General features: G+C 48.1%; 52 protein-coding genes and 1 riboswitch (1 of these 53 running past the window's edge). Of the genes, 38 read left to right on the plus strand and 14 right to left on the minus strand.

Going from position 1 to position 57,671, the window contains the following annotated elements; translation table 11 throughout:
• The first annotated feature begins 2 nt into the window (after positions 1-2).
• Both PMI05_RS14545 and cimA read left to right on the plus strand, forming a co-directional pair.
• Positions 3-785, plus strand: a complete 783-nt coding sequence (locus PMI05_RS14545; RefSeq protein ID WP_007722815.1) for an alpha/beta hydrolase — start codon at positions 3-5, stop codon at positions 783-785.
• Between the two features lie 118 nt (positions 786-903).
• A complete protein-coding gene (gene cimA / locus PMI05_RS14550) occupies positions 904-2,526 on the plus strand; it encodes a citramalate synthase (protein WP_007722817.1) in 1,623 nt (540 codons plus the stop codon).
• A 370-nt stretch (positions 2,527-2,896) separates the two neighbouring features.
• Here cimA and PMI05_RS14555 read toward each other — a convergent pair whose 3' ends face one another.
• Together PMI05_RS14555 and PMI05_RS14560 are read right to left on the minus strand one after the other, a co-directional pair.
• Complete coding sequence (locus tag PMI05_RS14555) at positions 2,897-3,442, minus strand: GNAT family N-acetyltransferase (protein WP_007722819.1); 546 nt, start codon at positions 3,440-3,442, stop codon at positions 2,897-2,899.
• Between the two features lie 289 nt (positions 3,443-3,731).
• Positions 3,732-4,595 carry a helix-turn-helix transcriptional regulator gene (locus PMI05_RS14560; RefSeq protein ID WP_007722820.1) on the minus strand — a complete coding sequence of 288 codons (864 nt, stop codon included), beginning with the start codon at positions 4,593-4,595 and terminating at the stop codon, positions 3,732-3,734.
• Between the two features lie 135 nt (positions 4,596-4,730).
• Between PMI05_RS14560 and fabF the strand changes: the two genes are divergently transcribed.
• Complete coding sequence (fabF, locus tag PMI05_RS14565; protein ID WP_007722822.1) at positions 4,731-5,963, plus strand: beta-ketoacyl-ACP synthase II; 1,233 nt, start codon at positions 4,731-4,733, stop codon at positions 5,961-5,963.
• 106 nt (positions 5,964-6,069) lie between these two features.
• Here the strand turns inward: fabF and PMI05_RS14570 are convergent, their stop codons facing one another.
• Both PMI05_RS14570 and PMI05_RS14575 read right to left on the minus strand, forming a co-directional pair.
• Positions 6,070-6,300 (minus strand): DUF1128 domain-containing protein, encoded by a 231-nt coding sequence (locus PMI05_RS14570; RefSeq protein ID WP_007722824.1) that lies wholly within the window; start codon positions 6,298-6,300, stop codon positions 6,070-6,072.
• Between the two features lie 30 nt (positions 6,301-6,330).
• The gene (locus tag PMI05_RS14575) at positions 6,331-8,823 is read right to left on the minus strand and encodes a DUF3656 domain-containing protein (protein WP_007722829.1); all 2,493 of its coding nucleotides are present in this window, start codon (positions 8,821-8,823) and stop codon (positions 6,331-6,333) included.
• Positions 8,824-9,005: 182 nt separating this feature from the next.
• Here PMI05_RS14575 and PMI05_RS14580 point away from each other — a divergent pair, with 182 nt between their 5' ends.
• The 3 genes from PMI05_RS14580 to PMI05_RS14585 are packed head-to-tail and all read left to right on the plus strand — an operon-like array spanning position 9,006 to position 12,147.
• Positions 9,006-10,334 (plus strand): ATP-binding protein, encoded by a 1,329-nt coding sequence (locus tag PMI05_RS14580; protein ID WP_007722833.1) that lies wholly within the window; start codon positions 9,006-9,008, stop codon positions 10,332-10,334.
• Positions 10,294-10,467 (plus strand): hypothetical protein, encoded by a 174-nt coding sequence (locus PMI05_RS31090; protein ID WP_007722836.1) that lies wholly within the window; start codon positions 10,294-10,296, stop codon positions 10,465-10,467. Before PMI05_RS14580 ends, PMI05_RS31090 begins: the two co-directional genes overlap by 41 nt.
• A 3-nt stretch (positions 10,468-10,470) precedes the next feature.
• A complete protein-coding gene (locus PMI05_RS14585) occupies positions 10,471-12,147 on the plus strand; it encodes a peptide ABC transporter substrate-binding protein (RefSeq protein WP_007722840.1) in 1,677 nt (558 codons plus the stop codon).
• Positions 12,148-12,185: 38 nt separating this feature from the next.
• Here the strand turns inward: PMI05_RS14585 and PMI05_RS14590 are convergent, their stop codons facing one another.
• Positions 12,186-12,779 (minus strand): TetR/AcrR family transcriptional regulator, encoded by a 594-nt coding sequence (locus PMI05_RS14590; RefSeq protein WP_007722843.1) that lies wholly within the window; start codon positions 12,777-12,779, stop codon positions 12,186-12,188.
• Between the two features lie 200 nt (positions 12,780-12,979).
• Between PMI05_RS14590 and PMI05_RS14595 the strand changes: the two genes are divergently transcribed.
• From PMI05_RS14595 to PMI05_RS14625, 7 genes are all read left to right on the plus strand, one after another.
• Complete coding sequence (locus tag PMI05_RS14595) at positions 12,980-13,453, plus strand: N-acetyltransferase (RefSeq protein ID WP_007722846.1); 474 nt, start codon at positions 12,980-12,982, stop codon at positions 13,451-13,453.
• A 122-nt stretch (positions 13,454-13,575) separates the two neighbouring features.
• Complete coding sequence (locus tag PMI05_RS14600) at positions 13,576-15,657, plus strand: methyl-accepting chemotaxis protein (RefSeq protein ID WP_007722849.1); 2,082 nt, start codon at positions 13,576-13,578, stop codon at positions 15,655-15,657.
• A 133-nt stretch (positions 15,658-15,790) separates the two neighbouring features.
• Entirely contained in the window at positions 15,791-16,522 is a 732-nt protein-coding gene (locus PMI05_RS14605; RefSeq protein WP_007722852.1) for a GTP pyrophosphokinase family protein, read from the plus strand.
• Positions 16,509-17,945 (plus strand): dipeptidase PepV, encoded by a 1,437-nt coding sequence (gene pepV, locus PMI05_RS14610; protein ID WP_007722858.1) that lies wholly within the window; start codon positions 16,509-16,511, stop codon positions 17,943-17,945. The genes PMI05_RS14605 and pepV overlap by 14 nt, the downstream gene beginning before the upstream one ends.
• 149 nt (positions 17,946-18,094) lie before the next feature.
• Positions 18,095-18,697 (plus strand): TetR/AcrR family transcriptional regulator, encoded by a 603-nt coding sequence (locus tag PMI05_RS14615; RefSeq protein WP_007722861.1) that lies wholly within the window; start codon positions 18,095-18,097, stop codon positions 18,695-18,697.
• 75 nt (positions 18,698-18,772) lie between these two features.
• Positions 18,773-20,068, plus strand: a complete 1,296-nt coding sequence (locus PMI05_RS14620) for an MFS transporter (RefSeq protein ID WP_007722864.1) — start codon at positions 18,773-18,775, stop codon at positions 20,066-20,068.
• A gap of 115 nt (positions 20,069-20,183) precedes the next feature.
• Positions 20,184-21,260: a M42 family metallopeptidase gene (locus PMI05_RS14625; RefSeq protein ID WP_007722868.1), complete on the plus strand. Its 1,077-nt coding sequence runs from the start codon at positions 20,184-20,186 to the stop codon at positions 21,258-21,260.
• A gap of 58 nt (positions 21,261-21,318) precedes the next feature.
• Here the strand turns inward: PMI05_RS14625 and PMI05_RS14630 are convergent, their stop codons facing one another.
• Entirely contained in the window at positions 21,319-22,428 is a 1,110-nt protein-coding gene (locus PMI05_RS14630; protein WP_007722871.1) for a DUF4179 domain-containing protein, read from the minus strand.
• On the minus strand, positions 22,415-22,948 hold the full coding sequence (locus PMI05_RS14635) for an RNA polymerase sigma factor (protein ID WP_007722874.1): 534 nt from the start codon (positions 22,946-22,948) through the stop codon (positions 22,415-22,417). Before PMI05_RS14635 ends, PMI05_RS14630 begins: the two co-directional genes overlap by 14 nt.
• A gap of 322 nt (positions 22,949-23,270) precedes the next feature.
• On the opposite strand from PMI05_RS14635, the gene PMI05_RS14640 reads away from it, so the two are divergent.
• The 4 genes from PMI05_RS14640 to PMI05_RS14655 all read left to right on the plus strand — a co-directional run bounded on the left by PMI05_RS14640 (position 23,271) and on the right by PMI05_RS14655 (position 26,474).
• Positions 23,271-24,761 carry a DEAD/DEAH box helicase gene (locus tag PMI05_RS14640; RefSeq protein WP_007722878.1) on the plus strand — a complete coding sequence of 497 codons (1,491 nt, stop codon included), beginning with the start codon at positions 23,271-23,273 and terminating at the stop codon, positions 24,759-24,761.
• A gap of 236 nt (positions 24,762-24,997) precedes the next feature.
• Positions 24,998-25,432, plus strand: a complete 435-nt coding sequence (locus tag PMI05_RS14645) for an Lrp/AsnC family transcriptional regulator (RefSeq protein WP_007722881.1) — start codon at positions 24,998-25,000, stop codon at positions 25,430-25,432.
• Between the two features lie 5 nt (positions 25,433-25,437).
• On the plus strand, positions 25,438-26,076 hold the full coding sequence (locus tag PMI05_RS14650; protein ID WP_007722884.1) for a LysE family translocator: 639 nt from the start codon (positions 25,438-25,440) through the stop codon (positions 26,074-26,076).
• Positions 26,077-26,228: 152 nt separating this feature from the next.
• Positions 26,229-26,474, plus strand: a complete 246-nt coding sequence (locus tag PMI05_RS14655; RefSeq protein WP_007722886.1) for a hypothetical protein — start codon at positions 26,229-26,231, stop codon at positions 26,472-26,474.
• Positions 26,475-26,552: 78 nt separating this feature from the next.
• Here the strand turns inward: PMI05_RS14655 and PMI05_RS14660 are convergent, their stop codons facing one another.
• Complete coding sequence (locus PMI05_RS14660) at positions 26,553-27,965, minus strand: RsmB/NOP family class I SAM-dependent RNA methyltransferase (RefSeq protein ID WP_007722897.1); 1,413 nt, start codon at positions 27,963-27,965, stop codon at positions 26,553-26,555.
• An 85-nt stretch (positions 27,966-28,050) separates the two neighbouring features.
• Between PMI05_RS14660 and PMI05_RS14665 the strand changes: the two genes are divergently transcribed.
• The 4 genes from PMI05_RS14665 to PMI05_RS14680 all read left to right on the plus strand — a co-directional run bounded on the left by PMI05_RS14665 (position 28,051) and on the right by PMI05_RS14680 (position 32,492).
• A complete protein-coding gene (locus PMI05_RS14665; RefSeq protein WP_007722900.1) occupies positions 28,051-28,806 on the plus strand; it encodes a hypothetical protein in 756 nt (251 codons plus the stop codon).
• 24 nt (positions 28,807-28,830) lie between these two features.
• Entirely contained in the window at positions 28,831-29,775 is a 945-nt protein-coding gene (locus PMI05_RS14670) for a methyl-accepting chemotaxis protein (RefSeq protein ID WP_007722903.1), read from the plus strand.
• 176 nt (positions 29,776-29,951) lie between these two features.
• Positions 29,952-30,037: riboswitch (cyclic di-GMP riboswitch) on the plus strand.
• An 85-nt stretch (positions 30,038-30,122) separates the two neighbouring features.
• Positions 30,123-31,580: an aldehyde dehydrogenase family protein gene (locus PMI05_RS14675; RefSeq protein ID WP_007722906.1), complete on the plus strand. Its 1,458-nt coding sequence runs from the start codon at positions 30,123-30,125 to the stop codon at positions 31,578-31,580.
• 30 nt (positions 31,581-31,610) lie between these two features.
• Positions 31,611-32,492 (plus strand): methyl-accepting chemotaxis protein, encoded by an 882-nt coding sequence (locus PMI05_RS14680; RefSeq protein WP_007722909.1) that lies wholly within the window; start codon positions 31,611-31,613, stop codon positions 32,490-32,492.
• Positions 32,493-32,554: 62 nt separating this feature from the next.
• On the opposite strand, the gene PMI05_RS14685 is transcribed toward PMI05_RS14680, so the two are convergent.
• The gene (locus PMI05_RS14685; protein ID WP_007722912.1) at positions 32,555-34,228 is read right to left on the minus strand and encodes a M14 family metallocarboxypeptidase; all 1,674 of its coding nucleotides are present in this window, start codon (positions 34,226-34,228) and stop codon (positions 32,555-32,557) included.
• A gap of 134 nt (positions 34,229-34,362) precedes the next feature.
• Here PMI05_RS14685 and PMI05_RS14690 point away from each other — a divergent pair, with 134 nt between their 5' ends.
• Together PMI05_RS14690 and PMI05_RS14695 are read left to right on the plus strand one after the other, a co-directional pair.
• Positions 34,363-35,781, plus strand: a complete 1,419-nt coding sequence (locus tag PMI05_RS14690) for a hypothetical protein (RefSeq protein ID WP_007722915.1) — start codon at positions 34,363-34,365, stop codon at positions 35,779-35,781.
• A 152-nt stretch (positions 35,782-35,933) separates the two neighbouring features.
• Positions 35,934-37,958, plus strand: a complete 2,025-nt coding sequence (locus PMI05_RS14695) for a sigma-70 family RNA polymerase sigma factor (RefSeq protein WP_007722917.1) — start codon at positions 35,934-35,936, stop codon at positions 37,956-37,958.
• 607 nt (positions 37,959-38,565) lie between these two features.
• On the opposite strand, the gene PMI05_RS14700 is transcribed toward PMI05_RS14695, so the two are convergent.
• Positions 38,566-39,246, minus strand: a complete 681-nt coding sequence (locus PMI05_RS14700; protein WP_007722920.1) for a class I SAM-dependent methyltransferase — start codon at positions 39,244-39,246, stop codon at positions 38,566-38,568.
• 88 nt (positions 39,247-39,334) lie between these two features.
• Positions 39,335-39,739 carry an Rrf2 family transcriptional regulator gene (locus PMI05_RS14705; RefSeq protein WP_007722922.1) on the minus strand — a complete coding sequence of 135 codons (405 nt, stop codon included), beginning with the start codon at positions 39,737-39,739 and terminating at the stop codon, positions 39,335-39,337.
• A 290-nt stretch (positions 39,740-40,029) separates the two neighbouring features.
• On the opposite strand from PMI05_RS14705, the gene trxA reads away from it, so the two are divergent.
• The 6 genes from trxA (at position 40,030) to PMI05_RS14735 (ending at position 45,955) form a co-directional block, all read left to right on the plus strand.
• Positions 40,030-40,347, plus strand: a complete 318-nt coding sequence (gene trxA, locus PMI05_RS14710; protein WP_007722924.1) for a thioredoxin — start codon at positions 40,030-40,032, stop codon at positions 40,345-40,347.
• 225 nt (positions 40,348-40,572) lie between these two features.
• Positions 40,573-41,664 carry a 4-hydroxyphenylpyruvate dioxygenase gene (gene hppD / locus PMI05_RS14715; RefSeq protein WP_007722926.1) on the plus strand — a complete coding sequence of 364 codons (1,092 nt, stop codon included), beginning with the start codon at positions 40,573-40,575 and terminating at the stop codon, positions 41,662-41,664.
• A gap of 170 nt (positions 41,665-41,834) precedes the next feature.
• A complete protein-coding gene (locus PMI05_RS14720) occupies positions 41,835-42,440 on the plus strand; it encodes a sigma-70 family RNA polymerase sigma factor (RefSeq protein WP_007722927.1) in 606 nt (201 codons plus the stop codon).
• Between the two features lie 42 nt (positions 42,441-42,482).
• Positions 42,483-43,310, plus strand: a complete 828-nt coding sequence (locus tag PMI05_RS14725; RefSeq protein WP_007722928.1) for a GNAT family N-acetyltransferase — start codon at positions 42,483-42,485, stop codon at positions 43,308-43,310.
• Between the two features lie 160 nt (positions 43,311-43,470).
• Entirely contained in the window at positions 43,471-45,198 is a 1,728-nt protein-coding gene (locus tag PMI05_RS14730; RefSeq protein WP_007722929.1) for a sensor histidine kinase, read from the plus strand.
• On the plus strand, positions 45,167-45,955 hold the full coding sequence (locus tag PMI05_RS14735; RefSeq protein WP_007722936.1) for a LytTR family DNA-binding domain-containing protein: 789 nt from the start codon (positions 45,167-45,169) through the stop codon (positions 45,953-45,955). Before PMI05_RS14730 ends, PMI05_RS14735 begins: the two co-directional genes overlap by 32 nt.
• Before the next feature lie 59 nt (positions 45,956-46,014).
• Here PMI05_RS14735 and PMI05_RS14740 read toward each other — a convergent pair whose 3' ends face one another.
• Positions 46,015-46,500, minus strand: coding sequence for a hypothetical protein (locus tag PMI05_RS14740; RefSeq protein WP_007722938.1), 486 nt, complete (start codon positions 46,498-46,500; stop codon positions 46,015-46,017).
• 256 nt (positions 46,501-46,756) lie between these two features.
• Between PMI05_RS14740 and PMI05_RS14745 the strand changes: the two genes are divergently transcribed.
• The 4 genes from PMI05_RS14745 (at position 46,757) to PMI05_RS14760 (ending at position 51,414) form a co-directional block, all read left to right on the plus strand.
• Positions 46,757-48,847, plus strand: coding sequence for a carbon starvation CstA family protein (locus tag PMI05_RS14745; protein WP_007722940.1), 2,091 nt, complete (start codon positions 46,757-46,759; stop codon positions 48,845-48,847).
• Positions 48,844-49,056, plus strand: coding sequence for a YbdD/YjiX family protein (locus tag PMI05_RS14750; RefSeq protein ID WP_007722942.1), 213 nt, complete (start codon positions 48,844-48,846; stop codon positions 49,054-49,056). Before PMI05_RS14745 ends, PMI05_RS14750 begins: the two co-directional genes overlap by 4 nt.
• Before the next feature lie 283 nt (positions 49,057-49,339).
• A complete protein-coding gene (locus PMI05_RS14755; RefSeq protein WP_007722944.1) occupies positions 49,340-50,164 on the plus strand; it encodes an inositol monophosphatase family protein in 825 nt (274 codons plus the stop codon).
• A 167-nt stretch (positions 50,165-50,331) separates the two neighbouring features.
• Positions 50,332-51,414 carry a glycoside hydrolase family 15 protein gene (locus PMI05_RS14760; RefSeq protein WP_007722946.1) on the plus strand — a complete coding sequence of 361 codons (1,083 nt, stop codon included), beginning with the start codon at positions 50,332-50,334 and terminating at the stop codon, positions 51,412-51,414.
• Between the two features lie 126 nt (positions 51,415-51,540).
• Here PMI05_RS14760 and PMI05_RS14765 read toward each other — a convergent pair whose 3' ends face one another.
• Positions 51,541-52,821, minus strand: coding sequence for an MFS transporter (locus PMI05_RS14765; protein ID WP_007722948.1), 1,281 nt, complete (start codon positions 52,819-52,821; stop codon positions 51,541-51,543).
• 295 nt (positions 52,822-53,116) lie between these two features.
• Here PMI05_RS14765 and PMI05_RS14770 point away from each other — a divergent pair, with 295 nt between their 5' ends.
• The 4 genes from PMI05_RS14770 (at position 53,117) to PMI05_RS14790 (ending at position 56,320) form a co-directional block, all read left to right on the plus strand.
• Positions 53,117-53,689, plus strand: a complete 573-nt coding sequence (locus tag PMI05_RS14770) for a PadR family transcriptional regulator (RefSeq protein WP_007722951.1) — start codon at positions 53,117-53,119, stop codon at positions 53,687-53,689.
• A complete protein-coding gene (locus PMI05_RS14775) occupies positions 53,673-54,653 on the plus strand; it encodes a BtrH N-terminal domain-containing protein (RefSeq protein ID WP_007722953.1) in 981 nt (326 codons plus the stop codon). The genes PMI05_RS14770 and PMI05_RS14775 overlap by 17 nt, the downstream gene beginning before the upstream one ends.
• 321 nt (positions 54,654-54,974) lie before the next feature.
• Complete coding sequence (locus PMI05_RS14785; RefSeq protein ID WP_007722957.1) at positions 54,975-55,358, plus strand: hypothetical protein; 384 nt, start codon at positions 54,975-54,977, stop codon at positions 55,356-55,358.
• A gap of 182 nt (positions 55,359-55,540) precedes the next feature.
• Entirely contained in the window at positions 55,541-56,320 is a 780-nt protein-coding gene (locus PMI05_RS14790; RefSeq protein ID WP_007722959.1) for an N-acetyltransferase, read from the plus strand.
• 21 nt (positions 56,321-56,341) lie between these two features.
• Here the strand turns inward: PMI05_RS14790 and PMI05_RS14795 are convergent, their stop codons facing one another.
• Entirely contained in the window at positions 56,342-57,223 is an 882-nt protein-coding gene (locus PMI05_RS14795) for a LysR family transcriptional regulator (protein WP_007722961.1), read from the minus strand.
• A 125-nt stretch (positions 57,224-57,348) separates the two neighbouring features.
• On the opposite strand from PMI05_RS14795, the gene PMI05_RS14800 reads away from it, so the two are divergent.
• On the plus strand, positions 57,349-57,671 hold the beginning of the coding sequence (locus PMI05_RS14800; RefSeq protein WP_007722963.1) for a SagB/ThcOx family dehydrogenase. It continues 460 nt past the right edge of the window; the window shows 323 of its 783 coding nt (coding positions 1-323); the start codon lies at positions 57,349-57,351; its stop codon lies off the right edge, out of view.

The raw sequence follows: 57,671 nt of genomic DNA on the forward strand, positions 1-57,671 counted from the left end.
ACATTCATACGGAGGAAGCGGCAGGTTCAGCACAGCCACTACTGCTATTTTGCCATGGCTTTAAAGGATTCAAGGATTGGGGAAGTTTTCCCTATGTAGCCGATGAGCTGGCCAAGCAAGGCATTACCACGATTCGCTTTAATTTTAGCTGCAATGGCGTAGGTGAGAGCTTGACGGAGTTCGACGAGCTGGAGAAATTCGGGCGCAATACGTATGCGCGTGAACTGGCTGATTTGCAAGCGTTGACGGAACGGATTGTGTCAGGCGAGCTTCCTTTACCTGATTATGTGGACAAAACGAAGCTGTACGTATTGGGACATAGCAAGGGCGGCGGTGACGCGATTCTATTCGGAGCAAACAACCCACATGTGGCAGGGATTGTCACCTGGAACGGAATCGCTCATGTCGATTTGTTCGATGAGAAGCTGCGCCAGCAAATAGAAGAGACAGGCGTGGGATACATAGCGAATGCGCGGACTGGTCAAGATATGCCAATCACGAGAGCTGTGATCGAGGACGTGGACAACAATCGCCAGCAATACGATATTTTGGAACGAGTTTCTACGATGGAGCAACCACTGTGCATCATCACAGGAGAAAAAGATTATGTCCGTCTGGTAGAGGGTGCAAAAAGAATTCATCAGGCTGCCAAAAATAGCGAGCTGCACTGGATAGAAGGCGGAGATCATACATTTAACACGCGTCATCCGTTTGGTGGTACATCGGCTCCACTGGAAGATGCGATCAAGCAAACCGTCTCATTTGTCCGCACCCCACGGACATAGAAAAAACCTCTATTTTCCTGCGTTTTCTTTCCATTTGGGCTGTGGTATACTGGGAATCGTCTAACGGTTAGAATGATGTGATTATTCAGAAAAATAACGGAACAGGTGGAGAAGAAACATGAATAGCAAGGTGTATCTGTATGATACGACCCTGCGAGATGGTACGCAGGGAGAGGGGATCAGCCTGTCGGTAGAAGACAAGATAAAGATCGCACTGCGGCTGGACCAGTTTGGTATCGATTTTATTGAAGGCGGTTGGCCGGGCAGCAATCCAAAGGACATGGCTTTTTTTGAGCGTATCCGGGAGATTTCGCTGCAGCACGCAAAGGTAACGGCTTTTGGCAGTACCTGTAGACCCAATGTAGCAGCGGTGGATGATGACAATCTGCAAGCGTTGATCTTAAGCGGAGCCTCGGCGGCGGCGATCTTCGGGAAATCATGGGACTTGCACGTGACGGATGCTCTCAAGACGACATTGGAAGAAAACGTGCGCATGGTCGCTGATTCGGTCGCATTTTTAAAAGAAAACGGATTGACGACTCTCTTTTTGGCAGAGCATTTCTTCGATGGGTACAAGGCGAATCCGCGCTACGCATTGCGAGTGCTGGAAGCGGCAGAAGAAGCTGGAGCTGACTGGATCGTTCTCTGTGATACAAATGGCGGAACGCTGCCGCATGAAGTCTATGATATTGTCAAAACGACTGTGGGCCACCTGCGGACGCTAGTAGGCATTCATCCGCATAATGACAGCGGAGTGGCGGTTGCCAATGCACTAGCTGCGATTCAGGCGGGCGCACAGCAAGTACAAGGAACCATTAATGGCATTGGTGAGCGCTGTGGGAACGTCAACTTGATCTCAGTGGTTCCGAATTTGCAGCTCAAGCTAGGCCATCACTGTGTGAGTACTGATCAATTGCAGGAGCTGACACAGCTCTCGCGCTATGTAGCGGAAATTGCCAACATGACGATGCCGAACAACCAGCCGTTTGTCGGGTACAGTGCTTTTGCTCATAAGGGTGGTATTCACGTAAGTGCCGTTATGCGCGATCCGAAAACGTACGAGCACATCGAGCCGGAAAACATCGGCAACAAACGTCGCGTACTCGTTTCGGAGCTCGCTGGCCAAAGCAATTTACTCGCCAAAATGGAAGAGCTGGAGATCGATCTTTCGTTGGATCGCGAAAAGGCGAGAGAAATCATTACACACATCAAAGAGCGCGAATTCCAAGGCTATCAATACGAAGGAGCAGAGGCTTCGCTCACGCTGATGCTGCTGGAAGCCTCCGGCAAGCTGAAAAACCTGTTCACGCTGGACTCCTTCAAGATCATGCTGGAAAAGGCAGCCGTCCAATCGATCACGTCGGAGGCGACCGTGAAGCTGCGTGTAAATGGGGAGTCTGTCCATACGGCAGCTGATGGTAATGGTCCGGTGAATGCGCTGGACAATGCGATGCGAAAAGCTTTGGAAAGCTACTACCCGTGCATTGCCAAAATGCAGCTGGAAGATTACAAGGTACGTGTCTTGGATGAAAACGGCGCGACCGCCGCAAAAGTACGTGTCCTAATCGAATCCTCGAGCAACGGCGAAAAGTGGAGCACAGTCGGCGTCTCCACCAACGTCATCGAAGCCAGCTGGGAAGCGCTGGCAGACAGTATCCGTTACTTACTGTGGAAAGAAGGCTGCGAGGAAGTTGGAAGCCTTGCTTCCTCCGGGACGCGCGTAGGAATTGTGAATCATTAACAAAGTGAACCAGCCTGGGCAAATGCCAACAGGCTGGTTTTCCTTTATTGTGTAAGTTTTATAAGGTACCGATCAACAGACAAGGCTAGTTGAGAAGAAAAAGCACAGGGCTCGTAGACCTTGACAACGCAGACCCAGTCGGAACTTCCAAAAGGGGACCACGCTTGTCGAACACTTCTTCCCGGGGTACCACCAACAAAACGCGGATTTACAATGTAAAGGAAATACAAATTTAAAAAGCCTAATTTCTCAGGTGTTATAAGTGAGAAATTAGGCTTTAGTTACTTCAGAAAAGCGCCCTTTAATGGACTTGATTTCAAGATAAGTTTTTTCTGGACTTTATCGTTGATAATAATTATTTCTGTTACCTTTATACATCCAAGCTGTTGATGATAGCTAAAATTTGATGATCTGTCCATTTGCCATTAATCTTTATATTTTCTTTAGCTATGCCTTCTTTTTTAAACCCTACTTTTTCTAATACACGAATAGATGCTAAATTGTCAGGCATAGCTCCAGCTTCAATTCTATGTAGTTTTAATTCACTAAAAGCAAAGTCTACAACGAGCTGAAGAGCTTCTGTTGTATAGCCCTTTGCATTATACTCCTCATCTAAAGTAAATCCCGTATAACAGCTTTGGAAGTTTCCCCTAGCAATTTGAGTTAATGAAATGTCTCCGATAAGTTTATCAGTTGCTTTTAAAAAGATTCCAAAAGCATATACTTGCCCTTCATCTGTCTTTTTTAATACCTGTTCAATGCGTATTTTTTGATGTTCTTCTGTATAAAAGGCTTCTGGGAGTAATGGGCAAACTCGTTGAAAAAAATCGCGATTTCTAGTATGTAATTTAGCTAACTCGCTGGCGTCAGAAATCTTGTAAAGTCGAAGATATATTTGTTCTCCTACTAGTTTCATAAAACCCCTCCAATATCCTTTTAATCCAATTTTATCATGGTTAATGAAAGAAAAGATCAACAATGGATAGAATTTTCGTTATGGGGGATTTTGATTTTTTAAGTTGATGGGCATGTAGTGGTACCCCTTCCCTGAGAAACATCCGCCCGTAGGGTGGCTTTGGCTCGACGGTCCCCTTTTTGCAATGGAGACGGACAGTCAATCCCCCCTGCTGGCGTGTCAGAGTCGAAGAGCACTGTGCTTTTTCTTCTCCTCCACCAATGTTGACTCAAACCACAAAGACCTTCAGTCACGGTTCTGCAGAAGAAACCGGACGATCAATCAGCTGCCGCAGCTTCGTTTCCGTGGCAGAATTCGGGTCAGGCGTGTAAATGCTACACCGCAAATCCGCATTCCCGGAAACTTGCAGCGAAGTCAGATGAAAGAGCATTTTCCCTACCTTGGCATGACGGAATTCCAGTAAAACCTCCGGGGCTGAGCTGACACGGCTTTGCTCCCAAAGGTCGTGAAAGTCGGGATGAACCTGTCGCATTTCGCTTAAAAACTGCTCGTACCACTCATCCTCTACATACTGACCGTAATTGGCACGAAAAATCGCAAGAAAGCCGCTGACGAAATGCTCCCAGTTGACGGCCAGCCGTCGTAATTCCTTTCGCGTAAACACCAGGCGGATCAAATTGCGCTCTTCGTAAGGGAGTTGTTCAAAATTGAGAAAGACATGTGCGGCTGCCTCGTTCCAGCCTACAATATGACTGCGCCGATCTGAAATAATAGTTGGACACGAGCGCAATTCTTTCAAGATTCGTTTCAGGGCAGGATTGATCTGCGGCGGTTCATCTTTTTGCACGTCTTGCCCGACTCCCGTGCCTGTCTCCAGTGCCAGCGCATACAAATATTTTCGCTCATCGACGGTAAGCTGCAAGGCTCTCGCTACCGCATCTAGAACAGAAGGCGAGACCTTGATGTCGCGGCCTTGTTCCAGCCATGTATACCAGGTGGAGCTAACCCCTGCGAGCTGAGCAACTTCTTCTCTTCGTAGCCCGGGTGTTCTTCTGCGTGTCCCAGGAGCCAGCCCGACCGATTGTGGCAGGATTTTGGCGCGCTGCGCTTTTAAAAAAGTAGACAGTGCTTGCAAACGCGTTTGCTGATTCATGGTACACTCTCCATCTCCTCTACTGGTTAAGTTTGTTAAACTAGTACTCATTATACTAGGATAAACAACAACTTGTAATAGGATAACGCATGTGACAAGATGATTTCCATAAGGCACTCAAATTGGAGGCTATTCATGGAAAAAGTCGTTGTCACAGGTATGGGAGTGATCTCCCCGATAGGGAATACAGTAAATCAGTTTTGGAACAGTCTCGTACAAGGGAAGTCTGGTATCTCACATATTGATACTTTTGATACAACGCGTAATAAAACGAAAATCGCAGGTTTGGTGCGAGATTTTGATCCGGTGGAGCGTTTTGGGCGCAAAGAAGCTAGGCGAATGGATCGCTTTTGCCAGTTTGCCCTTGCTGCTGTAGAAGAAGCGCTAGAGGATGCAGAGCTTCGGTTGGACGAGTTGGACCGCGAGCGAATCGGAGTATATGTAGGCTCTGGTATTGGTGGGGTAGGGACGCTCCTTGAGCAGCATAACGTTCTTCGTGAACGAGGTCCTGAGCGGGTCAGCCCGACGCTTGTTCCCATGCTCATCTCCAACATGGCAGCAGCGATGATCAGCATCAAGTACGGTCTGTACGGGCCGACGATGTCACCTGTTACTGCTTGCTCGATTGGGAATACGTCCATCGGTGAGGCTTTCCGGCTCATTCGGTCGGGCGGGGCGGATGTCGTCATCGCAGGAGGGTCTGAGGCCGCAGTGACGGACATATCTCTCGCCAGCTTTAGCAATGCGACGGCATTATCAACGAGAAATGATGATCCAGCAGGAGCGAGTCGGCCATTTGATTCCCAGCGGGATGGGTTTGTCATGGCAGAGGGTGCCGGGATTGTGATTTTGGAATCAGAATCACACGCCAAGAAAAGAAACGCCCGCATGTATGCCGAGGTGATTGGCTATGGGGCAAGCTCTGACGCCTATCATATGGTGGCGACACATCCAGAAGGAATCGGTCCCTATCGTGCGATGAAATGGGCCCTCAAGGAAGCAGGGGTGCAAACGACAGACGTGGATGTCATCAGCGCGCACGCAACCAGCACAGAAATCGGAGACCGTTCCGAGACATTGGCGATCAAAAAGCTGTTTGGCGAGCATGCGTACCGTGTACCGATCACCGCCAACAAATCGATGACGGGTCATATGTTTGGTGCAGCAGGAGGGGCGGAGGCGATCGCCCTGATTAAGAGCCTGCAGGAAGGAATCATCCCCCCGACGATTAATCAGGAGGAGCGTGACCCTGAATGCGATCTGGACTATGTGCCAAATACAGCACGCAAAGCCACGCTCGACATCGGCATGTCCAATTCCTTTGGCTTTGGTGGTCATAACGCAGTCATTGTGTTGAAAAAAGTGTAACGGATAGTACCTGTTTCCGTAATCTCCGATAGACAGTGAGAGCACACAAAAAAGCGTCACTCCACATACCCAGGAGTGACGCTTTTTCCCTGTGTCAAAAACAGAACTAGGATTGTTTTCTCATCGCACCCAGCTCTTCAACGATGGCGGTCATTTCATTGATGCCAAACGCCGCTTTTTTCTGCACCATGTTGTACAGGTACAGCAAATCCTCGTAATGAACGAGATCGAAATCCTCCGGGCGCATCACCGCTGTATTCGCCATGTTCAGCTTTGCTTTGATGCCCTCGATAATAACGGCCAGGTTTTCTACAGTCGGTTGATTCAGGTCAGCCATACTTCTCTCTCCTCTCTACAAATCTGGTATTTATTTCGTCAGTTGCCCACGTGTGACGCCCAACTGGTTGGTTGACTTCAGGGTACGCCATACGTGTGTACCGCTAACTTCTCCGCGCAATGCCTTGCGATACAGACTGATTACTTCTTTCACGCGCTCTGGCTCTTCTTCCAAAAACTCGATGCGGTAGCTGCCGACATTTAGAGAGCGGAACTCGCTCAAGTACTCAGCACCGGACTGGTCAATCGCGTTATAAACGGTATTGCGGCAACCGGTATCTACACGTATAGGGTGAGAGAATCCAACGCGGTCTTTCAAGGAAATGCGGGAGGTCTCACATGGAGTTCCGCAGTTTGTATGATCAGTACCTTCACTCATGAATGTGCAGTATACGCAGTGCTCGGTGTGGAACATCGGCATGTGCTGGTGGATAACCAGCTCCATGTTCGCAGCGTTCGAGCGGCTGAGCAGATCGACCATCTGCTGGATGTTCAGATCGTACGATGGAGTGACGAGCTCAAGACCTGATGCAAGGAACAGCTCAACTGCCTTGTGGTTCGCGACATTCAAGGAGAAATCGCCAATCAGTGGAATATCGATTTCATTACGACGGGACAAGTAGTAATAGAGTGCTCCCGTATTGCGCACCAGAATAGCGTCTGGTTTGCTTTTCGCGATCAGGGCAAGGACACCGTTTTCATCCGGCATATGAATGCGCATCGTAGCAATCCCGATCTTTTTCCGGTACTTATGGGCCAACTTGACACCCTCTGGATACTGTTTGACGAATTCAAAGTCAGCGTAGAGGAAGTCCACATCTGTTTGCGCAGCTGCTTCCAATTGCTCAAGCGAGCGGCACAGTGCTGTCAGGAGCGGCTTTTCCACTGGTTTTCTCGTTGGTACGTCCGCGTATACATTGATATCGTGATGGTGGTAAATCGGCGGCTTGGAACGCAGGAACACGAGCTGCTCTACTGCGTCACGGCGCATCCGGTTCAACTCACTGACAGGTACGATGAGATCCCCTTCGAGATCGACAGTCAGATCGTTAGCTTCCAGGTGGAAAATGGTTCCGCCCAGACGGCTGAGTTGATCGTGCAACAACTCAGCGGTCAGAGGACGCTTCAAAGCAGTCTCCAGCAGTACCTCGGAAGGAACACTGACAGCGTGATTCGCCTGTTTATCCACCCAAGTGACACTGAGCTTTTCACCCAGCTTGCCGCTTACGTGAACGGACAGAGGGAAGGTGCGATAAGGCTTTTCTGTCTCGAACGTTTTGCGCAGGCGACGATCCAGCTCAGGATCGCTCGTCTTCCATACGCGGTCACCGACGTGAAGACGTTTCAGATTCACGTCATTGCGTCCCATGACGATTTCATACAGACCTTTGGAAACTTCGCCTTCTACTTTTTTACTGCGGATCAAAATATCGTAGATGCGACCGCCTTCTTCTTTTTGCGTGGGGTCACCCGCGTCGAACACGATTCCGTCTCCGCGTTTGACAGGAGCAGTGATTTCCACCAAAACGCCTGTAGGAAGCAGTTTTTTCACGGTTCCCAAAAACACACCGCGGCTTTTCGGGAACGATCCATCTACGAGTTGCTTGTTGTTTGTCCCGGTCAAAAATCCGTGTGTAAACCCGCGAGAGAAGCTTTGTTGCAGCTCGCGTACTTCTACCTCGGATGGTCCCGTATCTTGTCCGGCAAAATAACGCTCGATGGCGGCATTGTATTTGCTCACGACGTTTGCAACATATTCAGGTGTTTTCAGGCGACCTTCAATTTTAAAGGAAGTCACGCCAGCCTCGATCAGCTCAGGAACCAAATCGATAGCAGCCAAGTCCTTCGGGGACAGCACGTAAGCGATATTCCCCATTTCCTTCTGCACACCGTCTACCATCAGGTCATACGGCAAACGACAGGCTTGGGCACACTCCCCGCGGTTTGCCGAGCGTCCACCCCACATTTCCGAGGTCAGACATTGTCCGGAATAAGAAACGCACAAGGCACCGTGGACGAATACTTCCATCGGCAGCTTTGCTTTTTCTCCGATTTTTTTGATCTCTTTTAATGAATTTTCACGACCGAGTACGACGCGTTCCATATCAAACGGCTTCGTGAACTCCACCGCTTCTGGCGAAGTAATCGTCATTTGTGTAGAGCCGTGAATCGGGAAGTCTGGAGAAATCTCGCGGATCATCTTTACAAGACCGAGGTCTTGTACGATCACAGCGTCTACTCCAGCGTGAATACAGGCGTCAATCAGCTCGCGTGCATCCTCTAGTTCATTTTCAAATACGAGAATATTAAAGGTAAGGAAGCCCTTTACCCCGTACATGTGCAAATAAGCCATAATCTCAGGCAGTTCTGCCATTTGGAAGTTCTCAGCACGAGCACGCGCGTTGAACTTTTCTACCCCAAAAAAGATGGCATTGGCTCCGTTGGCCACGGCTGCCTTCAAACAGTCCCAGTTACCAGCAGGAGCCAACAGCTCGATATCTTCACGTTTTATACCATTTCGCATGTGTATGTCATTACCTCCAAGGTCTTCAAACAAGCTCTTCTTCATCATAGGGAAATGTGCTGGTCACCGCAACAAAAACATCCTTTCTGCCAGATGTTGAAAATGTGCCTTCCAGAAAGACACCTAGTGATGTTATTCTGTAAGAAAAATCGAAATATTCTAAGAGCCAGGGGAACCGATATATGTTAATCATCAAAGACATTTTGCTGCAGTTATTGTTCGTTATCGTCCCTGTTTTGCTGTATAGAAACGTTTGGCTGGGGCGATCAACCTCGAACAAGATGAGCGTCAAGTCATCAATGGTTATCGTTTGTAGCTCGATCAGTGTCATTTTTTCCATGAGCTTTCCAGTACAACTCAGTAATGGTATGGAGTACGATTTACGCTCGATACCAATCATTATTACCATTTTATACGCTGGGTATATCCCGGGCATTTTGACGATTTTGGTGATGTTTGTCGTAAGGATCGTTCTGGGTGGCGATGGCGTTCTCATAACGATTCTTGGAACGATGGTCTATGCGATCATACCGTTTTTGTTGGTCAATCGTTGGTATGGCTACTCTTTACGAAAAAAACTAGGGGTCGTTCTCTTGATCGGATGCTTGAAGCAGCTATCCATCATCAGTGGAGGGATGGTTATTTTGATATGGAGAGGGTTCCCGTTGTCCATCATTAACAATTATCTGGAGCCGCTAGTGGAAATCGGTTACCTCGCTTTGATCGTACAAGGTGCAGCCGTTTATTTCATCGAGTTTATTCGAGAATCTCATATTATCCGCAAGCAGGTTGAACGCTCGGAAAAGCTGAACCTGATCAGTGAGCTGGCAGCCAGTGTTGCCCATGAAGTACGCAATCCACTCACAGTGGTACGAGGCTTTGTCCAGTTGTTGCGTGAGGAGACGAATCCGAAAAACGTTGAATACATCCGATTGGTCTTAAATGAACTCGATCGGGCTGAATTTATCATTTCCGACTATTTAAATCTGGCCAAGCCTCATTCTGAGACGCTAGAGCGACTGGAGATTGCGCATACCGTGAACGAAGTGACCGCCATCATGTCCTCTTATAGCGTCATGAACCGAGTGGAAATCGCCTGTGAGACCGAGCCGGGCCTATTCGTTGAGACCAACGCCGTTAAGCTCAAGCAAGCATTGATGAATCTGATGAAAAACGGTATCGAATCGATGGGACAAGGTGGCGTACTGCACGTCACTGTACAAGCAGCCGGGACCTATCATGTGATTTCCATCAAGGATGAGGGAGAGGGGATGACGCCGGAGCAGATTGAACAGATTGGGTTGCCTTTTTATTCTACAAAGGAAAAAGGGACAGGTCTCGGTTTGATGGTAACCTGCCGGATCATCGAGGCGATGCAAGGGACCATCCACTTTCAGAGTGAACACGGGCACGGAACGCAGGTGACGATTCAACTGCCTGCTGTGTATACGACCGAAAAAGGAGGCGAACATGGACAAAGATCAAGAGGTGTGGGAGCGACTCTTTCATGAGTTGGCAGTAATCAGAAGCGAATTAAAAGCGTTCAAGCTCGAAACACGTGCAGAGCTTTATCAAATCAAAAGCGAGCTGAAAGAATGGCAGCAGCGAGAAGAACAGCGAAGGCTCCCAAACGAAGGGGAATAAACCATGCAACGTTCCGTAAACAGATGGTGGCAAAAAACAGGAAAAGCTGTTTTCGCAGCAGGCTTGGCTTTAGCACTTGCTGCGTGCGGACAACCACAGGAAGCCGCAAAGCCTGCCACACAACCAACAAAAGAAGCTACACCAGCTAATGCGTCTGCGCAACCTGAACAAATACTCAGATTGAATAACTTTACAGAACCACTTTCTCTTCATCCCGGACTCATTTCGGATGTTTGGTCATCCAATGTTATTTTTCAGACGTTTGAGGGTCTGACTCGCATTGACGACAAGGGCGTTCCACAGCCCGCCATGGCCCAGGAAATCAAGGCATCAGATGATTTGTTGACGTACACCTTCACGATTCGCGACAATGCGAAGTGGTCGAACGGTGATCCCGTAACCGCGCACGATTTTGAAAACGCCTGGAAATGGGCACTCGATTCCAAAAATGGTTCCCAGTATGCCTATCAGTTGTTTTATGTAAAAAATGCAGAGGCGGCTTTTGCTGGCAAAGCCAAGCCTGAAGAAATCGGGGTCAAGGCAACAGATGATAAGACACTGGCCGTCCAACTGGAAAACCCGACGCCGTTTTTTCTGGAGCTGACGGCTTTTTACAGCTACTTTCCGCTGAATACCAAAGTGGTAAAGGACAAACCGGACTGGGCGAAGGAAGCAGGACCAGCCTACACCTCGAATGGACCGTTCAAACTCGCTACATGGGAGCATAAAACCAAGCTGACGCTTGCGAAAAACGAGCATTATTGGGATGCCGACGCAGTCAAGCTGACCAAAATCGAAATGAATATGATCAATGACGCGAATACAGAGCTGTCGATGCTGGAGGGCGGCGATCTCGATTGGGCAGGTGCCCCGACTGGCAATCTTCCGCTCGACGCGATGTCGACCTTGAAGGAAAAAGGATTGCTGGTGATCACGCCAAAAGCCGGTACGTATTGGTATGAGTTCAACACAGAGCAAAAGCCTTTCCACAACAAAAAAATTCGCCAAGCCTTTTCATACGCGATCAATCGGAAAGACATCGTGGAGAACATCACGCAGGGAGGGGAATTGGTTGCGACAGCCGTAGTGCCGCCTACAATGTTTGCTGAGAACGAGCAAGGCTTGTTTACAGACAACGACATAGAAAAAGCCAAGCAGCTGTTGGCGGAAGGCATGAAGGAAGAAGGGTACGCCAGCGTCGACCAGCTCCCACCAATTACACTGTCCTATAATACAGAGGAAGCACAAACCAAAATCGCGCAAGCCGTACAGGATATGTGGCAAAAAAACTTGGGTGTGCACGTCAAGCTGGAGAATCAGGAATGGAATGTCTACTATGAAAACGTGAAAAACGGGAAGTACCAAGTAGCGCGGATGGGGTGGACGGGGGATTTCAACGATCCGATCAACTTCCTGGAAATATTCCGAACGAAGGAAGGCAACAACCATACTCGTTGGGAGAATCGTCAATATGCCGATCTATTGGCGGCTTCTGCCAAGGAGAAGGATGCTGCCAAACGAAAAGCGGTCTTGCAAGAGGCGGAGAAAATCTTGGTGGACGAAATGCCAGTCATTCCGTTTTACTTTAAGTCTACGGTGTATGCGCAGAACCCCAAGTTGAAAGGCGTAGTCATTTCAGGTTTGGGAAACGCGCAGTACAAATGGGCGTATTTCGAATAAATCATAAGTAGTCACATTCGAAGGGCTGGTCAGTCGGATTATTCCACGACCAGCCCTTCGAATACGATAGAGACCTTCTCTTCCATGATTTCTTCGAGTGCCCAGGCGCCTTCGCTGCGTACCCAATCATAAAGAGCGTTATAGTAAATATTCTCTAACATGTTCGCAGCGACAAGAGGGTTGAATTTGCTTTTCAATTGATTCTTTTCTTGCGCTTCTTCAATCAGGTCAGCGAACAGTTGACGCAATTCAAAGTACATGTTCTTTTCATTCTCAAGCACTTTCCGATGTTTCATCGAGGATTCTACGACGACTTTGATGAAATCGAAATTGGTGATGGTGACTTCATTCATGATCTTGTAGATCCGCAGCACCTTCGCCTTGCATTCGTCACCATAATCCCACTCTTCCCGGCGCTCCTCGATTTCATGCAGACGCTCATATCCCCAGTTGGCGAGAATGGCTTCCTTTGAAGTGAAATGCAGAAAGATCGTACCGCGTGCAACATCCGCTTCTTCGGAAATCATGTCGATTGTGGTTGCTTCAAAGCCGTGCGTTTTGAAGAGCTTGATGGCAGCATTGAAGATTTTTTCGCGAGTTTCGCGCTTTTTCCGTTCCCGTCTTGTCGTCAAGTATGTAGCACCTCCTTATGAACTCGTACGCTTGATTATAACACAACCGTTACCTAACAAAAGAATAGTTCATGCAATTACGCATAATTTAGGTGAAAAAAGGATAGACTTCTGCAAAGCTCGAATGTATATTTATATAATATAATGAATAAATATTAAATCATACCAGGCTCGAGATGCATGGGGTGGAGGAGAGTAAAATGGGTGTTGCAAAGGCTCTGGCAGTACGTCAGGCTACGATGAAAGACGTGGATGCCATGTTGGAGATTGTTAATGAATATGCACAGCAAGGCTTGATGCTGCCACGTACGAAGCTGTCTTTCTTGGAAAACTTGCAATCCTTTATTGTCGCTCATGATGGAGATTCGGTCGTAGGTGTCGCAGGCCTACATATTTTGTGGGAGGATCTGGCTGAGATCCGCTCCTTGGCTATCTCGGAAAAAGCGAAGGGGATGGGCGTTGGGAAACATCTGGTTCTTCATTTGGTTGAGCAATGCCGCCTTTTGGGAATTAAGCGTGTACTGGCGCTGACCTACCAACAAGTGTTTTTTGAAAAGTGCGGGTTTTGGGTGGTTGCCAAGGAAACACTGCCGCAAAAAGCTTGGAAGGATTGTATTAACTGCTCCAAACTGCCGATGTGCGACGAAATTGCTATGATTTTCGAGACAGCCTGATACATTTGGTCTAGCCTTCCTTTTTTCTTTTCTGGTACTATATTCATATAAATAGTAGAAATATAAACAATATTCTACAAGTATACCAGAAAAAGAGATTGTCAAAAATGGGGGGCTTTTCCATGAAGCTGGGCGCTCGTATATTGCTCGTTCTACTACTGGCAGGAAGTGTACCGTTGACGGCAGCGGGAGTGTTTGCTTATCAGGAATCCAAGCAGGAATTGTTGAACGGAAGTGCCGCTACACTGGAAGCGCTGCGTCACAGCAACAAGGAACAGGTGGAAAATTACTTTCGTGAGCGAGCCAGGAACGTGGATACGTTGGCTGCATCGGGAACAGTAATGTCTGCCCTTTCTTCGTTTGAGGACGTGTGGCGGCAAGGACGAGAATCGCCTGCTTATGAAGTAGTGCAAGCGCAGTATACGAACGAACTAAAGATGGAGGTCGCTCGCTACGGCTTCGTGAATGCCTTTCTGTTGAATGCACAAGGGGACATCGTGTACGAGACAAAGCCGCAGGCTGATTTTGGTACGAATCTCCTGACAGGCTCACACGCTGACTCTGTACTTGGTCAGACTGTGCAGCAAGTCAAGAAAACCCAAAGCGCAGAAATGTCAGATCTAGGCAAATACGAACCATCTGGAGGGGCGCCAGGGGTATACATTGCAGCACCGATCTACGAACGAGGCTACATCATCGGGCAAATAGCAGTTGAAGTATCCATGGATTATATTTCTAGAATATTCAATCAACGAGAAGGACTGGGGGAAACCGGGAAGATTTACTTGGTTGGTGGTCCGGACAAGCTGATGCGTTCGCAACTGGGCAGTGGGCCCAATACGTTGTTACAGCAAAAAGTAGATACGCCCATCGTTGATCAGGTCTTACTCACCCAACAATCAGAAGGAACGGTCGAAAGCATGGATTACTTAGGACAGCAAGTGCTCGTGTCCTATGATCAGGTCAAAGTGGGGAAGAAGACGTGGGCGATTTTGGCAGAGATGAATATGACCGAAATACTAGAGGGCCCAACCCGAATTCGGGATGCCATGATTGCTTTTAATGGTGCTGTCCTCTTGCTAATCGTCATCATCTCATTATTTACTGCAAATTGGCTTCGCCGCTCGTTTCGCGGCATGCTTGCCGTGGCAGAGCGAATTGGACATGGGGATTTTTCGCGAGAGATACCTGACAAGCTATTAAAACGAAAAGATGAACTGGGGGAGCTTGCAGGGTCTCTCGTTACGATGCAGAAACAACTGCGCAAAATTTTGTTTCAGATTCAGCAGGCAGCTGCTTCCGTTTCCGGTGCGGTGAGAAATATTCAGGGAAACACCAGTGAGATTGCCGCTTCCAGCCAACAAATTGTCCTCGTCGTCGATCAAGTGGCTGCATCTACTGACAGCCAGGTAGAAAAAATGGGACAAACCTTGAATCTGGCTGTTGATTTGACGAAAGATGTGGCGGTTGTAACGGAAAATGTAGAACGGGTGACTGTCTCTGCGGAAGAAATGAAGCAGCATGCACATGCAGGCAGACGCGCGATCACAGATGTGATGGACAGCATGGATGAAATTAATCGTTCGGTAGAAGCTGCAACGGATGTCATTCATGTATTGGAAGGGCGCTCGAAGGACATTTCGAGAATTATCTCTGTCATTACAGAAATTGCCCGACAGACCAATCTGCTAGCCTTGAATGCTGCGATTGAAGCGGCCAGAGCAGGAGAGCATGGCAAGGGATTTGCAGTCGTCGCAGGAGAAGTGCGTAAGCTGGCGGAAGATACTAACAGTGCTGCCCAGCAGATCGTAGGCATGATTGGTGACGTACAAAAGGATACGAAGGAAGCTGTCGCGAAGATGGTCGAGGGTGCCCAAACGACCGCCCGCGGCATGAAGACAGCACACCAATCCCAAGAGTTGTTCCAGCACATAGAGGAAAACATCCTCGGGGTGTCGCAAGAAATTAACGGTGTCAGTGAGGCCTTTAAGCGTATGGCGCCAGATGCCCAACAAGTAGCCGTTGTAGCTGGGGAAGTATCCGCCGCATCGATGCAAGCGGCCGCCGGTGTCCAAAGCATCTCGGCTGCGGTAGAGGAGCAGAGTGCAGCGATGGAGCTCATTGCAGATGCTGCGAATCAGCTGGCTATTCTAGCAGAAGAGCTGAGAAGCTCACTTGCAGCCTTTGTTTCGCGCGAAAATTAAGAAATAAGGGACGGAGCAAAAGCCAGTGACAACTGCCTTTTCTCCCGTCTCTTTTTGTATTTTGGAAGGATATCTCACACAAAATGTTGAATGATAAGGACGATGGAGAGTTTCAAGCCGGAGGGACGTAAGCGTGCACAAACTAGATTGGGAACTATATCTGCTACCGTTCGAACAAGCTGTAGAAGAAATCAAAGTCAAAATTAAAAATATCCGTAACGAGCTACGCAAACGCAAGGAGCATTCACCGATTGAGTTTGCGGTGGGCAGGGTCAAATCGATCCCGAGTATTTACAACAAGGCAAACCGCTTGCAGTTTCCGATTGATGAGAATATCTGCTGGGAAATTCGCGATATCGCGGGCATCCGCGTCATTTGTCAGTTTATTGATGATATACCTGCAGTTGTTGAGATGATCCGCAACCGCGGAGACATGCGTGTGTATTTGGAGAAGGATTATGTCTCTACTCCAAAAGAAAGCGGATATCGCGGCTATCACCTTGCCGTGGAGTATCCGATCATGATGGCGGGTGGGCAAGTGACCATTCCGGTAGAAATTCAGATTCGCACATTGGGAATGAATTTTTGGGCGACGATTGAGCACTCGCTGAATTATAAATACGAGGGAATTATCCCATCCAATATAAGGCAAAGATTGTTCGAGGCTGCCAAGGCGTCCTACAAGCTGGATAGCGAAATGAACAACATCCGGGACGAAATTAAAGACGCCCAAGCAGAATTTACGAAAAAAGAAGTGCCGATGGAGTCATTATTATCGTTGGTGGAGCTGGATCTCGACGTCGATGCGGCAATGGACGAAGGAAGTATGAATGAGAGGACTGGAGAAGAGAATGAAAAGCGTTAATTGGCTGGAAGAAACAAACAAACGCAAGGACGAACTGATTGCGACGACACAACAATTTTTGCAGATTAAAAGCGTTTTGGACCCCGAAACAGCACGGGAAGGCGCCCCTTTTGGAGAAGGGATTCGGCAAGCGCTTGACTTTGCGCTAGGCGTGTGTGAAAAAGCAGGCATGACAACCAAAGAAGTCCGCGGGTATGCAGGGCACGCTGAATTCGGACAAGGTGAGGAATTGATCGGCATTCTGAGCCATGTCGATGTCGTACCAGAAGGCGATGGCTGGAGTACGCCACCGTATGCAGCCGAGATCGTGGATGGACGCATGGTGGCCCGTGGTGCGATTGACGACAAGGGACCGACGATGGCGGCTATTTTCGCAGCGAAGATCGTGATGGAGCTTGGATTGCCGCTGTCGAAGCGCGTGCGCTTTATTTTCGGTACGGATGAAGAATCGAGCTGGCAGTGTGTGAACAAGTATTTTGAAACGGAAGAAATGCCGACGATGGGCTTTACGCCAGATGCAGACTTCCCGCTGATCTATGCGGAGAAAGGCTTGACCGATCTGTCGTTGCGTCAGACGCTTGCATCCTTCCAAAGCCTCGGAATATCTGCTGCGGAAAATGTGGCGGCAAAGCTCGTTTCCTTACAGGCTGGCTTGCGCATGAACATGGTTCCAGACAAAGCTGTAGCAACGCTTATGCCAATCGGCTTGAATAGTGAGGCGATTGCACAAAGTTATCGCCAGCACCTGGAAGCGACTGGCTTGAAAGGCAAAGTGGAGGAGCAGGACGGTCTCGTAGTGCTGCACATGGAAGGCGTCTCGGTTCACGGAATGGACCCGAGCAAAGGTGTCAATGCGGGTACCGAGCTCATTCACTTTTTGCTCTCCTTGTCCTTGGATGAACGCGGAGCTGTATTTGTAAGCTTGGCTGATCGTTATTTGCACAAGCAGCATTACGGTGAAGCACTCGGCATCGCGCATGATGATGAAGAAATGGGTGCGCTCACACTGAACACAGGTGTGATCGAGTATGACGAAAAGCAGGATGCGCTTTTCCGTCTGAACATCCGTTACCCACATTCTGTTGCCTTCGAAAAATGGTCGGCCGTTCTTGCTGAACGTTTTAGTGAAGGGGCATTTACGCTCGAAGTGGCTGAGCATCTGACACCGCACCGCGTCGACCCAAATCATCCTTTGGTGACAACACTGCAACGTGTTTATACGGAACAAACAGGCGAGGAAGCTGGCATTATTGCAATTGGCGGCGCTACCTACGGCCGTTCGTTGGATGTTGGAGTAGCATTCGGACCGCTTTTCCCAGGGCGTCCTGATAGTGCCCACCAGCGAGATGAATATATTATCGTGGATGATCTGATCAAAGCGACAGCGATTTACGCGCAAGCGATCTATGAATTGGCGAAGTAGGAATAGCCAACGGCTGGACACAAGTGCCAGCCGTTTTTATTTTTGCTGAATCAGGAGAGACAAAAATCTTTGCAAATGCTGGAAGTCAATACTATAATGCAAGTAACGATTGATCGATTAATCATTCATAAGCAAGGAGCCTGTCCAGCATGCCACTTTCAGAAGAACAAGTGCAAAAAATGAAGCAAAAGCGGGAAACGATTCTCCAGCAGGCAGTTCTCTTGTTTGCTGAGCACGGCTATGACGATACCACCATTGCAAAAGTCGCGAAGGCATCAGGAGTGAGCTTTGGCAGTGTTTTCACGTACTTTGAAAACAAGGATCAGCTCTTTCATGCAGCTGTCACGGAGCCATTGCAAGAGCATTCGGTCAAACTGCTTGACTTTGATCCCCAAGCATCTGAGCCATTACTGGAACTAGAGAGAATGGTGACCAATCACATCAAGATCTTCGCTATGTTCGATTCGTACTTGCGTCTGGTCGTACAAGTAGTCGGCTACTACAATCGTTTTGCCCATTCTTTTGCTGAGCTAGATGCGTTTCACAACACCTTTCGTACGAAAATTGCCGAGCTCTTGATCAATGGACAAGAGAAAGGGCTCTTGCATGTCCAAGATCCCAAATACGTGGCGACAGCGTACATGAGTCTGTTAATTGGTCTGCGTGTGAATTTGACCGATGAGCCACAAAGCAACATGTGGGAAAAATTCGTTCCGTTTGCCATGCAGCTTTTTGGACCGAAGAATCGCTAGCATTCTCCATCGGTCTTTTTTTTGGAATACAAATGATTGATTAATCAATCGTTATAAAGTAGAGGAGTGGTCACGATGAGTTTTTGGAAGTTCGACAGCAACATCCAGATCAGACTGATGTTACAGTTTTTAACGACGATGGCGAGCATGACTGTGACCCCGTACTTGATTGTTTTTTTCTCCAAGCAATTGGGGACGTTTGTAACGGGTTTTATGTTTTTAGGCGTGATGGCAGCAAGTGTCGCAGGCTCTTTTGCAGGGGGATATTTGGCGGACAGGATCGGGCGAAAAAAAGTAATCGTTGTATGTGAATTGGTCATCTTCCTCAGTTTTCTTGGTGTGGCCTTCGTCAACTCGCCTTGGCTTCAGCTGCCTTATGTGACATTTATTTTGTTTCTGTTCAATAACTTTTGTTTGGGGGCGTCGGGTCCTGCTTACCAAGCACTCATCATTGATGTGAGTCAGCCCGAGAATAGGCGAGCGATTTTTACTGCTTCCTATTGGTTGAATAATTTGGCGGTAGCGATAGGAGGATTGGTGGGGGCTTTTTTGTTCGACGAGCATTACTTTGCCCTATTTTTTGGTGTGGCTGTAAGCATCGCGATTTCGCTCGTGATTACGATCCTGTTTATTAAAGAAACGTATGTGCCAGAAAAACGTGCACGCTCGGCGTCTCGTAAGCAAAGACAAAAAGGTTTTATGGCAGATGTCATGGGAGCTTATAAAGAAGTGCTCAAGCATCGAATTTTTCTGCTGTTTACATTAGCGAATTTGCTCATTATAGCGGTAGAGGAGCAATTGACCAATGTCATAGGCCTTCGTTTCGTGCAAGAAATTCCGGAGCCTGAGCAGTTATTTTCGTTTCTTGCCATCCAGGTGGATGGGATGAACTTGTTAGGTTTATTAAAAACAGAAAACACGTTGCTGGTTGTTTGCTTGACCGTTTTAGTCTCCTACGTAGTGAAGAGCATGAGAGATAGGGTGGTGCTCCTGTCAGGCTTGGCCCTGTACTTTTGCGGGTATGCATGGATTAGCTTCAGCAACTCTCCCGTTGTCTTGCTCATTGCCATGTTCTTCGCGACATTGGGGGAAGTGATGCACATTCCGGTAAAACAAGCGTTACTCGCCAATATGGTGCCGGATCATGCGCGGAGCACGTATATGGCTGTACATTCTTTGTTTAGCATCGTGGGGGTCAGCAGTGCAGGTGTGTTTATACTTGTCAGTGCGTGGATTCCCAACGTTGCGATCACCGGAATTTTTGTAGGGATGGGACTGATTTGTCTCGTGCTATTTCATCGGATTATGAAAAAAGTTGGGCAAGAACAAGAAACTGCTACGAAGGCCACCCAATCAAATGCGACAGCATGAAAAAGTACTCGAGCGCATTCGGGACACTGGTTGGGGAAACAATAACAAAAGGATTTTGTAAGCGATTTCTCGAAATCATAAAGGGAATACGCCAGTATCGAAAAGGAGATAAATGATGGACGATCTCACGAAATTGATCAAGGATTTGACGGAAGCGGACGGAGTACCTGGGCACGAGCGCGAAGTCAGGGTGAAAATGGAGGAGTACTTACAGCCTCTCAGCGACGAGTTGGTAAAGGATCGGCTGGGTGGGGTACTCGGGAAGAAGACGGGGGCAGAAAACGGTCCGAAAATTTTACTCGCGGGACATCTGGATGAAGTGGGCTTCATGGTGACGCATATCACGCCAAAAGGGTACTTGCGTTTTATCCAGCTGGGCGGATGGTGGACGCACAATATCCTCTCACAGCGCGTGAAGGTCAAGACACGCAAAGGTGAGTATCTCGGACTCATTGGTTCGAAGGCACCACACGCTCTGGAAAAGGAAGAGCGGGAAAAAGTCATGAAGCTCAAGGATTTGTACATTGACATCGGGGCAAAAGATGAAGCAGATGCAAAGGAAATGGGTGTGCGCCCAGGTGATTGGATTGTCCCTGACAGTGATTTTACGACGATGCGCGGCGGAGAGCTGTGGGTCGCAAAGGCGCTCGATAATCGGGCGGGGTGTGCGCTGGCAATCGAGGTGCTAAAACGATTGGAGAAGGAAGAGCATCCTAATGTGGTATACGCGGGTGCAACTGTGCAGGAAGAGGTAGGGACTCGCGGTGCTGGCACAGTAGCGAATCTGGTTGAACCAGATATTGCTTTTGCTGTCGATGTTGGACTCGCATATGACACGCCTGGAAATGAATCGTATCCGATGACCTGCAATGTGGGGGACGGTCCGCTCGTCATGTTATTTGATGCCACGATGATCCCGCATACCGGATTGCGCGATCTCGTATTCGACACAGCAGAGGAACTCGGCATCAATATCCAGGTGGATGCCCTCGCAGGAGGCGGAACAGACGCAGCGAAATTCCATACTAGCGGCATTGGCTGCCCGTCGATTGTCGTCGGCTTTGCGACACGGTATATTCACAGCCATAATGCGATTATGTCCAAAAGCGATTTCGAGCAGGCTGCCCAGCTGCTGACAGCTGTCATCAAGAAGCTCGATAAGGAAACGGTTCAACAACTGCTCGATAGATGAGATAGGCGAAATCCTCTCCATGCATGAATGATTGCGATGGAGAGGGTTTTTCGTTTTGTTACTTGTTCTGCTCTGGGAGGTCTACCTTTATTTCCAGATCCTTAATAAACTGGTCGTCTGCGACTGTTTCCGCGGAATTATCTTTTACGATAAAAGGCTTGATTATGAAATACTTCGGCTGTCCTTGTGCAGAAGCATAGCGAGCGTCAAATGTGAGCGTGTTATCCTTACGTTCTCCTTCTCCGTGGAGGGACGTCAGTTGACGACCTTGGTCGTCAAACAGGGCAGCTCTGATGAACTTATTTGATGTCTTGCCATCCTGTTTGACCGAATACAACAAGCGCGTCGTCACTGGCGTCACATTGACCTCGGATACTTCGAAAGAAATCCCATCGTTGGATTGAATAGCATTCGGTTTAAGCCGGATGGTGTCGTTCGTCGCTTTTTGGAAGGGAATGTTCAGCTTGAAGGCTTGATCAATTCCAGCAAGCTTAACAACCACTTCCGCATGGAAAGAGTCTGGAATCACGCCTGTTGAATTGTGTTCAGGTGTCTTCAAAATTTCTTCGAAGATAAGAAAGTTTGGGTGCGATTCGCCAGCTGTGGAGAAAAAGCCACCGCTTGTTACCAAACTACTTGGGTCATCTTGACCTTTTCCATCGATGTTAAAAGTAACATTTTCGATAGCGTCACTAAGTTTGACAACCTCCTTTCCCGTATCAAACATGCCGTCCTTCAGGTTTGGAGCCGTTACACTGAGCAGGTAGACAGCACGTGTTCCGTCGAAGACCGTCTCTGTTACCTCGAGCTTAATGTCCTGGTGAGAAATACTCCTGTTTACCTTGGAAGAAAGACCTTGTTCGCCTGCAGCTCGTAAGCCGAGGTCCGCTTCGATTAAGCTAAAGAGACTGCCAACGAATGGGATCTGCTTAATGGATTGCGCCATGACCGGCGAGATAAATCCGGAGGTGAATACAGTTGCACCTAGAATGACTGCGGCAGCCGCAACATAGGGTGCTTTGCGTAATCGTTGGACTTTTCGTTCACGAGATATTTCTGGGAGAGAGGCGTATGTTTCATCCAGTCGAGCCCGTACTAATGGTGACACCGTCGTATCCTTTGTACGCTTGTACTCTTTTAGTTCGAAATCAAATTTAGATTGATCCATAATGTATCTTCCCTTCCCGAAATGTACTTAATTTCTCCATCAAGTTGTTCCGTGCCCGACTGAGCCGCATTTTTGCGGCACTCTCCGAAATTTCCAGTATCTCTGCTACTTGTCTTAAAGGCATGTCTTCAAAATAGTGAAGCACAATAACAAGGCGCTGCGGCTCATCCAATCTCTCAACGGCGTCTCGCAGGTCAATATGTTCGTCTTTATGTGAGAGTGACAATTGGATAGGAAAATCATCCATTAGAACGTTGCGGGAGCGATTTGCTAACATCTTATTGCATTCATTGATCAAAATTCGGAACATCCATGTTTTGAAAAAATGGGGCTCACGAAGTGAATGCAGAGATTTATAAGCTTTCAAAATGGTTTCCTGGAGAGCATCCGCAATATCTTCCTCTTTTTTCAGGATGGATTTAGCCGTATTGTACAAGGAGCTCTCAACGTGTTTGACAACAGCGATAAAAGCTTCACGATCTCCTTGTTTTGCCAGGAGAACCTGTTCTCTTAGATCCACCTTTTTCACTCCTTTCTGTGTTGGTTTTTCACATGGACAGTAATTAGATCAGCGAAATCGATACATGGTCACATCATGTAAGCAAAAATTTCAGCTAGCTAGCTAGCTTCGTCGTCGCGAGTCTCCAAGAAAAATACCCGGGAGTTGAACGGTTTAGTTGTTTTTTCGAAAGGACTCCTTTAGTATAGGTAGGATAGGATTTCGCAAGGGCAATAACCTGCCTAGGATGAATTTTGATTGATGAGAGCCGGTTTTATCGCATCCACTGTCCATGCAGTCATGGTGTGGCGAATCGGATCGCTTGTGAAAGGAAGTGGAAGTTATGGCAAAATCGTTTGCGTCTTTTGGTTTCCGTCCGGAGCTGATGCAAGGGATTCAAGACCTGTATTATAAAGAACCGACACAAATTCAAGAGGAAGCCATTCCTCTCATTATGGAAGGCAAAGATATAATCGGACAAGCTCAGACAGGTACGGGTAAAACAGCTGCATTCATGCTGCCGATCCTCAACGCATTGGAAGAGGGAAAACGCGACATTCAAGCGCTCATCCTCACCCCGACACGTGAGCTTTCCATTCAGATTGCAAAAGAAGTAGAAAAGCTGGGCAAACACCTGAATGTGAATGTACTCTCTCTGCACGGTGGAACGGATATTGACAAACAGCTGAGCAAGCTGAAAGAAACGGTTCATGTCGTTGTAGGAACACCAGGACGTGTACTGGATCATATGAAGCGCGGATCGCTTCACTTCGGACGAATCTCCACACTTGTGCTGGATGAAGCCGATAAAATGATGGAAATGGGCTTCTTGGAGGATGTGGAGCAGGTAATCGTCCACACGCCTTCTCAACGTCAGGTGCTGTTGTTCTCGGCTACGATGCCTGATCTGGTAAAAAGACTGGCGCACCGCTTCATGAAGCAGCCACCGCATATCAAAATCGAGGGCAAGCAAAAAACGGTTGAGCGCATTGAGCAATTTTACTATGTAGTCAACCAGAGCGATAAGACAGACGCTCTCGTCGATCTGCTGGAACAAGAGCAGCCATTCTTGACCATTGTGTTTGCAAATACCCAAGTACGTGTGCAACAGCTTACGGCCCGCCTGCAGGAAAATGGCCTCTCGGCGAAAGCCCTGTACGGTGATTTGTCTCAAAACAAGCGGGAACAATTGATGAAGCAATTCCGTGAGATACGATTCCAATACTTGATCGCAACAGATATCGCTGCTCGTGGACTCGATGTAGAAGGTGTAACACACGTCATCAACTACGATTTGCCGAATGACGTGGACAGCTACATTCACCGCGTCGGTCGTACTGGTCGTGCGGGACAAAAAGGAAAAGCGATCTCCCTTATTTCTCCTCGTCAGAAAAACTTGATGGCTCGTTTTGCCAAAGCGACGAAGGCTTCGATCGAAGAAAGAATTATGCAGGCAGGACGCCATCTGGATGCCGGACGTCGTCAGCGCGCAGAAGAACGGGAAGCTCATTTCGTTGAGCTGCGAGCGCAACAGGTGAAGGAGCAGCAGAAGGAAAAAGACAAAGAGTTCTCTCCTGTACGTGAAGCCTTGAAGAAAAAGACGAAGGTAAAGCCAGGCTACAAAAAGAAAATAGCGCGTGAGCTGGGAGAACTGCAAACGCAGTACGAGAAAAACCGCAAGAAGGCAGAAGCGATTGCGGCACGTAAAGCGGGTAAATCCGTGAAGCCAGGCGATGCCAAAAAAGCGGGAAAAGGTGGAGCAGCACGCTCTGCAAAGGGCGGAAAACCGTTTAATCAATCCTCATCCGCTGGGAAAACACGTGGAAATAAGTAAAGATAATAAGACAAACTGTCCAGATTCGAAAAGGGTCTGGGCAGTTTTTTTGTTGGGTGGGATACTACTCTTTCTATTACGTATGTGTTAATTGGAAAATGCTCTGAGATAAAACGATGAACAGAAGAAATTTAAGAAAAGCCGCTCATTAGTTAAAAATATACGGTTTTGAACCTAACTCCCTTTCTCTTTGAAAGAAGTTGTTATAATGAACGTAAAACAAGGAGGGAGATCAAATGGATCGGATTGATGAACAAATCCTCCGCTTATTGCGGGAAAATGCCCGAATCACCAGCTCAGACATCAGCAAGCAGGTTCATTTGTCCGTGCCTGCGGTCTCCGAGCGAATACGCAAGATGGAGGATTCAGGACTCATCAGGCAATTCACAGTGAAGCTGGATCGGGAACAGCTAGGGCTTCACCTAATTGCGTTTGTGATGGTGCAAATCGAGAAAACGGAGCATATTGCTGGCTTCCGCGAAACGGTCTTGCAGGCAGACTGTGTGCTGGAATGCCATCATATTGCGGGAGCTTACGATTATGTATTGAAGATTGCGGTAAAAGGGACGGCCGATCTGGAACGATTCATCTCTGAAACATTGAAGCAAGTAGAAGGTGTAAGCAAGACGAATACGATGATCGTCCTGTCTTCCATGAAAGAGGAGATGTGAACCTCGTGGCGATCTGGAACGGTCTATTATTTGGGATGATGCTCCAGCTATCCGTTGGTCCGGTTTGTCTGGCGGTGTTGCATCGCTCGATGACTCGGCGATTGCGGGATGCACTCATGATGGTACTGGGTGTTGCACTCGCAGATGCGGTTTATATGGTGGGCGCGATCGGGGGACTGTCGCTGCTGTTACAAATCCATTGGGTCAAACAGATGGTTTTGATTATGGGAGCCCTGATTTTGACTTGGTTTGGGATTCAAACCTTGCGTGCCATAAAAGGCAGAGGAGATCATGAACAAGCACCAGTCCAGCATGCACCATCGGGTCGAAGCAGCTTTTGGCACGGCGTGCTTCTGACACTTGCGAATCCTCTGACCGTTCTATTTTGGGCGGGAGTATTTGGCTCACTATTGGCATCTGGCACTTTTGTTCATTCAACAGAGTTGTTCTTGTTTGCGACAGGCTGTCTGTTATCGACTTTATTGTTCCTGGGGCTGGTAGCTTTGTTGGCCGCGTATTTGGCGCGATTTTTTCGCCCGGGATGGCTCAACGTTTTTCATGGGCTCAGTGGTATTTTTCTGATTGGGTTTGCGATTGTCCTTTTCGCAAAAAGCGGTTTGATGCCGCCATACTGGCCTTTTTAAAGGAGTTCGGAATGATTGCATCGAATTTTAATAGCATACAGGATTTGCGATAGAAAATAGTGTTTTCCTCCCATGTGATTTGGGTAATAGATAGGAAGATAGAACCCTTTCTTGTAAAAGTACAATAGTACAGGGTGTGAGGAGAACCAGTGATGACGACGGATACGTGCTTGAAATGCGGCAGTCCGATGGGCCGGGGAGAGTACAGTTGCCAGGTTTGCGGAGAAAACGAAATACAAGACTACCAGATGATTCGCAATTACGTGAGAACTTATCCGAATTCGAATGCGATGCAAATTGCCAACGCAACAGGAATATCTGTTTCAAAAATATTGCGTTATATTAGAAATGGCTCTTTGACCGTAGTAGACAATCCGTCCCACAGAGGGCGATCATAAGAAAAAGAGAAAAGCTCACAAGCAGTCACGAATGCATTTCGTGTAGCTTTGTGAGCTTTTTTTATTTTTGATGCAAATCTACAACCAGCGTAGACCCTTTGGATAATGATTTTTGAGTTGCCCCTCAGATTGCTTGCCCCAACCGATGGAGAATCCATTTACCGTAACCAGCGTCCAGCCGCTTTCACCGTCATGCGTGAGCGCTTCTCCTTTTAAGTACCGCAACATTTCAGGATCTTCTGCGCCATATGAAGCGACACGGGCTGCCTCCGCAGGGGAGAGGGAGAGTGCCAAGGCGTGTGCAGGTTCAAATCTGTTCTTTTTTACAGTTCCTAGGTGCAGACCGACGCGCGCGACCTTTAGCTTGTCCCAATTGAGCTCAGGAGCAGGTGAGTAGTAGAGCTGCTCGCCAAACAAAAGAAAAGCTGATTCATCATCGAATGGTTGGGAGAGCGTCGGGAGTGCTTCGTCCGCGAACGTACGCCAAGCTGCTAGGGCTTCTTTTCGACCTGCCGGAGCAGATTTTGCCGCACGCTTTTCTTTCCGTTTCCCGGAAGGTTCATGAACTTCTGCGGACTCACTCTTTTGCAGCTTGGCGAGGTAATGACCTTCTCCCTGTAGACGATGCGGCCACAATCTGGCTGTCTGGGTGAGCTGCTCATTTTGTGGCGACGCCCATTCTGGTTGACCAGCAGAAAAGCAATCTGCATGTGGCAGCGGGACGATCTCAAATTCCGGGTGACTTCCCAGGAAGTTAACCAGGGACTGCTCATTTTCTAACGGAGCGAATGTACAGGTGGAGTAGACCAACGTCCCGCCTGGCTTCAGCATAGCAGCGGCCGCCTCGAGAATATCGCCTTGCATGACATGGCACTCCGTTACTTTTGCTGGGCTCCAGTCTTCGATTGCTTCGGGTAGCTTGCGAAACATTCCTTCGCCAGAGCAAGGAGCGTCTACTAAAATTCGGTCAAAAAACTGAGGGAATCGCTCCTGTAAGCGTTCGGGCGTTTCGTTGGTCACGACGGCATTGGTCACGCCGCAGCGCTCCAGGTTTTCTGACAAGGCTTTTGCCCGAACAGGATGGATTTCGTTTGCCACGAGCATTCCTTGTCCATGCAAAAACGCTGCAAGCTGCGTCGATTTGCCCCCTGGCGCTGCACACAGGTCGAGAATTCGCTCACCAGGTTGTGCACCGAGTGCTTCGGCAGCGGACATCGCACTTGGCTCCTGCAAGTAGTACATGCCAGCGGAGTGAAAAGGATGCTTGCCGGGCCGATCTGGCTCTTTGTAGCGAAAACCGTTTTCGCACCAAGGGACTGCTTCCAGAGCAAACGGCGAGATATTTAAAAAATCGTCACGATCCACCTTCAACGGATTGACCCGCAAGCCGTGTGTCACGAGCTGATCATACGAGGAAACGAATGCCTCATAATCGTGTCCGAGCAAGGTTTGCATGCGCTCGGTAAATGATGTTGGTAAATTTTTTGTCATAACAGCCTCCGATGTCAGATTTTGGCCCCATGTGAAAGGAAAAGATAGAATCATGGCGAATCATAGAGAATGAGGTGAGAGCATTATGGAAGGATCCCGTGCAAAACGCTACCGCTCCCGGCGGAGGAATGACTCGGAAGTAAGCCGGTTTTGGATCATGGGGTTGCTGTTCTCACTGCTGGTGCTCGCTTTTGAATTCTTTATCGAAATACCCGCCGACGCAGATTGGCTGATCGATATGGAGATGGCTTTGTTTTCTGCCAGCTTTACGTTACTTGCCTTTTATCTGCTCGGACTTACCTTTGCCTTTTCTCGCCACCAAAAGGCAGGGAAGATCAATCACCAAATCATCATCTATGTATGGTTGGGTGCGATCTTGTTTCACTTGTTCCTGCTCATCAGCAATTTGTCCAATCAGCATGTGTACAAAGCAGGGATCATTCTATTTTTAGGACCATTGTTTTTAACTGTCTACCATTTTATCACGTACTTGGCAGCTTTGCGCGAGGAGCGTGAGGAGCAGGAGGCAGCTACGACAGCTACGCTTGAGCGTACGGCCTACCAGATGATTCTGGAGGGTGGGCGTGTATACAGCGAGATCAGTCGCCTGAAAACAGAATATCCAGAAGTGGAGCAAATGCTTCGTGCCAACGATTTTCACGATAAACTGGAGCGCTATGCTTTGGAAATGCAGCAGTATTTGCAGGCGAAGCATTTTGAGCGTAAAGACGTGGAGCTCTTGGAGGGTCACTATTATTTCTTGGAAAACTTGCTGAGCTTGGCGAAACAACATCCGGGAATAATCGAGTCCCGCGTATATAGCCGCCGAGGTGACAATTGATGGGTACAAAGGAGAGAGAAGCGGATGTTTTGGAAAAAAGACAAAGGCCTAGCAGAAAAAGAGACAGCAGCGACGACAGTGGCAACTCCCACAACCACAATGGCAGGCCACCAAGACGCTTGGAAACATGAGCTTCGCGGTATTTACGAACAGATGGGTGCGATTCTCACTTCGAACCAAGCGATGAACGCCGAATCCGAGCAAACGGTGCGATTGGTGACGAGGATGAAGCGTGTCGTAGATAATATCCAGGTCATTAACGAGCGGGATGATGAATCTGCGAGCCAACTGTCGGATCGAGGAGAGCGCTTGACGGACATCTGTAAACAATCGGTAGCGCGTGCAGATGAAGGTAAGAAAGCAATGACGGACGTTGTGGAAGTCATGAGCCTGCTGGACAAAGAATCGGTTCATACGTCCAAGTCCATGAGCCGCTTGGAAGAGCGCTCTTCGGAAATTACGAGTATCGTTAAGGTGATCAGTGACATTGCGAATCAGACCAACCTTCTCGCCCTGAATGCAGCGATAGAAGCGGCACGTGCGGGTGAACAAGGCAGAGGCTTTGCTGTCGTAGCGGATGAGGTACGGAAGCTGGCCGAGATGACAGCGAATTCGACCAAGACCATTGCAGAACTGATTGGCAAGATTCAGGAAGAAACAAAAGAAGCATTGTCCAACAGTGAAAAAAGCAGCAGTGCGATCAAAGGCGGGCTTTCCATCAGCAAGGATGCTGCACAGAAGACAGATCAGATCGTGAACGCTTTCCAGGCACTGAACGTCGAAGTGTCAGGTGTGATGGAAATCATCGCGCACCAAAAGCGATTTGCTGACGATGTGTCCCAGCAGGTAAGTGATGCGAAGGGCTTGCTGGAAGAACTGAATGAAGGCTTGGCCAAGCACGTGAGGGACGCCAACGCAGTAGAGCAAAAGCTCGCGATGAGTGTAAAGGATGTCAAATCGTTATTGTGAGTATGAGCAGGAAGAATCAGGAGTCCGTATCCAAGCGATGCGGACTTTTTGGTATTTATTCACTTCCTTTCACGAAATATTTACATGTTTTCGTTTGACTATTCGAAATGGAGTACTATAATCAAAGTAGGATTCTCCATATCTTTCCTTTTTTCGACAAAATCTTATCAGCATTCGCTATGAATGGGCAAACCCACTGAAAATTGGGGACGCAAAGCCACGGGCCTAATGTACACGCTACGATGGCAGCCGGGTTGCCGACTAGCAGTGTATTTTGCTGTTTTAGTTTTACGGCTCCTTTCATGCGAAGGGGGCCTATTTACTTTACAAAAGGGAGAGGTTAAAGCATGTCAATCCTTCAAACACTGGACAAGCAGTACATCAATGGGGAGTGGCGCGACGGACTTGGCGCGAAGACATTGCAAGATATCAACCCTTACAACGGGGAAGTCATCGCAGAATTCAAAATGGCAAATTTGGAGGATATCGACGCGGCTTACAAGGCGGCAGCCGACGCGAAAAAAGAGTGGGATGAAGTGAATGCTTATACCAAATCCCGAATGTTGGAGCGTGCTGTTCACTATATCGAAGAGAATGAAGAAGAAATCATTCAGATCATCATTCGTGAATTGGGTGGAACCCGACTGAAGGCATTTTTTGAGATCGGGCTTGTGAAGGATATTATTCGCGAGGCGGCTACGTTCCCGGTACGCATGGAAGGAAAAATTCTGCCTTCTCCCGTAGACGGAAAAGAAAATCGCTTGTATCGGATTCCCGTAGGAGTTGTCGGTGTCATTAGTCCGTTCAACTTCCCGTTCTATCTGTCGATGAAGTCCGTAGCTCCAGCTCTTGGTGCGGGCAACGGTGTCGTCCTAAAACCGCATGAGCACACGCCAATCACGGGTGGCACTCTCATCGCGAAAATTTTTGAAGAAGTAGGTTTGCCCAAAGGCTTGATCAACGTTGTTGTGACGGATATTGCTGAAATTGGCGATGGTTTTGTCTCCCATCCGATTCCGCGCATCCTTTCGTTTACAGGCTCTAGCCAAGTAGGAAGCCATATCGCGCAAGTGGCAGCGAAGCATTTCAAAAAGGCGATTTTGGAGCTGGGCGGCAATAGTGCACTGATTGTTTTGGAGGATGCGGATCTACAGTATGCCGTCAATGCAGCGGTATTCAGCCGCTTTACCCACCAAGGTCAGATTTGCATGTCGGCTAACCGGGTTCTGGTTCACCAAGATGTATACGATAAATTCCTCGATCTGTATGTGGAAAAAGTATCTGGACTCAAGGTTGGCGACCCAAATGATCCTGACACAGTAATCGGTCCGTTGATCAATCAACGGCAAGTCACCAACCTGATGGCAACGATCGATGAGGCGATACGCGAAGGGGCCGTTCCTGCACTGAAAGGGGAAGTAAAAGGCAACGTGGTCGAGCCGATCGTATTGACAGGAGTGACCACAGACATGTCGATTGCATCCAAAGAGCTGTTTGGTCCGGCTGTTTGCATTATGTCGTTTGCTTCCGAGGAAGAAGCAATTCGCATGGCGAACGAGACACCATTTGGATTGTCCGGGGCGATTCATACCCGCGATCTGGAGAGAGGTGCACAGATGGCCAAGCGCATCGAGACCGGCATGATTCATATCAACGATGGAACGATCAATGACGAACCAATTGTGGCGTTCGGCGGTGAAAAGCATTCCGGATTGGGACGCTTGAATGGTCAATGGAGCCTAGAAGAGTTTACTACGCTGAAATGGATTTCGGTTCAGCACAAAAAGCGTCAATTTCCGTACTAATGCCAGCAAAATATAGAGGTGAAGAGGGTCATGAACGGTTACGTAGAATGGAACGAAACAGAAGCTTCCGAAAAGGGGAAAAACGCAGAACTGCTCGAGGCGTTCATCAAGGTTGCCCCCTATTTAAATGATTTACTCACCGATGACATTACCATTGGGGTCTACGACACGGAAAAGCTATTGCGTAATGTGCCTGCCCAAACATTTGCGCTGCAAGTCAAGCCAGGTGATCCACTACAAGAAGGAGATGTGATCACCAACGCGATTCGTAAAAACACCAAGCAGGCGATGATAGTCCCCAAAGAATTATTTGGTTTTCCTCTCGTCGCACGGGCGATCCCCCTGCATGATCACACGGGAAAAGTCATCGGCGGTGTCGGCATTGGTTCGAGTATGGAGCGAGCTAATGAGCTGTATGAAATTGCCGCAAATCTCTCGAGTGTCGTCGAACAGGTCAGTGCTACGACACAAGAGATGGCTGTGCAGATCGGGAATTTGAACGAGCAAATGAAGGCGGTCTCAGAGCAAGCCAACGATGTGAGCCATAGTACGACTGAGATCGAGCAAATTACGCTCGCCGTGAAAAAAATCGCTGATCAAAGTAACATTTTGGGACTGAATGCGAGCATTGAGGCTGCGCGGGTAGGAGATGCAGGGCGTGGATTCGCTGTCGTTGCGAATGAGGTTCGCAATATGGCGACGGATTCACGGGACAATGCAGACAAAATCAAGCAAACCACAGATTCCATCCGGGATTTGATAACCTTGCTGCAAAATTCGATTGAATTGATCAATCAAACCATGGAGAGTCAGGCAGCTGCTACGGAGGAAATTTCTGCGACGATGGTCGAAGTGAGCGACAATACGCAAAAGCTGGCAGGGCTGTCCCAAGAAGTGTTTGAAATAAAGTAAGCCCATACATGTAACAAAATTCCCCTCTCAGGAGTCTAACTTTAGAGAGGGGAATTTTTCCTTTAGTTTTTTTGTGTGGTAGGTAGCGATTGCTCCAGCATATAGCGATACACCGGTACTTCATCGCCTTTTTCAACGGGCAAGAAGTTAAACGTGACGTAGCTGTCTACTGATTCCGGTTCCATGGCCAATGCTATGAAGTTGGCGTTTGGCTGGGCCATGCTGAACACGTAGCTACCCGCAGGAAAGGTTTTCGTTGTTTCTGTTACATTTGCAGTCACTTGGTTGGTGAAATGCCCATTCTCGTAAATCGTATTCACCTTGTTTTCCAAAATGGTGTAGCTTTCTACCGCTATAGTCGTTTCTTTTGATAGCTTGCTTACCGAAACACCGAGCAGTTCCAGCTTGGCTGCAACGTCATGGTAGCCAGGAGGCATGAGATAAGCAGTGGGGCGCTCGCGTTCGAGTACGGGATAGGCATCCGTGGAGCTTACCCAGTCGATGGGGGTAGACACTTTTTTTGCTGTAGCTAGATCGACCACTTCGAGAGATTGACCCGGTACTCGCTTATTCTCACTCAGGATGACGAGTTTGTCGTTGTCGTTCGCCTTTTTGCCTTTTTCCATGATTTCTGCGCGTGCCTGCGTCACAGTGGACTTGATTGCTTTGGCGTTGGCTGCTGTTGATTGGATGACAGCAGCGTGAGTCATGGCCTGACTATATACACGGCGCTCAAAATCGGCGCGTCCAATGCCGATGCCGCGTGTTTCCACCAAAAACGTCAACGTGTTTTTCAATCCCAAGGCATTGCGTCCGATTCTCGTCTCTGTGCTGCCTTCTGTTGCGGTCACTTTTCCGTCCTTGCCTTTTGCAAGCGTATAGTATGCGTGATGAGAAAGTTGCTCCTTGTCGAGTGCTAGTTGAACGTCAGCCAAGAGCAGGTTGTCTGACATTTTGCGCAGGTTGGCGGGAATATTCAAGTTCTTCGCAGAGGAGATCAGAACATCGTAGGAAGAGATTGCGCCTTTTTCCCCAACATCGCGAAGCTGGCTGGAAGAGACGCCGTATTCATGAGCGTCAAGCACGACATCAGGTTGATAGGCATGGATGGCTTGGTGAACGGCTTGCACCTCTGGATATTCTACCTTCATGTAGTCGCGGTTGGCATCCAGCTCTGTCGCGATGTAGCGTTTGAACTGGTAGGAGCCATCCGGGTTGATGCGAGGAACAATTGCAACGTTTACTTTATCCAGGAGGTCGGTGCCAAGTTTTCCTTCTGCCAGCCATTTGGCGATCACGAGAGCAGATTCACCAGAGGCGGGTTCATTTCCATGGATTTGTGCCTGGAGCCAGATGAGTGGCTTCTCCTTGTTTTGTTTGAGCTTGCCGTGGTCTTTGCTGAATAGGAGCAGGGGGATATCGCGACCTTCCAAGGATGTACCGATGGAGAGCAGCTTGATTTCCTTGTTGCCTACAGCCAATTTGCTTATGTAAGCCATCATTTCTTCCTGGGACGTAAAAGCCTCTTTTCCTTCTTGGAAGCCGGGTGTCTCAAACTGGATAGTTGGCTTGGGAAACAAGCTCTCAATCTGTGCAGGCTGTACATAGGTTGGCCCTATTCCGTAATAAGGAATGTGGGGCGGTGGTTCAGCTTGGGTGGCATGGATGATTGAGGGGCTGGTGAACAGAGATATTACGAGTGCTGTAGAAACAACGTAGCGTACTTTCTTGTCCATAAATTCCCTCCTGCGAAATAGAAATTAGACACCTATGATTAATTTATCAGATTATTATAAAAATAATAATCGCTACGAAATATTCATTTTAAAGTAGGACTTTCGGTTCTCCTTTAATAGAATAGGGGGATGACATGGTCAGAAAAATCAGCAGAATGCTCCTTTTGATGACGGCCATCGCCGTAAGTAGTTTCTTTCCGAGCGATATTTCTGCAAACGAATGGAAAAAACCAACAGAAACAGAAACTGTTGACCACCTGAATGGCGCGATTCACCAAAAACAAGAATTTCGTTTCTCAGATGGTGTCACGTATTGGGCGCATAAAATGACAGGTCAGCGCAATATGATGCCCTACGTTTTCACCATCCCGATTCAGGGCAACAGTCAGAACATAATGTTCCGCTATCGAGCTTATGATGAGTCGAAGAAGCCGTATTGGAAGGTTGTCACGCTTGATCAAGCACAGACGCTTCCGCTTTCCTCTGGTTTTGTAGAGACAGAGGGCAGGTATATTTGGTTAGGTAAGCCCATTACCTACGTGGATAATGGTAGAGCTACGATTGAAGAAAAGCCGGCATTGTCGATACCAGTCGAAGTAAAACAGACATCATCTGGTGTCGAGCTGGTGATCAAGCTGCCGATGAAAGCAGGTTTTATCAGCGAAATGTGGGCGCTCGATTCGAGAGATCCGCTCGTTCCTTGGGGAGAACAATCGATTGATAGCGTCTGGCTTAACCTGGACGTTACGGAAAAGGCAAAATGGCTGTACGATGGGTATTACTATCAAAGCCCTTCAACGTACGAGCCGACTTCGGAGGCCTCTTTTTGGCGGATTCCAGAAAATTATGTCCTTCGCTCCTTTTTATATACAGGTGGAAGCAAGGCTGCCCGGGATATGGGCTATGTGATGTTGAAAGCGAGCCTGAAGCAGCAAGAGCCTGAGGGGTACTGGAAGACGCAGCCGCGCTCCTTGTGGTTAAGTGGCGATTACGGGATACCAGAGGGCTTTTACGATACGAGATTCAACACAGGAGCGGCTGATCTGATGCTGCGGGGCTGTGATCAGTATCAAGAAAAGGACTTTTGCCAATCTTCGAAAAAATATGCTTCTTACTTTCACAATCACGCAGCTATGAACCGCTTTGTCATCGCTGGTGTACAGCAGGGGTGGCTGGTTGCCGACTACGCGACAGCAACGAATCCAATGATTCAGACACATGTTTCTTTGAATCATCAGTTGGCGGAAATCAATTTTCTCTACAAAAGCTACCTGCAATTCGGGGACCAGACAGACAGAGACTTAGCAGACATCATGCTCTACGGTGTGGTCAACCTCGGAGCGCAGTGGATTCTCGGAAATGGCGATTTGCATTACGCTTATTTTCCGGACGGGACATTCGGCAGGCCGGACTATCCGTTCTTGACTTACAATGATTTGGTCGAAACGCAGCGCTTGTACCGTCAACTGCACGGGATGGATGAGATGACGCTTGCCATGTTGATTGACAGTAAATTGATGTGGATGCAGCTGAATAATGTTCAGTACCGTTAACATATGGAATTGTGAGCTGTACGGAGGACACATTATTACGTGACCTTCGTACGGTTTTTTTTATTTTTATCATCCATCAGAAAAAAACGGAGAAAAGTGAAACCGTATGGCACACTCGCTGGTCTAACGAATGTACAGGGAGGGGACACAGCATGAATCAATTTGAGCGAGTTCGAGAAGCTCAGGCGGGAAATCACACGGCTTTTCTTTCGTTGATAGAAGAACAACAGGATCGCTTATACCGGATCGCCTATTATTATGTGCGACAAGAAATGGATGCAGAGGATGTTGTTCATGAGACAATATATAGAGCATTGGTCGGGCTGCCTAAGCTGAAACAACCACAATTTTTCACGACTTGGCTGACCCGTATCGTCATGAACTGCGCGATGACAGCGCTGAACAAGCGCCAACGACTTGTGGTAGATGATCGTTACGTCGACGAGCTTCAGCAGGTTTCTGTCAAAGAGCATGACGATCGTATCGACCTGCTTGCTGCTGTCGATCAGCTAGAGCCAAGACAAAGACAAGTAATTGCATTCAAGTATTGGCAAGATATGACGATTGAGGAAATTGCAAACTTGCTGCGCATGCCCTCCGGTACAGTCAAAACCATTTTGCATAGGGGGTTGAAAGCATTGCGCAAAAATTACTCGTCCACAGAAGGTGCTATTCGATCCGAATCTGCCAGCGTATCTGAACAAGATCGTTTGCAGCAAAGGCTTGTTGCATTAAAACAGCTAGCTGAAGCTAGATTTCATATTCCACAATCACATGAGCTTACCATTGCAGACTATCAGGAGGACAAACGGGAAGCCGGAAGAGCGGTGTTCGTTTGGACAAAACAAGGCGCTGATCCTGTATGGGGCGAATCAGGTAAAGATACGGGCATGTCTTTGGTGTTGGGCAGTCAAGAGGAGTTGCTCGAATATACGATTGACGTGGAGGAAGCTGCTCGTGATTTACCCGTGATCTCACAAGAGGAATTGCGACTTCGCGGCGAGGAGTTTGTTCTTATCCATTATCCTACTGCATTGAAAGGATTTTCTTTAACACGCACGAAAGCAACTGAATCCGGGACAATTTTCTTCTATGAGCAGGTTGTGATGGATTTGCCACTTCCATCGTCGGGCTTTCGCGTGACGGTACACCAGAGTGGTATGGTTAGTGACTTCCATTATTTTGGTATGCAGAAAAAGCCGAAGATCCCGGAAAAATTGATGGAGAAGGAGCAGATATTGAAACACATAGAGAAGACCGTAAAGGTGGACCTGCAACTCACTTATGTACCAAAATACGTTTTGAATAGAGCGCAGGATGAGCTACGGCTTGTGTATGAGCTGGACAACTGTTGGATGAGCTATCCAGCAGACGAGCATGAGGCTCCCAAGGTGAACGAGGAAACTGTGGAATGGGAAGAGGAAGCTGTATGGCTGCCAGTTCCGGTACTTCCAAAGTCAGAGGTAGTTCGTACGTTAGAAGAAATTCAAACATTACTCGGAATCAATCCCAAACAGTATCAATTATTGAGAAGTGCCGACATAGATGAGGAGATTTCCGCTTTTGTCTGGCGGCGGCGGGATTGGAAGTCTACTGATTCTGATGATCGTTCGTTTCGTACTTTTTTTCAGACAAGATCCGCGGGTACCGTTAAAGTGATAATTCATAAAAGGACGGGTGCTTTGGTTTCGTTTTCCCGTTTCGAAGACTGTCCGCCAGGTGAGAAACGATTATCACGGGAAGAATGTCTGGATATTGCACTCCAATTAGTAGCGCGTACGCGACCTGAGTTGGAACCGTATTTATGGCTTCGACAGCAGGAGGAAGAGGAGGAATCTGATCGGGAGCAGTTCGAGTTCCGAATCGGAGTGCAGGGGGTGTGGCTCAAAAGAGAGTCTCTCCGAATTGTCGTCAATAAAACGACGGGGCTACTCGAAGGTATGGACGGTTCGTTCATCGATACGACTCAGTTGGAGACAGTCCAGACGACTCCGCTTATAGACGAGAGAAAGGCGCTCCAAATATATAGGGAAGCTCTCGACTTGAAGCTGGAATGGCAGACTGATTATTCCGGTCGGGGCAAAAATCATCGCTACCGTCTCGTGTATCGGCAAGTTCATCGGGACAAGCAGAGGGAGATGCAGTGGATAGACGCCCGGACCGGCGAGTTGATTTGATCGATCACTTTAAAAGACCCTTATTAATCGCTGAATATGATCCATCCATATCCGAACTAATCAAAATGACATTAGGCGCCCCAGGCTATGACTGTAAAAGAACCCAGCCGTTTCCCTGTAAGCTTCAGGGAAGCGGCTTCTTAATCATATGTTGCGCTTTTCAAAGGAGAGTAGTATTCTCGTTTTTTTCAAATACGTTGATGCTCCCAATACAACGTCCCATTCTTTAGTACCACAAGCAGTGCATCGATACCGTTGACGCTTTACCGGTATCTCAATGACTTCATTATTGATGAGATCTTTGTATATTTGATGTTTATTATCCGTTTTGTGAAAGTTCCCATTCCCACAATGAAAGCAAATGATAGGGGCAACAATTGTAAAATTGTATTTGTTGATAATGATTCTCACCTTCCGAGATGTGTGTCGCACAAATTAGCACGACCATTTTAACAACGAAATATTGGTTAGTAAACTGCCCAGTTATGGAATAGCAAAGCCTAGACTAGCGGGACACTGTTCGATGTGATTGATCATAAAAAATTGCCGGTTTTCCCTCTCATAGGGTGTGACCGGCATACTTAACTAAAGTTGAAAGCATTCTGATCTATTTCCGCAAAGCAAACAAGGTCAAAAAGCTGACAGCCTCCCGCAGCTCTACGCTTAATCGGCCTGCGATATCTGGCGTAATTCCTTCTTTGTATACAGGCTCTTCGCCGAGCAGTGTGAAGCCATTTTCGCACGCCAACTGCTTGGCTTCCCAGGGCATCATCGTATTTTGGATCGTCGTCTCTTCATATAGTCTACGATAACTATGTGCGCGTGGGCCAGCTGTAGGACCGAGGATACCCAAGACGAGAATTCCTCCGGGTGCGAGCACGCGATGAAGCTCCTGGAGTGCCTTGAGCGGAGACGGCGTGAATTCCACTACGTTAATCGAGAGCACACCGGAGAATGAATCATTGGCAAAAGGAAGCTCGCTGATGTCTCCTGTCTGAAAATGAACAGAGCCTGGGGAGGAAATGACCCGGTCATGAGCGAGACGAATCATTTCCCCGGCAATGTCGACGCCTTCCACCTGGTATCCGTGCTCTGCAAGCTTGCAACTGGCATAGCCGTCACCACAGCCTGCATCGAGAACAGGTCCCGTACTGACAGGTACATGCTTCATAAAAAAGGGGAGGATGGTGCTGCGGCTGCCTTTTTCCCACATGTGCTCACTTCGTTTGCGCCAGTCTTCTGCAAATTGATCCCATTGCTTGGCGGTTTGTTCCGTCCATTGGTTCATCCTTGTTCACGCCTTTCTCTTCGATTGAACCATACCGTTATGAAGAAAACTCCGGTCGAAGTGGCCGGAGCTTTTCAAGGAAGTTGTTTTACGTCAAACGGTCGGGGATATGTGCGACCAAGTCAGCAATTTTTTTATTCTTCAGTGTTTGCATCATTTGCTGCTCGGCGTCAGCCACAACCTGTTGAATCAGACAGGCACTATCATGATGGAAGCTGCATTCAAACAAGGAGGTTGTCCCTTCAATGGCCTGGATCACATCCAGAAACGATATATCATCCTGGTTGCGTTTGAGTTTGTATCCGCCATTTGCGCCAGAGACCGAGTGGATCAACCCAGCCTTGACCAGTTTCGTCAGCATTTTGGAAAGGTACGTTTGTGAAACGCTTAGCTTCTCTGCCAAAAGCTGAACACTAACGGGTTTATCAGGCGCTTCTGCCACCAGATAGAGCATCGCATGGAGGGCATAGTCTGTTGCCTGTGAATACTTCATAAAACACCTCAATCATGGACTTAATACATCCATCATAAAGTGAATCGGAAGCATGAGCAAGGGGGAGAGTGATTCGAGCTGTCATCTGCACTTTCGATGCCCATTTTAGGATGGTGCAACTTGACACCCAAAATCATTAGAGGATATTATAGATATTATAAGTCCGTGAATGAGTTGTTTGAAATGATCCAAGTACAGCGAGTTATTTTTTTGTCTCTATTGAGGATATTACGGGTCTGTAATGGTTGTTTTGAGTAACTGTTCAACATAAAAAGGGGAGGAAAGTACAAATGAGCATTTGCCACACGACAGATACTACGTTTCAACAAGATGTAAAAAGGGAAGGCTATACCCTCGTCAATTTTTGGGCACCTTGGTGCGGGCCATGCCGCTTTTTTGGGCCGATACTCGAATCGTTTGATGGGGAGCATAGTAGCGAAGTGCGAGTCCTAAAGGTCAATGTCGATGAACAAACGGAGATTGCCAATCACTATGGCATTATGAGTTTGCCAACGACCATTTTGCTCAAAAACGGGGAATTGATCGACAAAGTCGTAGGAGCAGCCCCTCTAGCGGAACTGAAACAATTTGTTTTCAAACATAGGTAGTAGGAAAACGTAGCGAAAGCCATCGGTCAACTAGATCGGTGGCTTTTTGGTATCCAGTTGTTACTCGCATGCGTACTTTATTAAATGAAAGCGTTTGAGCGTTTTCGCGTTGTTCCGTGTTCTTGCATGAGGAAGCGCTTCCAATGTACTCTCAAGATAACGACAAAATAATCCCAATTCACAAAATAATGTCAATAATTGAACAGGAAAGCGGAGGGGTAGGCAATGAGCAATACCGATTTTTTCCCGATTCAGGACTGGGACTATCTGGAGTTTTATACAGGTAACGCCAAGCAAGCTATGCACTATTTCACAAATGCGTTTGGATTTGAAGCAGTAGCCTATGCGGGCTTGGAGACAGGTTCTCGGGAAAAGGTTTCCTACGTTTTGAAGCAGAAGCATATGACGTTCGTGATCAGTGGGGCGCTTACGCCTGACAGCCCGATCGCGGATTTTGTGAAAAAGCATGGGGACGGAGTCAAAGACGTTGCCCTGCGCGTAGAGGATTGTGAGCAGGCTTACCGGGAGGCCGTTTCTCGCGGAGCCATTCCGATCATGGAACCGACTGAGTATACCGATGAATTCGGGACGGTCAAAAAAGCGATTATCGGTACGTACGGCGAAAACATTCATTCCTTTATTGAACGAAAAAATTACAACGGACCATTCTTCCCAGGCTTTAAAGCTTACCAATCTTCAGTCAAAAGTGAGAGTACAGGTATCATCGGCATCGACCACATCGTTGGTAACGTTGAGGTCATGGATGAGTGGGTAGAATACTATCAAAAGGTCATGGGCTTTACAGCCGTACAAAATTTCAGTGAGGACGATATCTCTACGGAGTATTCTGCGCTCATGTCCAAAGTGATGCAAAGTGGAACAGGCCGCATCAAGTTCCCGATTAATGAGCCGGCAGAAGGACGCCGCAAGTCGCAGATTCAGGAGTTTTTGGAGTTCTACAAAGGGCCAGGTGTACAGCATATTGCCATCCTGACCAACGATATCATCGATACTGTATCGAAGCTGCGTGATAACGGTGTAGATTTCCTCATGGTGCCAGATACGTACTACGAAGATCTGAAAGAGCGTGTAGGGGAAATTGATGAAGACATCGAGGCGCTGAGAAAGCTGGGCGTCTTGGTCGACAGAGACGACGAAGGCTATCTCTTGCAGCTGTTCAGCAAGCCGATTGTAGACCGTCCGACGCTGTTTATCGAGATTATCCAGCGCAAAGGAGCACGCGGCTTCGGGAATGGCAACTTCAAGGCACTGTTCGAAGCGCTGGAGCGCGAGCAGGATCGCAGAGGTAACCTGTAATTCATTGATGTAACGAGCATGACAAGACCATCTCAAGCTGAAAAAGCTGTCGGGATGGTCTTTTTCTATTTGCGAAGCAGAAAAAATATAATCTCATGAACTATTTACCCACCTCTATCATCTATACTAATAGGAACCAAATATTGGAGATAAAAGGAGGCTTATGCAATGTGAGCATCAAGAGGGAAGTTCAGCAGGACATTCAGCTAGCACAGGACGGCAGTGTAGAAGCCTTTGCTAGAGTCATTCAGTTGTACGAGCGTACCTTGTATGGCTTGGCACGAACCTATGTCGGGCGGAACGAGGATTGTGCCGATGTGGTGCAGGATACGGTGATGAAAGCATTCAGAGCCATCCGAACGCTGCGAGAGCCTGCTTATTTCAAAACATGGATGATCCAAATTCTCATAAACGAATGCAGACAATGGCAGCGAAAAAAGAAACGAAGTCCAACCGTAGAGCTGTCTTTGCTACAAATCGAAGAGAAGGCGGTACAAGAAGCTCCCTACGAAGCTATTGAATTAACAGAGGCAGTATGGAAGCTGGAGCATGAGCTGCGTAGCGTCATTTGGCTTCACTATTACGAGGATTTGCCGATCAAGCAAGTCGCCTTGCGAGTAGGTATCCCGGAAGGCACCGTGAAATCCCGGCTGCACCGGGCTCGCATGCTACTTGCAGAAGAGCTGGAATCCTCCCAGGAAAGGAACGTGGGCTATGACCCGACTCTTGTGCGGAAGCTGAGTCTGACTGACTTCGCTCTGCTATCAGCCGCATAAGTACACAGATGTCCAAAAGAGAGAGAAAGGGCCGAAATTGCGATGATTCATCGACTGGAACCAAATGATTATGCAAAAATCAGGACGTTGCTGTCACCTGATAACGTGAACGATTTGACCATCCATGCGATTATTAATGGGACAAATCGAGGAGCGATTTACGTAGATGATGTGGAGCAGCCTCGGACAGCAATGGTCGATCAAACCGGCGTGATCAGTCTTTTCGTAGGGGATGCTGCCAATGAAGCGTTCATAGCGGACCTGGGTGCCTTTATCGAGGGGGAATTGCGCAGATATACGACCGAATCGTGCGGGGGCACTCATTTTCTGGCAGTTGTCCCAGATAAAGCGTGGGAAGAGGCAGTGACCAAAGCTATCTCGCATCGAGAGATAGAAACGGATTGGGAGTATTACTACCAGTTCAATCCCGAGCAATTCCAAGCGCGAAAGGACAGCTATCGCCCTCTGCCTGAAGGGTACACTTTGAAAAAAATCGACGCAGGTGTCATCGAAAACGACCCTGACAACATCTTGATAGAGGTTGTAGAGGAATTCTATCATTCGGTGGATGATTTTTTGCAGTGGGGCGTAGGATTCTGCGTATGTAAAGGAAATACGATTGTGAGTGCTTGCCTGTCTTGCTGTGTCCATGAGCGTGATCATGAAATTAGCGTGGAAACGTACGAGGAAGCAGACATGAACAAAGGCTTTGCTACGCTTGCTTGCGTGGCGTACCTGGAGCATTGTATGGAACATGGACTGACACCGCACTGGACCACGCTGGAAACCAATGAGGAGTCAGTACGTCTGGGAACAAAGCTAGGATTTGAACCGAAAGAAAAGGGTAAAATACTGGAGTTCGCATACTAAAATGATACGGGTATGTATGGGTTGTCGAAATCACTTCGGCAACCTTTTTTACTAGGAAAGGAAGAGAAGCAAAAGGGAAAAACGAGGTGAAAAGTGAATATTTTGATTAGTTATATAAACGAACAGGAACCATCGGGCAGCGATTGAGAGGGATAAACCAATGAACATGGCATTAATGGTTCCATTGACGGAGCGGACGGCTGTTTTGATAGTGGCGGCTTTGCTGTTTACGCGTGTACGTGCATTCCGCAGTATATTGAACCAGCAAGCGACGTGGCGAGAAAAAGCACTAATGGTCGTCATTTTTTCTGCTATTTCCATACTGGGTACATACAATGGCATCTGGTATCAGGATGCGATTGCGAATTCACGCGTGATCGGGACTGTCGTGGCAGGCTTGCTTGCTGGACCATGGGTAGGGCTGATGACAGGGCTGATTGCGGGGATTCAACGCTATTCATTGGGGGGCTTTACGGACTTGGCTTGTGCTATCTCGACGATAAGTGAGGGCTTGTTTGCGGGATTAATCTATCAGTTTCGCCGTAACCGCAGCAAAAAAATCGGGTGGACGACAGCACTCGTCGTTGGTTTCTTGGCGGAGTGGCTTCAAATGGGGATTGTCTTGATCATCGCACGTCCTTACGCTGACGCATTGGCATTGGTGCAGGCCATTAGTGTACCGATGTCTGTCGTCAACTCGGTCGGAATTGCTATTTTGATCATTATTATTGATTTGGCCAAAAAGGAAGAAGATCGGATTGGGGCGCTCCAAGCCCAGCGAACGCTGCAGGTAGCCGACAAAACGCTGTCTTACTTGCGTCAAGGACTGACGTACGACTCTGCTCAAAAGGTAGCAGAGGAAATATTGCGGACGACACGTGTAGCAGCGGTAGCGATTACCGATACGCGCTCTGTACTTGCGCATGTTGGCGCAGGCTCGTCCCATCACGTAGTGGGAGAAGGCATAACGACCAAGGCGACACGTGAAGTTTTATCGACCAAAGAAGTGAAGATTGCTCAGACGAAAGAAGAGATTGGATGCAGGGAGACGAATTGTTCCTTACGCTATGCGATCCTTGTCCCCTTGATGCGAAGACGTGAAGTGGCGGGCGTGCTCAAGCTGTATCAGGATCGCTCACGCAAACTGTCAGCAGTGGACTTGGAACTCGTACGCGGATTGGGGAACCTGATATCGAGTCAGCTCGAACTGGCTGAGCTTGAGAAGCAGTCTCGTCTGTTGGCAGATGCAGAAATCAGAGCTTTGCATGCGCAGATCAATCCACATTTCTTGTTCAATGCGCTCAATACGATCGTTTCATTTATTCGCTTCCGGCCCGAACAGGCCCGTGAACTGTTGATTCATTTGGGGGAGTACTTCCGGCGTAATTTGCATGACTCTGGCGGATATGTCAGTCTTGCGCGTGAGCTGGAGCATATCGAAGCGTATTTGGCCATCGAACGTGCGAGGTTCGGGGACAAGCTCCATGTAGAGTACGACATCGAGGATGGCGTAGAGCGGTTTACCGTACCAGGACTGATTTTGCAGCCGCTGGTAGAGAATGCAGTCAAGCACGGGCTGTTGCCCAAGCGCGAAGGGGGAACCGTAGTGATTCGTGCGCGCCGCAAAGAAAAGCAAATCGTCGAACTGACAGTGGCAGATAATGGGGTCGGAATGGAAGTGGACCCACTCGAGCCAGCTCTAGATGAGAAGAGTAATGGGCGGCAATTATCTGGGATCGGTCTTGCCAATGTAAAAAGCCGTCTCCAGTCGATCTACGGAGAACCGTATGGAATCGTGATCGAGAGCAAAAGCGGGAGCGGCACAACATGCACCATACAATTACCGATAGGGGTGAATGTCAGTGCTCAAAGTGTTCATCGTCGATGATGAGACGCCAGCCAGAGAAGAACTGCGGTATTTGCTGGAGCAGTTTTCGGAAGTGTCCGTAGTAGGAGAGGCTGGCAGTGGGGAAGAGGCGTTGGAAGCGGTGCTTCAGACAGAGCCGGATGCGGTCTTTTTGGACATCCATTTGCAGGACAGGGATGGGGTCGACGTGGGGCAGGAGCTTCTGGAATCCATGGTCAATCCACCTGTCATCATCTTTGCAAGTGCGTATGAATTTCATGCGGTCCGAGCATTTGAGGCGGAAGCCGTCGATTATATCGTCAAGCCGTTCAGTGAAATGCGGCTGGAAAAGACGATGAATCGGGTACGAAAAATGAGGCGGAAAAGTGAGCCTGTATTGGACGCGTCACCGTTGCTGGAGGAAAGGCTACAGTCCCTTCTGCAAAATGTGCTGGTCGATACTCAGCCGCGTCGTGTCCCGGTGGAGAAAAACGGCAAGATCATGCTGATTGATCCAAACGAAATCGTCTATACCACCTTGGAAGGAAGGTATGCGAGCATTTATACAGCAGATGAGCAATATGCGACCACGTTTACGTTGCAGGAGCTGGAGAGCAGGCTGTCACGCCAGCAGTTTTTTCGGACGCATCGCGCTTTTATTGTCAATTTATCCAAAACAGCAGAGCTTGTCCCTTGGTTCAAAGGCTCGATTCATCTAGTCATGCAGGATCATCGCAAAACAGAAGTGCCTGTCAGCCGCAATGTCGTGAAGGAATTGAAGAAACGATTGGGGTTTTAAAGGAAACAGACCAATCCTGCGTCCCATTGGGGGGAGGATTGGTCTGTTTTTTCGACTGCTTACATGGGATAGTCATCGTTTTTCTTACGTGTCACCATGATCCCGCCCAATACGATCAGGATCAAGCCGAGGATGCCGCCTACTTGGGTAGACGCCAGATTCGCGATCAAAAATACGATGGCAAGAACGGTGAGGATGCCAATGGGGATCAAGAGAGCGGGTTTGCGATTGCCGAATATGTACAGCTCAGTAAGCCCCACGGCAGGACCAATCAGAAAGAAGGGCCACGTCGTGCTCATATCTCCATGAAAAAATAGCTGGCTGAAAAAGAAGAGTGGAGCATAAACGAGCAAGATCCCGCCTGGCACGAGCAATCCAGCGCGATTCGGCTTTGGGTTCATAAAAAAGAAAATATGAAACCCGATTCCTGGGATGAGAAGGAAGACTGGCCAGAGCAAGTCCATTGCGAGCGGTACGTTTAGGTAGGTAGCCAGAACAAAAATCGCTCCGATTCCGATAATGATGTAACCCCCGATTCGTCGCATGTGCGTATTCTCCTTTTTGATTTCGATACCAATTTATGTATAACTTTAACATATTGTGGTGGAGATTGGATCAGACTCAGGGCGGAGACTTTCTACGTCCCAAAATTGAATGCGTTTACACTCAAACGAGGATGGTGCAGCTTGTGCTTGTTTTTGTACGGTTCAGCCATTTTTTATGTTGGCAAGTTGTCCGATGTGATACGTTTTTCTAAGGTTTATTGCCTGAATATTTCATAAATAGAAGGAGGCGACTTGGATGAAGAAATGGTTTCTTTCCCTCTTGATTTGGGGCGGGATAGCCGCGTTGGGTGCTGTCGGGTTCGGGATGATAGCGCTCTGGCAAGGGGAATCAGTCAACTCGTTCTGGTTACTTACAGCCGCATTTTGCACTTATGCTGTAGCTTATCGTTTTTACAGCAAATTCATAGCCAAAAAACTAATGGCGCTCGATGACAATCGCGCTACTCCGGCAGAAGTGAACAACGACGGCAAAGACTTCGTGCCCACGAACAAATGGGTGTTGTTTGGGCACCATTTCGCAGCGATTGCAGGTGCAGGCCCGCTTGTAGGTCCTACGCTTGCTGCGCAAATGGGATATTTGCCGGGAACGATCTGGATTATCGTCGGGGTCGTGATCGGTGGAGCGGTGCAGGACTTCATTATTTTGTTCGGATCGATGCGTCGCAACGGAAAGAGCCTCGGTCAAATTGCCAAGGAAGAGATCGGTCCTGTTGGCGGAGCACTCGCTTTGATTGGGATTATTGCCATTATGATTATCCTGATTGCTGTTTTGGCCATGGTTGTGGTTAACGCTCTAGCTGAATCGCCGTGGGCTACCTTCACGATATTTATGACCCTACCTATCGCGATATTGATGGGATTGTACATGCGGTATATACGACCCGGGCAGGTATTGGAGGGCTCGATTATCGGGCTTGCCCTGCTGTTCTTTTCCCTCTGGCTCGGTCAAATCGTTGCTGCATCGCCTACATGGGGACCAGCCTTCACGTTTTCCAAGGTACAGCTAGCCTGGATGATAATTGTGTACGGCTTTATTGCTTCGGTTTTGCCTGTGTGGCTGCTGTTAGCACCGCGCGATTACCTCAGCTCATTCTTGAAAGTAGGGACGATTGCGGTATTGGCAGTGGGAATCGTGCTGACACTGCCACCTTTGCAAATGCCAGCACTGACGAAGTTCATTGATGGAACTGGCCCTGTTTTCGCAGGAAATCTGTTCCCCTTCCTGTTTATTACCATCGCGTGCGGAGCCGTATCGGGATTCCATTCTCTCGTATCATCCGGAACGACACCGAAGATGATCGCGAAGGAATCGCATGCGCCACTGATTGGTTACGGTGGGATGCTGATGGAGTCTGGTGTCGCGGTTATGGCGATGATTGCAGCGTGCGTGCTGACTCCCGGAGTCTATTTTGCGATCAACTCACCTGCTGCAGCAATTGGCGTGGATGCAGTCCAGGTTGCGACGACGATAACGGGCTGGGGCTACACCGTAACCCCTGAGCACTTAACAACGCTCGCCAACGACATCCAAGAAAAGACGATCCTTTCCCGGACGGGCGGAGCACCGTCACTGGCAATCGGGATGGCGACGATTTTCTCGGGTGTATTGGGTGGCAAGGCATTAATGGCATTCTGGTATCACTTTGCGATCTTGTTTGAGGCTGTCTTTATTTTGACGACGATCGATGCGGGAACGCGTGTCGGACGATTTATGGTACAAGATATGCTTGGCAACGTCATTCCGAAAATGAAGGAAGTCAACTGGCTGCCAGGTAATTTGATTGGTTCTGGGATCATTACCATCGGATGGGGATACTTCCTGCTCCAAGGTGTCATGGACCCATTGGGAGGCATTTACACCCTGTGGCCGCTCTTTGGTATCGCCAACCAGATGCTCGCCGCGATTGCGTTTACGGTGGGAACGACGATTATTTTCAAAATGGGCAAAGCCGCCTACTCGTGGATCACACTCGTACCGATGGCTTGGCTGACGACGGCTACGCTGACAGCAGGCTGGCAAAAGCTGTTCCATCCTGATCCAAAAATCGGGTTCCTCTCGCATGCAGAAGCATTCCAAAAGGCACTGGATGCCGGTACGCTGCCAAAAGGGGTAAAAACAGTGGAAGCTGCACAAAAAATGATCTTCAACGACCAGATCGATGCGGTGGTATGTGCAATCTTCATGGTCATTACGATTGGGATCATTCTCGACGGAGCGCGGGTATGGATCAATATTCTCCGCGGCAAGCACTATCCGTTGCAGGAGTCGCCGTACATCAAGTCCAAAGGAAATGTATTTGACGGGAAAGGACATCACGTAGCATGAGGCGCAAGCTAAGAGCCATGCGAAAAGCAATGCGTACAGTGAGCTCTGCTATTAAAACGATTTTCGGAATGCCCGACTATGATCGCTATCTCGCCCATTGGTACGAGACTCATGGGGCACCGGGTATATTTCCGATGACAGAGCGTGAGTACTACATGTACGCATTGACCGAGCGATTTGAAAAAGGCGGCGTAACGCGCTGCTGCTAAAGTGGTCATGTAAAAAAGGGTGTCTCCACGGTCAGAAATGACGAGGAGGTACCCTTTTTCAATAATTCGGGAGCTGGGTGAAGCAACGACATTTCAGGCGCATTCCTCATGGCTAACGTGTGGTGTAACAGCAGGTAAAGTATGGTACACTAAATAATATAGCATGGCCGTTTTTTAGCACGAGCTGTCTCATCATTTTCAAATGAAACGTCGAAGCCCCTCTTTCGAGAAGAAAGCGGAGTGCTTTGCGAAAAAATAAGTCAAGTTTTAGGTGGCGATACGTGTGCAAGCATCAACACTGGCGGCTCTCAAGGAGCTCGCTTTGCAATGCGCCCGTTCAGCGGGTGAGCTGAGTCTGAAGCGAATGAAGGAACCTTTTACCGTCGAGTATAAAACATCTGCCTCCGATCTTGTTACAGCCGTAGATAAAGAAGTGGAGAATCACGTCATTCAGATGATTCTTGCACGATTCCCTGATCACGGCATTCTTGGAGAAGAGAGTGCACATGCGGAGGATTACAAGCAGTATGACACGCTTTGGGTCATCGACCCGATTGATGGCACGACCAATTTTGTTCATCAGCAAATCAATTTTTCCGTTTCCATTGCCGTTTACCATAAGGGAGAGGGAATGGTCGGAGCGGTTTACGATCCTTCCAGAGACGAGTTATTTTATGCAGTAAAAGGGGAAGGTGCATTTCTCAATGATCGTCCCTTGCAGGTGAATCGGGCAGTAAGTCTGGAACAAGCTTTGTTATGCACGAGCGTATTTTGGAACAAGCGTGCTGAGCAGATCGGCATCGACTTGATCGTGAAAAAGCTTGCTGGGAAGGTTCGCGGAATGCGCCTTTTGGGAAGCGCCGCTCTGGAGATGGCGTATGTGGCTGCGGGAAGACTGGATGGCTACGTCAGTATGCAGCTCAATGCGTGGGATTTCGGGGCAGCTCGCATTATTGTAGAGGAAGCGGGCGGCCGGGTGACGACCATGACGGGGACACCACTGCCGTACGACCAAAAAAGCAGCGTGATGGCTTGCAACCCGACTTTTTATGAGGAGCTGCAGCATTTCCTGAAATCTGAACATACGGATGTACCTTCACAAAATTAAGTGTCACAAGAACCCGCTGGACATGCGCATCCAGTGGGTTTTCTTTTGCTATGCATATTGGGTTTTCGTTTGGACGTCGGTTGCATATGCTATAAAAGCAGAGCCGGAAGACGAGCAGCGACTGTATTTGTTACGAAGTCGGCTTGTCCGAATAAGGGGGGATAACCATGACCCTGATTGAGGAAAGTGTAAAATTGATTCTTCAGCATCAAGCGAGTAGCGGGGCGTATCTCGCTTCACCCGCATTTGCCCACTATCAGTATGCGTGGCTCCGTGATGGAACATTTACGGCATATGCGATGAACCGTACCGGCAACCATGAGAGCGCCCGCAAGTTTTACCAATGGTGCGATGATGTGATCCGAAAGCATGAGGCAAAGGCAAGAGCAGCCATTACGGCAGTAAAAAAAGGGTTAGACAAAAATGATGCGGGGAACGACCGCTTTTTGCATACGCGCTATACAGCGGACGGAGAAGAAGTAGCAGGCGAATGGGGCAGCTTTCAGCTCGATGGCTACGGGACATGGCTGTGGGGGCTGGCTGAGCATGTGCGGATAAGTGGGGAGCATGACTTGATTCACGAGCTGAGGCAATCTATTGAACTGACGATTGACTATGTAGTGGCGTGCTGGCAGCTCCCTAACTTTGATTGCTGGGAAGAGGGAGGAGACCGAATCCACCCAGTGACGCTAGGAGCCATTTATGCTGGGATCAAGGCGATGGAGCCTTATTTGTCCGACCGAGCTTCCGAACTCGCTCAGCAAGGAGAGACCATTGGCCAATTCATACGCGAGCATGGCACAGCCAACGGGCGATTGATAAAATCCGTCGGGGACCATTCTGTAGATGCAAGTCTGCTCTGGCTGGCACTGCCGTATGGGATCGTCGACGTGGATGATCCGCTTATGATCCGAACTGTGCAAGCCATAGAAGAGGAGCTGCGAGCAGGATACGGCGTGCATCGCTACCCGGCTGATACGTATTACGGCGGGGGGCAGTGGCTGCTGTTATCTGCCTGGTTGGGCTGGTATTACGTGAAAACGGGTAGGCGTGAAGAAGCCGAAAAGATTGCAGCGTGGATTGTGTCCAAACGGCAAGCGAGCGGACTGCCTGAACAAGTACAGGAGCATTTGCTTTCCACGGCTCATTATGAGATGTGGGTGGAGAGGGCAGGGCATCCCGCTGTGCCGCTCCTTTGGTCGCATGCGATGTTTCTCGTGTTGGCGGCAGAGCTCGGCATTTGTCACTAGCCAGGAAGAGGGTCTTCCTGGCTTTTTAAATTGCTGACATCGATTGACACTGTTTGTTTGTATGCTCAGCTCAAGACCAAACAGGGTGGCGATCAACCGTTAGTTTCATACTTCTTAAGGCACTCCTTAGCTCTTTATAGACACATCTTTTTCCAATGTTAATTCATGAAATGATTTCACACGTAGTTGTAAAAATGGGGTGAACAATAATGTGCAAGCCGAAGCTAACAATCCAATGCCACCCGCAAATAAAGCGAACCGTAAACCCATTGCTCCCCCTATCATCCCTCCAATTAACGAACCAAGCGGTAAAGAACCCCACGAGATAAATCGAAATGTAGCATTCACGCGACCTTGCAGGGCATCGGGTACAATTACTTGACGTAAACTGATGGTACTAATGCTAAACATGGAGACACCCATTCCGAAAAGAAGCTGTCCGAGCATCATAATCACCGCAATACTTAATTCTGATCCTACTGCTAATGGAGCAAGCAAACCGCCACTTGCTGCGATCGTAGCGGAACCCACAATTGTTGGACCTACTCCAAAACGACGTACAGCCCTTTGGGCAAGCAGAGAGCCAAATAGGTACCCTACTCCTAGCGTTACATAAATGATGCCAAGAATACTCGTACTGATTTTGAGTTCTTGCGATGCATATAGAACATAAACACTAAAAATAACATTCCAGGAAAGGTTAAAGACTGTTGAGCAGCGCACCACTCCCCACAGTAACGGTTTTGTGTAAACCGTATGCAGCCCTTCTTTAATTTCCAGCCACATGTTTTTTGGTTTTTTCGCATCTGTCACGATTGTCTCCAACTTGCGAATCCGGGCTATGTACACAGCGGATACAAAAAAGGATACCGACGTGAACAATATTGCAAAAGGAGCGGTGATTAACTGTTCCAGTCCACCAGATAAACCCGGCCCAGCAATTTGTGCGGTAGATTTACTTGTCTCTAGTTTGCTATTCCCATCAACAAGCTGCTCCTTGCTCACAATGGAAGGCAAAAAGGATGTATAGGCAACATCAAAAAAGACAGTACAGATACCCACTAGGAAGGCTATCAAATATAGAACTGTCATATTCAGGAATCCAGTTAAGGCTGTCAGCGGTACAATGAGCAGTAATGCACCCCTGAAAAAGTTAGCGGCGACAAGAATTGGTCGCCGGGGAAATCTGTCTATCCATACACCAGCGAGCAAACCGAAAATGATAAATGGCGCATACTCGGCAAAACCAAGCAACCCCATTTGCATGGGACTGGCCCCTAAATAGAGAGCTGCCACTAATGGCATTCCTAATAATGCAACCTGAGTCCCAAACTGTGATGCAGTTTGCCCAATCCAGAGCCTGCGAAAATCTGTGTTAGTTAACAATCCTTCTGCCTTGTTACTCATGCACGTTCCCCCATTTTTCGTCACAACTAATTACCGTTTTTAGTATAGGGGAATTTACGTTTCAAGATCTTGCGCTTTCATTATCATGACCAAAGCACGACGTCAAAAAAAGATCGGGATGATCAGTCGATGCTGAGAGCTCAAGTGCCGCCTCAAGACCCGTACATTCGGAAGTTCGTCAGTTCCTGATTTGAACATTCTCAAGCTGTAGTTTTCTCGCAGATTCGGTTTTTGAGTTTTTATTACACCTATGTTATATTCCATATATGAAATACTCAAGATTAGGAGTCTCTCTATGCATACATTATCGAATGTCGAATTCATGCTCCTGCAAATGATCGCGGAGCATAGTCAAGCTTCCGGGTACGATATTATGAAGTTAGTCGAGCAGCGAGGTTATAAAGAATGGGCGAATATCGGTACAACTTCGATATATGCAGGATTGAAGAAACTTAGCGATAAAGGATGGATCTCACCTGAGACATCCGACGAGAAATCCGGCAAGGGGCCAACGCCGACCCGGTTTGCCCTCACCGAAGTGGGTATACGTAAGCTGAGAAATGAAATTCTTGATAGTCTGTCGTCTACACGGGAACGTGACAACCGCTTCGATCTCGGTTTGGCCGCTTTGCCCCATATCGAGAAGGAAGAGGCCGTCATTGCTTTACGGAAACGACTGGATTTTCTTGGAGAAGCCTCGATAAAAATAAGACAGAAGTACGAATCACAAGGCGGAGCTAGCTTGCCGCTGAACGTAAGGGCGTTGTTCTTGCATCCATTCAGCTTAATCGAGAGCGAGCAAGCGTTCGTTAGCCGTTTAATACATGAATTATTGGAGGAGGCAAGTAGACATGGTCAAATTTATTGAAGGTTTTATTCCTTATCCAGGCGAACATTGCGAAACAACCGCCATAGGCAATTTAATGCAATATGCGGGAGTCCGCCTGTCTGAGCCGATGTTGTTCGGACTCGGGCAAGGGCTTGGATTCATATACTGGGATTCGAAGGGAATGGACTTCCCCTTCATCGGAGGAAGGGTAAAACCGGATAAACTGACCGCTTATCTCGCCGAACGACTCGGCTTGAACGTCAGATATCAAGAAACCTCGTCCGTCCATAAGGCGTGGCAGAACGTCCGAAGCAGCATCGAACACGGCTTTCCGGTTGGGCTTAAATTAGATGCCTATTACTTGGATTATTTTACGAACAAAGTGCACTTCGCCGGTCACTATGCGGTACTTTACGGTATAGATGACGAATACGCCTACTTGGCGGACACCAGACAACAGGGTGGACTTGTGAAGACGAGTTTGACAAGCTTGGCCGCTGCCAGAAATGCAAAGGGACCCATGAGCTCCCGGAATCGTTCCTTTACGATCGAGCCAAACGACGCATTGCTTCCGCTTGTTCCTGCTTTACGCGAATCCTTGACCATGAATGCGCATGACTATCTGAACCCGCCTATTCAGAATATTGGCAATAGAGGCATTGTTAAAATGAGCAATGAAATCTTGAAGTGGCCTTCTCGCAGCAACAATTTCGAACATGATTTATGTCTTACCGCGACGCTAATGGAGCGGGCGGGAACCGGCGGCGCTTTATTTCGGAATCTGTATAGGGATTATTTGAGAGAATGTGCTGATCGGCTGGAGGACCCGAGGATTGAACAAGCCCACTGCATGTTTACAGAGATCGCTCCAATGTGGGTTAGCGTCTCTGCTTCAATCGACCATGCAGGAAGAACAGGTGAGCACCAAGAGCTCGTGCATGCGTCTAAGCTGTTGCTCGAGATTGCGGATAAAGAACGCGCAGCCATGGAGCTATTGTTGTGATAGCCTTACACTTACTTACATTGAACGGAATCCAAAAAGGCAATAAGTATTTAAAATCATCCTTAACAGAAGCAGCTCATTCAGTTGGTGCCTCCAAAAACTACCTGGGTGCATTGTATCGCCGAACACTAGCACGAAAAGGCAAACAAATTACAGAATTTAATTTTCATGGTAAATGTATACAGGGAAGCAAAAAGTAAAATATGAGCAACGCAAAAATTTTCTGTATATACTCAAGAGGGATGGATCCTTCCGAAAATACCTATATGCTTAAATGATCGCGTATAATAGCTCGATTTCAAAAGAGGAGGAATCAGAAAGTTGAAGTTCTATCGCTATGTGTTAAGTATCCCACCTTTGGATTGGGAGTGTTGCTTTCTTAGCATTGAGGAGTATAAGCAGAGCTTTGCGAATAAGTATAATCAGAAAATAGAGTATTACAGGCAAGTTATCGGGGATTGTCAACAGCATCTCGCTGATGTCGACAACCTTGCTGTTGTGACTTATAAGGATCTGTGTGCAAGCGTTCATTCTACTGAGCTACGCTGTCCAGCCATGATTTTCTCCATACCGAGTGGTGATCATCGAGGTTCAGCTTTGTTTTGTATCATCTACAAGCTTGAAGACGACGGGGATACGTTTATTTACTCTCCTGTTCCACTTGTTCATCTAGAGCAAGATCAAGCAGGTGAAATAGAGCTTTAATTGTTTGCATTCAGAGGTGGCTTGAATGCTAATCAACTGTGTGCCGATAGTTGTTTCAAACTTCTTTGTTTTCGCTGGAGAGAAATAGAAAAGAATCGCCGATTTTAATCTGGCATCAAAAGGCTGGGTCAAATCGTCCGTGATCGTAGATAAAAGCAGAGGAAAGGGGGAGGCGGTAAACAATGGGGTATATAGAAATCACGAAAAAGAATATAGAAGCGGAGCACATATGCTGTGCATTAGGTGCAAAACAATACGAACATGCAGTAGCCGAGAAGAAGAAGTGGCTGACAGAGCGAATGGATGAAGGCTTGGTTTTTTATCGCTTGGATGAGCGGGCAAAAGTGTTTATTGAATACTTGCCTGCGGAAATGGCTTGGGTTCCAATTGAAGCCCCCAATTATATGTATATCAACTGCTTGTGGGTGTCTGGCAAATATAAAGAGAACGGGCATGCGAAACAATTGTTGCATCATTGCAAGGAAAATGCCGTCAAACGTGGTATGGACGGAATCGTTCATATCGTAGGGAAGAACAAGTATCCGTATTTGAGTGAGAGACGTTTTTTTGAACATATGGGGTTTGAGCTGGCAGACCAAGCAGAACCGTACTTTCAATTAGTGGCATGGAAATGGAATGAACAAGCTGCTATGCCGTCCTTTAAGAAAACAGGAACGACTTCTTCAAAGGAGAATGGCGTCACCATTTATTACACAGCGCAGTGTCCATTTGCTGTTGGTGTTTTGGAAGAGTTGAGAAAAGTAGCGGAAGCGAAAAGTGTCCCCTTTCATTCGTACAAGCTGACAACGAGGGAAGCAGCACAGAACGCGCCTGTCATATGGACAACCTTTGGCTTGTTTTATCAGGGTGAATTTATTACCCATGAAATCATGAGTGCCAACAAATTTGAAAAATGGCTAACAGAGCTTCTCGCACACCAAAAGCCCCGCCAATCCCAATAGGCGAGGGCTTTGTTCGTGTGGCTACTTGCTCGTAGGCGTGAAGTCTATGCTTTTTACATATTGCTGGCTGTGAACGGCGAACTCTGCCGTGAGTGGGGAGATCGACTGCCAGTTGCGCACCGCGAGCACCACTTCCCTAGTAATCGGGGGCGACAGAGGGATCGCTACGACTTTGGGGATGACAGGTGGCATGTACAGCTCAGGCATGATAGTGACGCCGATATACTCTTGCACCATGGTCAAAATCGTATACACCTCACGCACTTCAAACGTAACTGTTGGGGTAATGTGATTCTCTTGCAGCATTTTTCGGATGCAGCCATCCTTTGGCATGATAAAACAGCGTTCCGCAATTTCGGAAAAACAAAGGGTCTGGCTGTCTTTCAAAGGATGGGTATCTGGTAAAATGACCATCATTTCGTCTTGCAAGAGCGGCAACGTTTGCATGTCCTTATCAGGCATAACGGTAAAGGCAATATCGACAACAGAGCTGTGCAGCCAGTTGCTAATCTCATCACTATCGCCTTCCAAAAGCAGGATGTCCACGGCAGGAAACAGCTTGCGAAAGCTACCCAAAAGTCCAGGTAAAAAGCGAGAGGCGACGCTGGGGATTGAGGCAATACGCAGGGTACCGGACGAAATCCCGCGGGCCACGTTTGCTTCCTCCGTCATGCAGGATGTGATGTTCAAAATGTCGCGAGCGTGCGCAAGCATTCGCTCTCCGATGCTCGTCGGAGTGATCCCGCTGCGACTTCGCTGAAAAAGACTGACGCCTAGCTCTTTTTCCAGGGACTGTATCATTTGCGAGACGGCGGATTGCGTAAAGCCGATTTCTTCTGCTGCCCGTGTGAAGCTTCCAGCTTTTGCTGCGGCGACAAACACTTGCAGTTGGGTAAGCGTCATGTCTCCTCGTTCCTTTTCATTAGTTTTATCTTATGAAAAATATTATAAATCATTGTTTTACTAATGGAAAAGAGCTTCGTATAGTAAAAGGCATCACCACCAAGAAAATACGAGGAGGAACATAGATGCATCCCGAATGGCAGAGAATTGCAAATGAATTTATCGAGGCGACCTCTTACCGGGTAGGCGAGCTGGAAAAAGGCTGGGCCTCTCGTTACGATTTTTCGAAAAGACCAGCGACGTATTTGCGCTATGAAAAGGTATTTACCCGCATTGATTTGGGCAAGCCGCAGTTTCCAACGTCCGTCGATTTGTGGGAGGTCCTCGCCAATCGAAGATCCAAGCGTAATTTCTTGAAGCAGCCAATGACGCTTAACGAATTGAATCTCCTACTATGGGGTACACAGGGCATCACAGATGATATGGGAGACTATCAATTACGCACGAC

Source organism: Brevibacillus sp. BC25, assembly GCF_000282075.1.
In the GTDB taxonomy this organism is placed as follows: domain Bacteria; phylum Bacillota; class Bacilli; order Brevibacillales; family Brevibacillaceae; genus Brevibacillus.

What these genes read in the sequence shown, in the direction of transcription:
- PMI05_RS14760 (WP_007722946.1), top strand. Translation starts at nt 50,332, where the DNA reads ATGACCCTGATTGAGGAAAGTGTAAAATTGATTCTTCAGCATCAAGCG.
- PMI05_RS14700 (WP_007722920.1), bottom strand. Translation starts at nt 39,246, where the DNA reads ATGAACCAATGGACGGAACAAACCGCCAAGCAATGGGATCAATTTGCA.
- PMI05_RS14655 (WP_007722886.1), top strand. Translation starts at nt 26,229, where the DNA reads ATGACGACGGATACGTGCTTGAAATGCGGCAGTCCGATGGGCCGGGGA.
- trxA (WP_007722924.1), top strand. Translation starts at nt 40,030, where the DNA reads ATGAGCATTTGCCACACGACAGATACTACGTTTCAACAAGATGTAAAA.
- pepV (WP_007722858.1), top strand. Translation starts at nt 16,509, where the DNA reads ATGAAAAGCGTTAATTGGCTGGAAGAAACAAACAAACGCAAGGACGAA.
- PMI05_RS14690 (WP_007722915.1), top strand. Translation starts at nt 34,363, where the DNA reads ATGGTCAGAAAAATCAGCAGAATGCTCCTTTTGATGACGGCCATCGCC.
- PMI05_RS14620 (WP_007722864.1), top strand. Translation starts at nt 18,773, where the DNA reads ATGAGTTTTTGGAAGTTCGACAGCAACATCCAGATCAGACTGATGTTA.
- PMI05_RS14645 (WP_007722881.1), top strand. Translation starts at nt 24,998, where the DNA reads ATGGATCGGATTGATGAACAAATCCTCCGCTTATTGCGGGAAAATGCC.
- PMI05_RS14630 (WP_007722871.1), bottom strand. Translation starts at nt 22,428, where the DNA reads ATGGATCAATCTAAATTTGATTTCGAACTAAAAGAGTACAAGCGTACA.
- PMI05_RS14580 (WP_007722833.1), top strand. Translation starts at nt 9,006, where the DNA reads ATGTTAATCATCAAAGACATTTTGCTGCAGTTATTGTTCGTTATCGTC.
- PMI05_RS14675 (WP_007722906.1), top strand. Translation starts at nt 30,123, where the DNA reads ATGTCAATCCTTCAAACACTGGACAAGCAGTACATCAATGGGGAGTGG.
- PMI05_RS14775 (WP_007722953.1), top strand. Translation starts at nt 53,673, where the DNA reads ATGGTCAAATTTATTGAAGGTTTTATTCCTTATCCAGGCGAACATTGC.
- PMI05_RS14585 (WP_007722840.1), top strand. Translation starts at nt 10,471, where the DNA reads ATGCAACGTTCCGTAAACAGATGGTGGCAAAAAACAGGAAAAGCTGTT.
- cimA (WP_007722817.1), top strand. Translation starts at nt 904, where the DNA reads ATGAATAGCAAGGTGTATCTGTATGATACGACCCTGCGAGATGGTACG.
- PMI05_RS14705 (WP_007722922.1), bottom strand. Translation starts at nt 39,739, where the DNA reads ATGAAGTATTCACAGGCAACAGACTATGCCCTCCATGCGATGCTCTAT.
- PMI05_RS14625 (WP_007722868.1), top strand. Translation starts at nt 20,184, where the DNA reads ATGGACGATCTCACGAAATTGATCAAGGATTTGACGGAAGCGGACGGA.
- PMI05_RS14680 (WP_007722909.1), top strand. Translation starts at nt 31,611, where the DNA reads ATGAACGGTTACGTAGAATGGAACGAAACAGAAGCTTCCGAAAAGGGG.
- PMI05_RS14555 (WP_007722819.1), bottom strand. Translation starts at nt 3,442, where the DNA reads ATGAAACTAGTAGGAGAACAAATATATCTTCGACTTTACAAGATTTCT.
- PMI05_RS14670 (WP_007722903.1), top strand. Translation starts at nt 28,831, where the DNA reads ATGTTTTGGAAAAAAGACAAAGGCCTAGCAGAAAAAGAGACAGCAGCG.
- PMI05_RS14740 (WP_007722938.1), bottom strand. Translation starts at nt 46,500, where the DNA reads ATGCGACGAATCGGGGGTTACATCATTATCGGAATCGGAGCGATTTTT.
- PMI05_RS14575 (WP_007722829.1), bottom strand. Translation starts at nt 8,823, where the DNA reads ATGCGAAATGGTATAAAACGTGAAGATATCGAGCTGTTGGCTCCTGCT.
- PMI05_RS14665 (WP_007722900.1), top strand. Translation starts at nt 28,051, where the DNA reads ATGGAAGGATCCCGTGCAAAACGCTACCGCTCCCGGCGGAGGAATGAC.
- PMI05_RS14595 (WP_007722846.1), top strand. Translation starts at nt 12,980, where the DNA reads ATGGGTGTTGCAAAGGCTCTGGCAGTACGTCAGGCTACGATGAAAGAC.
- PMI05_RS14695 (WP_007722917.1), top strand. Translation starts at nt 35,934, where the DNA reads ATGAATCAATTTGAGCGAGTTCGAGAAGCTCAGGCGGGAAATCACACG.
- PMI05_RS14685 (WP_007722912.1), bottom strand. Translation starts at nt 34,228, where the DNA reads ATGGACAAGAAAGTACGCTACGTTGTTTCTACAGCACTCGTAATATCT.
- PMI05_RS14560 (WP_007722820.1), bottom strand. Translation starts at nt 4,595, where the DNA reads ATGAATCAGCAAACGCGTTTGCAAGCACTGTCTACTTTTTTAAAAGCG.
- hppD (WP_007722926.1), top strand. Translation starts at nt 40,573, where the DNA reads ATGAGCAATACCGATTTTTTCCCGATTCAGGACTGGGACTATCTGGAG.
- fabF (WP_007722822.1), top strand. Translation starts at nt 4,731, where the DNA reads ATGGAAAAAGTCGTTGTCACAGGTATGGGAGTGATCTCCCCGATAGGG.
- PMI05_RS14725 (WP_007722928.1), top strand. Translation starts at nt 42,483, where the DNA reads ATGATTCATCGACTGGAACCAAATGATTATGCAAAAATCAGGACGTTG.
- PMI05_RS14640 (WP_007722878.1), top strand. Translation starts at nt 23,271, where the DNA reads ATGGCAAAATCGTTTGCGTCTTTTGGTTTCCGTCCGGAGCTGATGCAA.
- PMI05_RS14660 (WP_007722897.1), bottom strand. Translation starts at nt 27,965, where the DNA reads ATGACAAAAAATTTACCAACATCATTTACCGAGCGCATGCAAACCTTG.
- PMI05_RS14765 (WP_007722948.1), bottom strand. Translation starts at nt 52,821, where the DNA reads ATGAGTAACAAGGCAGAAGGATTGTTAACTAACACAGATTTTCGCAGG.
- PMI05_RS14570 (WP_007722824.1), bottom strand. Translation starts at nt 6,300, where the DNA reads ATGGCTGACCTGAATCAACCGACTGTAGAAAACCTGGCCGTTATTATC.
- PMI05_RS14750 (WP_007722942.1), top strand. Translation starts at nt 48,844, where the DNA reads ATGAGGCGCAAGCTAAGAGCCATGCGAAAAGCAATGCGTACAGTGAGC.
- PMI05_RS14745 (WP_007722940.1), top strand. Translation starts at nt 46,757, where the DNA reads ATGAAGAAATGGTTTCTTTCCCTCTTGATTTGGGGCGGGATAGCCGCG.
- PMI05_RS14600 (WP_007722849.1), top strand. Translation starts at nt 13,576, where the DNA reads ATGAAGCTGGGCGCTCGTATATTGCTCGTTCTACTACTGGCAGGAAGT.
- PMI05_RS14735 (WP_007722936.1), top strand. Translation starts at nt 45,167, where the DNA reads ATGTCAGTGCTCAAAGTGTTCATCGTCGATGATGAGACGCCAGCCAGA.
- PMI05_RS14795 (WP_007722961.1), bottom strand. Translation starts at nt 57,223, where the DNA reads ATGACGCTTACCCAACTGCAAGTGTTTGTCGCCGCAGCAAAAGCTGGA.
- PMI05_RS14790 (WP_007722959.1), top strand. Translation starts at nt 55,541, where the DNA reads ATGGGGTATATAGAAATCACGAAAAAGAATATAGAAGCGGAGCACATA.
- PMI05_RS14615 (WP_007722861.1), top strand. Translation starts at nt 18,095, where the DNA reads ATGCCACTTTCAGAAGAACAAGTGCAAAAAATGAAGCAAAAGCGGGAA.
- PMI05_RS14770 (WP_007722951.1), top strand. Translation starts at nt 53,117, where the DNA reads ATGCATACATTATCGAATGTCGAATTCATGCTCCTGCAAATGATCGCG.
- PMI05_RS31090 (WP_007722836.1), top strand. Translation starts at nt 10,294, where the DNA reads ATGGACAAAGATCAAGAGGTGTGGGAGCGACTCTTTCATGAGTTGGCA.
- PMI05_RS14730 (WP_007722929.1), top strand. Translation starts at nt 43,471, where the DNA reads ATGAACATGGCATTAATGGTTCCATTGACGGAGCGGACGGCTGTTTTG.